Raw genomic sequence first — 57671 nt, forward strand, 5'->3', positions numbered from 1 at the left:
GAATGTCATTATTGCTAGCTAAATTGTTTTCCATTACGTCTATGACACCCTTGGTAGACAACGTATTATTCTTCTCCATGCTTTCTATGATACGCTTTGTTGTTTGTAATGTCGTATTGGCTTTCTTAAATCTTTCACTCATAATAGCTGCAGAAGATTCAGCCGATTGTAATGTTCCATGCTCTGCGTCTTCAACACTTTGCTTTTTTATAATAATCCCCGTTATGACAGTATAGGATAAAAATAAAATAAGAAATAATCCTATTATAAGGGAAGAAAGTTTTAAGGCAATTCCTCTTGATTTTTTCATAACTAACACCCCCACTTTTATACTAATAATAATGGATGGATGATTGTATCACAATAAAATATTTAGCGAATAAAGTAGAAAATTTACAGAATTATAGAGAAAAATACCGATACTTCACCAAACATTTATTTTTCAATATAAAGGACTAATGACTTATTTGAATGGAGATTCATAGTAAAACATCCTCTTCTAATTCTAAATTATGGAAAAATATGATATATTAACTATTAAATAGAATGATTGGAGTGACTTAAATTGAAAAATAAAGCGCTATCAACATTAATGGTCACGGCTATTACAGCAACACTAGTATTACCAATGTCTACGGCAAGTGCCACAATATCTCAAATACAATCAAATTTATATGAGACACAGGTGGCAGCAGCCAAAAAGGTAATAGGTGAATCCGTAACGATCAAAAATATAACAAAAGATACTGTGATAACATCTAACGGTACATTTAGAATTCAATCTGCATTAAAGCCCCTATTCAATACATCAAATAAAACAGCATTATCCAATGCCCGAGCAACTATTGTCGTGAAAAACGGACAAATTACCGACGTTACAGCATTAATATTAAACAAAGCAGGTATTAGCAAAAAATCTGTTTATTTTGATGGAGGTAACGCACAAATCTCTGGAGACCTCACTGTTAACGCGGACTATGTAAAAGTTCAAAACGTTAGTGTGGATGGTCAGCTTATCATTACAAACAGAGTAAAAAAAGCTGTTACACTTGATGATGTAGTAGTAAGTGAAACAATTACACTAAAACCAATTGTAACGAAAAAGGTAAGTTGGCTATACGTTACTTTAATCGATATGAAATCATCAAACATCAATTTAGCCCGTACTAAAGTCAACGTATCGTCTGATCAACTTCTTTCCAAAGTAGAGGTAGTAGGCAAAGTAGAATCCTTTGGAGCAATGGCTAATATTGAAAAACTTACAATTGATGTAACAAAAGATTTCAACCTTTATGGAGAAGGTAAAATTGAGCAAATCGTTGTAAAAGATGGAGCTAAAGTAGCTTTAGATTCAGGGCATCTAGTAAATAATGTACAGGTGAACGATAGCCGTATCTCAGTAACGCTCCCTGTCATTGATAAAAAAGAACTTAATGCACTAATTGCATCCCCGCCATATGTACAAGTATCTGTAAACGGCTATGATATATTAAATACGGATAAATGGACAACACATACAGACCGTGCAGTATTTGATTCTGCTGTAGTGACTGCAAGAGCTGTAGCGAACAATAATAGCGCCTCTCAAGAACAAGTGAAGAACGCCATCATTCAATATAAAAATGCACTGGTAGTCTACCAGGCTGCACAAAAGAATGGCACAAAGTATGGCTACGGTGATAAGGCATCACTACAGTCTTTAATTAATTCTATTCAATATGTTACAGTGTCTTGGGATGGATCGAATATTCCATATAATTCTCAATGGACTACTCAATCAGAGAAAAACGCAATTGATTCTGCTGTTTCATCTGCTCAAGCAGTCGTAAATAATTATTATGCTACTCAAGCAGATATTGCCAATGCTATCAATAATTTAAATAATGCTATTTGGACTTATAAGAATGCCTATAAACCTGGAAATAGTGGACAATATGTTGATAAAACTTATCTACAATCACTTGTAAATCATGCAAAAGATATGTACGTGATGGTTTCAGAAAATGGGATAGGTATACCATCAACTACTAATTGGACAACATACAATGAGTGGTATATTTTTAACTCAGCCATTTCACACGCTGAATCACTTTTAGTTAATAGCAATTCGACTCAATCGGATGTTTCATATGCGGTAGATCAATTAAATAGTGCGATTTCTACCTACACGGGACAGTATAAGCCAGGTAAAAATTAGGCTGTTTGAAGTTAAAAACAGGACTCTGAAAGCTACAGAGTCCTGTTTAAAAAACTATCTAGTTAAAAGCATCTACTTGTATTATAGCATTTGCCTGCTTCCATCTACGATACCAAACCTCAACCTCCTCACTTAGTTCCACTGCCAAGTGCTCTTGAAGCATCTTTTTTAACAGCCAGTATTGCTCCTCAACGGCAGCTGAATTACTCAGTAGCTCATAAAGCTTCATTAAAGTAAAATAGTTATCTTCTGCATCAACGTATAGTTCTTGCACTTTTTCCTGCACCTTTATAGCAGCATTGTAACTTTCATTTCTTATGTAAAATTCGCTTAGTCGCTGAGCATGGTGCAACCACAGTCTCCTAAATAATCACCCGTATACATCTGGAATACTTGTTCATGTTCATCGACTGTTGTCTGCTGTATTGAAGGTAATGATTTTAAGCGAGATAGCCATTGTTCTACTTCCACTACAATATTTTCAACTACTAGTTTGTAGCCAGAACTCAGCAATGGACTTAAAATCTTCACGCCCTCAACCCAATAGTTTTTTAATGTTTTCCGTATGGTATAAGTGGCTGTATAAAGCTGTTTTGATGCTTTATCAACATCAGACTCTGGCCAAAATAACTCTAGAAGCGTATCACGGAAAATCATTTCATTTTTATGCTCTAGCATGTAAGCAAAGGATGCTCCTATAAATAGACCTGTTACATATTATTTTACGCTAAATACCACCGAAAGCGACATTATTATGGCATTCATGCCAATCACTATATACAAGGTGGCTTTAATAGAGAAATAATTTTAGGAGATTTTCTAAAGGAACTTAATTAGCAGTATGCTTAGTTTTTCTATTTTTATTCCTACCTGAATTGATGAAGGAAAATATGCGAATTCAAACCATTGATTTGTGCTACCTATTATTATTTATTTTAGCTGCTCCGATCCGTTTTTTCTTTAATACACTGAATTCTATTATTTCCTAACATGGTGTTGATAATGAGAGAAGATGGAGGAATTGTTACTCGCCTTTAGTGATTATCTATAAATGAGCTTTGATTTTAGAATGTCGATTTAACTGTACCGATTGACTACGAATTAAAACTTGACGCGCCTATAGAACAAATACGCTTTGGTGACAGAGTACAAATCATATAGGCCGTACCCCCAAAAATAAAGCTATTTGTTCCTCCATTGTCGATACAAACTCTTGTGAAAAATGCTATTCAGCATAGCATTTTACTATTACAAGAAGGAGGCTCATTCCAATAAGCTGATTTTTGAATTAGGATAATATTCATTTTTAGTAACCAAAAAAGACTAGGCTTACAAAAAAGCCAAGTCTTTCTCGGTTTATTTAAGATTTAAGACATTGACAAGATTACAAATAATAGCTTACTACACTTTTCTAAACAAATCCTGAACAAGTTAAGTAATTCAATAAAACAGCCACCATACCAACATAACTTACTTGTAGATATCGTTCATAAATTTAGCAATCCCTTACTAAAAAATAAAAGAACTAGATAATAGCATATCTAGTCCCTCTTCAAATTGTACGCTATGATTCTCACAATAATCACAACAATAAAAAATTAACATAACCTCCTCAACAATTTCTAAACATTAACAAGCACCTCTTGCCACTAATATTTAATATTTTGAAAGCTGTTCTGTCACATCTTGATAAAATAAAAGTGAGAATTTGTGGCCTCCTCACACACCCGCTCTCAAACATACGGTTCATCACCACAACTGCTTGGCTTGTGTTAAGGATGCATTTGGGTTGAAGCTATCATCATCTAAGCCCTTAATGAAATTGGCTGTACGATTTGTTTCAATAAGTCACAATGAGTATTTCACTTAGAGTCGAAAGATAGGCAAAAAAACTATCAACTATCTACCTATTCATCTAAAAATGCTTAAAAATATCCTAGGCTATGATAAAATTAAAACAACACCATATATTGGATAAACCTCTGCGAACCGAGGCCAATTTTATCTATAATTATTATGGAAATAGGAGGTTTCTCATCATATGAAAAATAAAAAAAAATTAGTATTACTGTCTTTATTGGCAGTTCCCTCCCTTCTTTACAGCGCGCCAGCATCGGCTACTGAAATATCAAAGCCAGCCTACATACTTGCTAGCTACAATGCTAACGTGGCAAATGTTGTACAACTAATTAACAACATTAACAATACAACTGCTACTTTCCAAACAAATTTAGAGGCAGCTTTGAAGGCTTACAATGCTTTAACGGAAACAGAAAAACAGTATGTTACGAACTACTCCACATTGTCAGCACATCAGCAGACAAGAATTGCTTATCGTAAGCTTGCAGCACAAATTGAAGAGAAATTGTATTCTGTGGATTCTACGTCCTCTAATTATTATCAAAATGTTATTGAAACAAAAGATTGGTATAATACCCTGAATGCAGCGCAAAAAACCTTTGTAAGTGCATCTGCGCAAAAAATTCTAACTTCCTATATCGCGCCAAATACATCTGTTGACAAGGTGGTTAATAAAATTCAATTGATTAATTCATCTCGTCTCTCGTTCCATAAAGATGTAGCCAATGCCCGAGCAGAGCTTAATGCATTACGTAGGTTTTCAAATATTTCTTTACCTGTAGGTATCGAGCAACAATTACTTGATGCAGAACAGCTGGTTGTAAAGGATAAGGCAGCAGCTAAAGAAGTTGAAAACGCTATTGCAGCTTTATCACCAAAAACATCGACAGCTCAGGATGTGCAGGCAGTCAAAACTTCTTTTGAAGCATTAACACCTGTTCAACAGCAACTCGTCCCAAATGTATGGACTTTAGTGGATTTTGTACAAGGAAAACACACACTTCCTACAAAAGATAACATCCCTAAAACACCTGTTTTATCTGATGCAGCAGCTGTCCCAGGGAAAACTACAGCTATGACAAAAAATAAAAATATCTATAAAGCCAAAATTAATGTAGCCGCATCAGAAAATGACACGGAACGTTTTATTCTAACAACAAAAGACAAAATGACCATTATCATTCCTCCACTTTATACACTTGTGAATGAAGATGAAGGGGTGATGGACATTCAAGTTACAAAAAGGGGCAATCGCATTACACTTATAGCAACATTAAACAAAGAACCAGTAACTTTTGATGCTAATATGGAAATCATTATAGAAGGCTTACCAGCCAATTCTTCCTTCAATCGCTCAAATGGTTTTGGCAAGCAAGTTCCAGCTGACTTTATCATCAGTGGAAATCGTCATATTATCCAAACTACTACTCCTGGCACGTTCCAAATCGTAAGAAATTAAATTAAAGCACTAAAGAAACAATGTTGGTTTCTTTAGTGCTTTCTTTTTGAAAAATAATCTCTATTATTACAAGTTCACTTTAAAAAAGAATAGACAAAGTCAAATAATCAAACTTATCTCATCGTAAATAAAAATATAATCGATCCATAGATGTGATGTATCAATAAACATTTATGAGGTAAACCATCCATTTTTAACTTATTTAGTTGTAGCAACTAGTTGATCCACAATGAAATCTAGCTGTTTTGATAATGAATAAATGTCGTTGTAGTAACAAAAACCAAAATCCATTTCGATAAGCCTTCCTTCTTTAATGGCAGGAATGTTAGCCCAAACTGGATGATCTGTTAAATCTACCATTCCTTCATAAGATGAGCGGAACACATAATCTCCTGCATAATCTGTTAATACTTCTAATGAAACATCGATTGCCTCATTGGTGTTGTTTTTATCATCTATTTTCTTTTGAATAATATCTGGTGCTTTTATTCCTAAATACTCATAAATAGCTTGAGAACCACGTCCAAAGGTATAGCTTGTTACAACAGACATTTTTCCTTTGCCGCCTTCCATAATACTAACCGTTCTATCTGAAATACCTGCCTCTTCTAGCTTCTCTTGGCTATCCTCTACTTTTGTATAGAAATTAGCTAAAAGCTCTTTTGCTTCTTTCTCTTTCCCTAGTACTTCACCAATCTTTGTTAAACGTTCATCTAGAGAGGTTGAGAAATCGATCATGACAGTAGGTGCAATTTTCTCCATTTGATCGTAAAGCTCATTCTTACTTGGGATAATGATGACATCAGGTTTTAATTGGATTACTGCCTCGACATTTGGTTCAAACCATTCACCTAAACTTTCAACTGTTTTTAATTCTTCCTCAAATGCTGCTCCCTCTTGTATTTTAGAAGAACCCACTGGTGTCACATCAAATGCTAGTACATCACCTGTATAATACATCACCACTACTCGCTCAGGGTTAACAGGTATTTCTACGTCTCCTTTCATAGTAGAGACAGTTTTTGTTTGTGATTCGCTTACTGTTTGAGTGGTAGAGGCTTGTTTTTCCCCGCCCTGTGTACTGGTTGATGCCCCACTACTGCAAGCACTTAATAAAAGCGTCAGACATAGAAAGAGTGTTGTAAAAGCTGATAAACCTCTTTTATTCATTGGTTCATACTTCCTTTCATTATATTGATAACCATTCTCAATATAATCTTGGAAGCTCCAATCGACAATGGAGTATCTTTCAGACATTGAAGGACTATCTTTTATCAGATCACTTACTTTTTGCTTTTGACGGAATTTTGTAGGAGAAACGCCTACTCTCTTTTTGAAAAGTCTACTAAAATAATAGACATCACTATAGCCCACACCCATAGCGATATCGCGTAAGCTAGCATTCGTCTTCTCAAGCAAAATAGAAGCTTTTTCAATCCGTAGTTGAATTAAATATTCAATCGGGCTGCAACCTAATTGTTGCTTGAATTGAATGGATAAATGAGATGGACTATAGCGCAATGCCCTCGCAATGGATTCTAAGGTCAATGGCTGTGCATAATTTTGCTCTAGATAGGCTTTAATTTGACTAGAGACATTTAGTTTTTGAATGTCGACACTGTCCTGATCTAGCTGCATGAAAATTTCATTTAATAATTGATAGAATAGCGATTTAACAGTAAATTTGCTGAGGCTATTGGCATTTTCCCACTTCTTATACATAAAATATATTTTTTCAAACATTGTAATAGGCGAGTTAGGAACAAGACTGTATTGATAGTTGAAAGGATTATTTGTTTGTAACGCCCTTGCTATCATTTTATTTGAGGTTAAAGGAATGGAAGCTCGATAAAATATTAAAAAATATTCAAAGCCTTTGTCTGTAGCCATTATTTGTAGTGTGGTGCCCTTTCCACCGTGAATAAGATGAAAGCCCTCTAGTGTATAGTTTATTAAATCGATTTGAACTTCCGCACCACCACCTGTGGCATAAAGAAACATATTTGCAGGCAATTTATATGATTTTCCGATTTCCTCAGGTTTGAATAGCTCATATCTTATATCGAGCACTTTGATCGTTGCGTGATTCCAAAGAAATAGAAACTCCTCTTTTGGTAGCATCCTACATCATTCCTTCCAATTCTTCACTACCTACAAGTTTATTATAATTGATAATCGTTCTCAATATAAACCTGTATAAGCATAGAAAAATCACTCAAACAATCCAATGCCTGAGTGATTTTATGGAATTTCATTTAATTTTATTTAGTATGTTGTACTAGCATTTTCAATTATTTAGCTTATTTTTTATTCGTGAGCCAGTTTGTTAATTCCTCTACCTGAGCCAACACGGCTGTTGGGTCATAATACCATGAACGCTCCTCAGGCCAAACATAAAGATGATCATTTTTTACTGCTGGCAAGCTACCCCATATTGGATCTTTCTTAAAATCTTCAACTGTACGATCATCTGAAGTCAAAATAATGTAGTCTCCTGCATAATCTGCCAGCACCTCTTCGGAAATTTCAGCCCACTGCTTTTCCATCATTTCATCTGCTACTTTAGCAGGTGGTTTGCGACCAAGTGCCTGATAGACTGGTTGCCCACCACGTCCAAAATTATCACCATATGCATAATACGTTTTGCCTGCGTCCTCCATAATAGAGAAGCTTGCATCCTTTGGAATAATCGCATCTACCTGTGCTTTGGCATCGGCAATCTTTTGATCATATTGCGTAAGCCAATCCTTAGCTTCTTGCTCTTTGCCAAGCAACTCACCGAAATAAGTAAGTTCTTCGTGCGCATCCTTTAATTCACCAAAGGGAATGACAACTGTAGGAGCAATTTTACTTAAAGCATCATAATTTTCCCCATTGCCAGTAATAATCAAATCAGGTTTGAGCGCGATAATCTTCTCAATCGACGGTTTCCCATAGTCACCGATTTCTTCTACATCTTTTAATGCATTCTTTAAATAATAGTTTTCAAGTGCCAACCCAGGAGCCCCCACAGGTTTTACATCTAATACAAGCAAACTTGCAATATACTCCTCTGCTACAATACGCTGAGGACTAGTCGGAATAACAACTTCACCATTTGTCGTCTGAACAGTTTTTGCCTCTGCTTCTTTTGTATCTTGCACTGTAGTCGGACTAGAATTTTTCTCCTTTTCTCCACAAGCCGTTAACAGAAGTAATATTAAAAGAAATAGTGGCGCTATGAATTTTCTATTTTGTGTCAGCAATTTTTTCCCTCCATACATACCAGTTGATAATCATTCTCACTAATTGTAGAAGATTGTAAAATAACTGTCTATGTATGAAAGTGATTTGTTGCTCTGTATATTTATGATGTTAATACTTCCATTAATTTTTGTAATTGCATAGCTGTAGATAATGGGTCATAGCCATAAAATAATTCATACTGATTCAAAAAGTACACCTGTTTCTTTTGAACCGCTGTAAGTGACTGCCATTTTTCCGAATGTAATACCCTCAAGAGATGCTCTTTTCCAAAATCTTTTGTAGGAAGAGCAGTGACGAATATATAATCAGCTTGAAAATAAGCAATATCTTCAATATCTACTGTTAAGTAACCTGTTTGTTCAATATTTCGTGTGACAATCGCAGCTGGTCGACTAAAGCCCAAATCTTCGTACAGTATATGACTCCCTCTTCCATGACTACTATTTAAACAATATGCTTGATGACTACCTATTTCCCAAACAATAGCAGTCCCTCTTGCTCCATGTTGTTGGTCAAGAATATCGTTACACTGAGCTATCTGTTCATCATATTGCTGGAGCCAGCTCTTACATACTTCTTGTCTATCAACGATATGGGCAATCAACCCAAATTGCTCTCGCCAGCTTAATTCTCTACATGGTAGCTCGAATATAGGAGCTACTGACAGTAATAATGGTTTTTCATCACCACCACTGTAGTTAATAATGATATCAGGACACGCTTCGGTGATTGCCTGATAATTTGAAGCAATATCATACTCATAGCCTTTCAGTTTATGCGTATTAGGGACAGGCTTGATACCCTCTAGAAATGGAGAGTATACACCCAACACCGGCGTAATACCAAGAGCTAGTAAGCATGCTGTATGATTGGTATTGAGTGCAAGGACACGCTTCGATTTCTGATAATAGACTGTTGGTGATACACCTACTTTTTCTTTAAATTTCCGACTTAAATAAGTTCCCTCATTGTAGCCAACTTCCTCGGCAAGCTCATCTAATTTAGGCATTGTAAACAATAGCCTTTTCTGTGATTCTCGTATTCTTAGCAATGTTAAATATTCACTATATGTATAGCCTGTGTGCTTATGAAACGTCCGAGAAAAATGCTCTGGACTTACTTGTGCTTTTTTGGCCATCTGCTCTCTTGTTAATTCTTCACGGAAATGTAGATGAATATAATGAAGTACTTTATCAATCCATAGTCCTTCTTTTTTTTGATTATTTTCACGTAAAAGGCTGTATAGCACTTCTAGCATTTCACCAAATAATTTTTGTAAACGAAATGGATTATTGCTCTCAGTGTTTGCTTCTTTTTCTACTTCTTTAGCTAATTTCATCAGTCGATAGGAGCATTGCTCAATTAAGATAGAAGCTTGCAATAAACGATCAATTTTGTAGCCATAAACACGATATTGAATGATGATCCCTCTGCTTTCACATGTTTCTAGAAGATGAAAATCGTCAGTATTATCTAAAAGCATAACAGAATTTGAACTAAGCCTAATGTGCCTACCTTGAAGCGTACACTCTATATATCCCTCATATACTATGACCATAAATGGGTAGGTGAATTGTGTTTCTATGTCACTTAACATTTCATTTAATTTCACTATTTGTATAGGTTGATAAAAAATATGGGACAGTAGCTGATTGTCTTTGTACATTTAAACTCTATCTCCTAAACATCAAATTGATATTGATTATCATTTTCATTATAATGAAATAGAATAATAGAAATCAATTGAAATAGGAGGCTTATAGCTTTGAAAAAATTTATAAAAAAGAATGCCTTTTTAACTGGCATTTTAATTATTTCCATCCTTTTGACTGCATGCGGAACTCAATCTTCTTCCACAATAGAGAAGGCAAAGGAAGAAAACCCCAATCGAGTATTAACAGATTCAATAGCACATGAAGTGACCATTCCTAAAAATCCCCAACGCATCATAGCTCCTTATCTAGAAGATCACCTTGTAGCATTAGGTTTAAAGCCCGTTGCACAATGGTCCGTAAAGGGTGGGACTTCTATCCAAGACTATCTCCAGGATTCATTAAAGGATATTCCAACAATTGAATTCGATCTTCCCTATGAAGCTGTGACAAGCTTTAATCCAGATTTAATTGTAATCGGTTCTCCTGAAATTGCTGAAGGTGAAAAATATAAGCAATATAGCAAAATTGCACCTACGTATGTGATGGGAACGGAGGATAATAATTGGCGCAATAAACTATTAAAAATGGGCGAAATTTTTGGTCAAACAGATAAGGCAAAGGAAGTTCTAGCAGATTATGATCAATTCGCTAAAGAAGCAAAAGAAGAAATTCACAACAAAGTCGGGAAGCCTTCAGCCACTGTGATCTGGAATATCAAAAATTCAATCTATATGGTAAGTGACACAGCTTCTAGCGGTGTTGTTCTTTATGAGGATCTTGGGTTACAAACTCCAAGCCTTGTGAAAGAGATGTCAGCTTCTGCTGCTGGTGATTGGTCGCAAGTTTCTTTAGAAAAATTCGTTCAAATAGATGCTGACTATCTTTTTGTTATTAACAGTGATAGTGCAGGTAGCTCTGAATTGCTAAGCGATCCTCTGCTAGCTAATATACCTGCCATTAAAAATGGTCATGTTTATGAATTCGATTCAAGTTCAAGTTGGTTATATTCAGGTGCAATTGCCAATCGCCAAATTATTGAAAATGTATTGGATAGCATAGTGAAGTAAAAAAAGTCCCTTCAGCTTTGTCCAAAAGCTGAAGGGTTTTATTGTGATCTGTATCTGACAAAGTCTCGCGGATTCAGCCCATATTTCTCCTTAAAAACCTCTGCAAAATGACTCGGATTAGAATACCCAACAGCATTCGCTACTTCCATAATATTCATTGTTCCAATTTGTAACAAATAACATGCCTTCTCCAAACGTTGTTTTTCTGTATAGAACTTGGTTGCTTAATTGTACAAAACGCTAACAATACGACGATTAGTGTCAAAACCGCGAAAATTAGCCATGCTCCTCTCCAACCTAACTCAGAAGTTGATGAAGCAAGAAAGGTACCATCAAACCTGTTAAAAGCATTCCTATCCCAGCTCCACTCATTAACAGTCCCATGACAGTACCTCGTTTCTTAGGATACAGGTTAATGGCTATCGATAGTAGTGGCGTATAGACAAGTACACTCCCAGCACCTGCAAGGAACAGTGTGATGGCAGCCCACCAGAAATTTGCAACAAACACCAGTCCTATTAACCCTAACTAAGTAACCAGATTGAGTGGTCGTAAAATTCATTCCCTCCTGCATAAACGGCAATATAACTTCATATGCCATGCTACCAAATCCCGTAGTTGTAACAATTAATAGCATTCCTGTTATGACAAACATCCAATAATTTTTCATTTTTAACCCCCTTTCATTACACGAATCTTAGTCCAATGAAAGGTCCATTCTCCACCAATGGAAGGATACTTATAAGGTAAAACGGATTTTATTTTAAGGTTACAGTTAGATTTTTGGATAAACCTTAATGGCCCTTTTTCATTTTATCCATTGTTCTAGACCATTGACTAATTTATGCTAGCCTATATCGATAATGATTATCATTTACGGAGGAAGAGACATGAAAAAATTAAAGCGACATTTGCTCATTTATAGCCTATTATTACTGGTTAGTATCCTACTGGCTGCTTGTGGTTCTACCAATGAAGAAACAAAGAAGGAAGAGACAACAACATCAGCATCAACCACTCGTGTTTATAAGGATTATTTAGGTCATGAGGTTGAAATTCCTGTAGATCCTGAGAGAGTGGTTTATCATGGAGAAGGATTCGGTGATTTACTTGCATTGAATATCAAAACAGTCGGTGCTGGCTTCTCTTGGATTACAAATTACGCTTGGGAAGATCGCGTAAAAGATGTGGAGGACGTTGGTTTTCCTATTAATGTGGAAAAAACATTGTCATTAAAGCCTGATCTTATCATTATTGGTACTTCAGATGAAAAAACATATTCACAGCTTTCTAAAATCTCTCCTACTATCGTGTTTGATACTTTTGCGCCCTTAAACCAACGTTTAACAGAGCTGGGCGATATACTTAATAAAAAAGAAGAAGCAACTCAATGGATGGATGCTTATACAGAAAAAGCGGATAAAATGTGGGAGTCGCTTGTAGCTGATGACATCATTAAACCAGATGAAACGGCATCGGTTTTAACATATTATCCAGGAGATCGATTATTTGTCATGGCACGTGCTGGACTTTCTCAAGTTTTATACGATTCAAATGTGCTTAAGCCTGGCGACAACATACAAAAAATTCTTAATGATGGAACAGGCTTTGCTGAAATCTCCACAGAACTTCTTCCTGAATATGCTGGTGATCGAATTTTCATCCTCACACCAGTCGATGATGAAGCAAAACAATCGACAAAAGAAATGATGGAAAGTCCAATTTGGAAGAACCTACCGGCAGTGAAGAACGGTCATGTCTACACATTTGATATTGAAAAAAGTGATAGCGATGCCTCAACAAGAGAATGGCTGTTATCACAATTACCTACTATGTTAAAAAAATAACTAACAAGAGACATTTCATCTTTGTTGAAATGTCTCTTTACTTTTTATACAATACAGTTAATTGATAATCATTTTCATTTACTAAGGAAGTGAACAGATGGAAGACAATAAATCAGCTTCTATTAACAATGATTTACTATTTCATTTAGAAGATATTGACTGTATTTCGCAGAGCTTTCCGTTTATCTCGACTTCTCATCATACGATGATACTTTTTACAAATGGCTGTGGGACATTAACGATTGATGATATACCCTATTTGGTGACGAAAGGAAAAATTTTTCTTGTTCAGCCCCATTCTATGATTGATTTATCGGATATAAATCATGGTTACCGTTTCTATAAAATTGCCTTTTCAGCCTTTCAGTTAAAACATAAGCACCCTTCCCCACATCTAGGATCTATTTTTTCTGATGAAGTGGAATATACAATTTATCCGTATACACGATTAATTCGTCTTAGCGAAGATCTGTATAATTTAAATCCTAAATTGGATTTTCTTAAACAACAAGGAGTCTTGTATGAACTCTTAAATTTATTATTTGAACATCAGCTTCATATGAACTACCAGTTGACAATGACAAAGGCGGTTGAAGAAACTATCGACTATATACATAACTATTTTCAACAGTCTTTAACAGTGAAAAAGCTAGCGGAACTCGCTCGTATAGCTCAATGGCAATATAGTACGATCTTCCAAACCTTAACTGGGAAGAAACCGCTTGATTATATTACAGATTTACGTCTTACAAATGCCAAGGAATTATTACTACAAACAAATGAGCCATTAAAAGATATTGCGCAGCAAGTGGGATTTGATGATGAATATTATTTTAATCGCCGCTTCCGACAGGTAATTGGAATTCCTCCAAAACAGTTTGCACGACAATATAAACAAAAAACTGTTGTAAAAGATTGGACAGGACACGAGGTAGCCATTCCTCGTTCACCGCATCGTGTTATTTATCATGGAGAAACGTTTGGGGATATGTTGATTTTTGATGTGCAGCCAATAGGTGGTAACAAAAACTCTATTAGTAAATCCTTCTATAAAAACCATGTTCCCTATATTCAAGATGTTGCCTTTCCAATCAATCTTGAAAAATCTTCAAAGCTGAACCCTGATTTAATTATCTTTACAAATAATGACGAGCAGCAATATCAAGCACTATCTTCTATTGCACCAACAGTTACCCTAAATTCCTGGGATTCATTGGAGGAACGCGTTCTTTTATTAGGGCAGTGGCTTAGCCAACAACAGCGTGCAGAAGATTGGCTAGAATATTTTAAAATCCAAGAAAATACTATGTGGCAGCAGCTACAAACAGTGATAGAGCCTGGCGAAACAGCATCTGTTTTGACTTTTGATCATGGCAAACGCCTTTTTATTATGGGCTGTACAGGTCTATCTCCTGCTCTTTTTCATCCAGATGGTTTTCAACCTCACCCACAAGTCAAAAAGCTACTTCAAGCAGGCGAAGGGTATAGAGAAATACCAATAGATCACTTACCTCAGTATGCTGGTGACCGTATCTTTATGTTGTTATCTGATAAACCCGAATCGCAAATGGCTACGATGGAATTGATTAATAGCGATATGTGGAAAGGACTTCCTGCTGTACAAACTAACCATGCTTATTTAGTGGATGCAACAAAGTGGAATTACGGAGATGCCTTTACAAGAGAGAAGTTACTCGGTGCATTACCAAAACTATTGGTTACTGCCAAGTAATTCTCATACTTATAATAAGGGGTGACATTTATATGAAAAAGGGAAGTATAACAGATACGACAACTCAAATATCATTAAAGGATATTCGAGATTATATTGCTAAAAACCATCATCAACCTCTCACGATTAAACATCTAGCACTCATTTCGGGTCTGAGTTCCAGTTACTTTGGAGAGGCATTTAAAAAGGCATTCGGTCAAAGTGCCACAGATTATTTAACGGCGCTACGTATCGGACATGCCAAGCAATTACTGCGTGATACCGATTTATTACTTCGTGAGATTGCTAGAAAAGTAGGTTACAGTGACGAATTTTATTTTAGCCGAAAATTTAAAAAGGAAGTTGGGATTTCACCTTCTGCTTATAGTGAGATGGCTCGCCAGCGTATTTCTACTTTTTCCGTCTCCGCTACTGGAAATTTATTAGCGCTTGGTATCATACCAGTTGCGGCTCCGCTGAATGCTAAATGGAGTCCTTATTATTACAATCATTATCAAGAGAAAATTCCCGTGCATGTTAATATATTTGATACAGAATCAGAGGATAACTTCAAAAAATTAGCCTCCGCTAAGCCAGATATTCATATTTTTCAAGAGGAACCCTCCCTCTCCATGCTTAATTGGCTTCAAACTATTGGCATCAAAAGTGTCTTTATACACGCGAAGGATTGGCGAACACAGCTGAGAGAAATAGCTGTAGCTGTTAAAAAGCAAAGCGTAGGTGAGCACTTCATTCAAACATATGAACAAAAGGTATTACAGGCGAGATTAGAAATTAATCAAGTTGCTGAAAATGATACGTTTGCTGTTCTTCGTTTATGCGGTGATCAATTATTTATGTATTGTAATAAAGGGATTCAGGATGTACTGTATACAGATTTACAGCTTCGCTCTGTCGTTACTCACCAACAAACATATAATGAGCATATTACACTTGATCAGCTAGTAAATATAGACCCTGACCGTTTGCTATTTATCATTTGTCCCGATTCACCAACCCGAAATTATTGGCTTACTCTACAATACCTTGATCGTTGGAAAGAGCTCCGTGCTGTAAAAAATGGACATGTCTATGTTTTACCTTCGAATCCTTGGTTCGAATACTCAGCTATTGCTATAAACCGAATGGTAGATGAAATGTTACTTATGCTAACCGGAAAAAATCCAAATCCTTTTCCTGTCCCCGTCCATGGTAACGTATCAGACAGTGATTTATAATTCCATTTGAGAATGATTATCACTGGAAGGAGACTTTGATGAACAATGAAACAAAATTGTCCTATTCAATGTCATACAATTATAAAATCTGCCTATTTATCAGCGATGTTTTTGCTTACTATCGGCATACTTTCCGCCTGCAATACCCAATCAAGCAATAAAGTGGAACAGGTAGAATTGCAGGCATCCTCAGAAAGTACAAAGGAGCAAAGTATTTATCCATTAACACTAAAAGATGAGGTTGGTAATGAGGTAACACTACCAGCTAAGCCTACTAAAATTTTTGCACCTGTCATGGAGGATTCTTTACTAGCTCTTGGTATCAAGCCTACTATGCAATGGTCTAATGGTGTTAAGCCACAGCTTTATTTACAAGATCAGCTACAGGGTATACCAGAAATTAGCTTTGCAAGCGGTCCCCCATCAGCCGAAGCCATTATGGCAGATAAACCAGACTTAATTATTTTGCACAATTCATTTTATGTGGAAAATGGCACCTATGAAAAATATGCAAAAATCGCACCAACCTATGTTTTTAATAATGCTGCAAGTGATTTAGAAGGCTCTATTAAAGTTTTAGGGCAACTGCTTGATGAAACAGACAAGGCTGAGCAAGCCATACAGGATTATCAAGAAAAAGTAGATGTAGCAAAAACAAAGCTATCCTCTATAACAGAGGGTAAAAAAATTGCGTTAATTCGCTTTAATGCAAAAGGTATGTTTTTCATGACAGATGAGTATTTTAGTGGGTATGTCTTAACACATGAATTAGGATTTGAACAAAGCAGCTACGTGAAAAATGGTGCCTTCGAAGTATCATTGGAGATTCTACCTGAACTGGATGCCGATTATATTTTCCTAATCAATGATGGTAATCTTGGGGATGAATTTTTAAATGAGTTGAAGAACAGTAAAATTTGGCAAAGTACAGCAGCCTTCAAAAACAATCAAGTATTTGAGACATCCGCGGATTACTGGCTAAATGGCGGTATTCATGCTCAAGGAAAAGTGATAGAAGATGTATTGGAGTTTTTAGCGCCATGATAACAATGACAAAGAAACCTTATACATCAGAAAACTACTTTGAAATTGCCATGACATCTCGTCAACAGCTAGATTATCGCATTTTAATTGCAAGCCCAACAGATGAACCACCAGCAGATGGTTATACTGTCATATACGCCTTAGATGGGGACGCCCTTTTTCCAACACTTGCAGAGGCAGTGAAATTACAAACACGTAAACCAAAAGGCTATGATCCTATTCTTGTTATTGGCATCGGTTATCCCTCAAAGGAACCTTTTGATATGGAGCGACGCTGTCTCGATTTTACACTACCTGTTACCAAAGAACATCTGCCACCACGTCCAGATGGAACGCCTTGGCCTCCAAATGGCAAAGCTAATGAGTTCTTAGATTTTATTGAACATGAGCTCATGCCTGCTATAGCAAAGGAATGGCCTATCAATAAAAAGAAGCAAGCGATTGTTGGTCATTCCTTAGGCGGTCTTTTCACACTATATGCTTTATGTGCAAAACCTCACTTATTCAGCCATATTGTAGCTGGCAGTCCCTCTGTTTGGTGGGCTGACAATGCAGTATTAAAAGTTATAGACAGATGTTTTGATGATTGGAACGGTCAGCATGCTATTAATCTCTTACTCACAATCGGTGCTAACGAGTTGCCAGATATGTTAGAGGGAGCTGATCTAGCGGCTGAACGACTGAAGCGTTTAAGCGACCAAAACATTCATACTAATTATGTGAAGTTTGATGAGGAGGACCATGTGAGTGTCCTACCTTGTATGCTTGGCCGCCTTCCACGGTTTTTGGATTCTAACTCAAGGAAATAAAGTGAAATTAATAATAAACAAAAACCAAGTAGACTTGTATAAATCTACTTGGTTTTTTAATAATTATTGTATTGAAGGGTCTTTATAACCAACCTTTGCATAGAACTTATGGAAATTACCATACTTGTCTTCTAATACAATTGTCACCCAGTCTCCGTTGAAGAATTTGGCTGGATGTGTTAGTTCTTTTGTAACACGAGCAACATTAGTAGCAACTGTTCCTGTTCCCTTTGCTAAAGAACTGTCTGTACCATGTACAACCGCTTGAATCACTTGTGAAGGTGTTCTATTAGCAATAACTGTTTCATTTGTTCCTGCAGTATCGGATAAATAATAGTACTTCAGTGATTCGCCATTCTCATAGAATTGTTGAGCAGAACCTAGTAAATCAAATGTCGCTTGAACTTTTCTATCGTCACCCGATGTATTCAGGTAGCCGAGTTTAATTTCCATAAACTTCGCATCCAATGTTCTGTATAAGTATTGTGCCTTATCAACGAACTTATGGCCTTCATAGCCTGGAATCACAAAGTCTCGAGTACTATCTTTCATTGTAACTGTTATTGTTTGATTTGCGTCATTAGATGTTTTCGATTTAATAATGAGCTTACTAGCTTTCGTTGTATCTGTTCCAGTAGTATAAGTAACAGGGGCATATTTAGCTGTCACATCAATCTCATTACCATTGGAATCTTTTGTCGTAATCGTCATAATATCTGCCAAATTAACAACAACTGTATCACCTGTACTTACAAGTTTAGACTTACCATTTTCATCACGCATAATTGTTTCACTAAAAGTAATGGTAAATGTATCGTCGCTGTTACGATAAATAAGACCTGGATAATATTTGTTATCCAATGGGGAAACCATGCCAATGCTTGGTGGTGTTCCATCAGAGTAGAAATCTTGTTTCATTAATCCTGTTGAAGTTCTATCGTGATCATTATATGGAACATTAGCTTTATAAATTGTAAAGTTTCCAGGTGTGTCCTCTGCTCCAACATAAACCACATATTCAGTATGTGGCTTTAAAGTAACGCCTCTGGCATCAACCGTCCCTGACAGACCTTTTCCAATCTTTTCAACAGATGGACTACTTTTGAGTTTTGTTTCTAAATATTTTTCATCTGCTGGAGCGGTTAAATTAGCATCAGGATTATCAATTAATATACCATCCTTATCTTTAATTCTTTTTTCCACAAACCAGTAATGAACTTTTGCTGTTTCATTTGTCTCAAAGCTAATAGTTGCTTTTGTATCATCATTCTCTTTTGGCTTAATCTCTAAATTACGAATTAAAGGTGCCTTAGTATCTTCGAATACTGTCTTAGGACCTGCGATTTTAGAAAGTTCTCCTCCACGATCTCTTAGTACCATATAAATAGAATAGCTATTAAACGGATCGAGTTTATTTTGTTCCACAGATACAGGGAATTTTTGTGTAGCTGTTTCTAAATCTGCTGTCCCTGAGCCACGTTGAATATATATATCTTTTCCACCAATTTGGAAATAACCAGATTTACCAGTGTCACCTGCAAATTCATTAATGAAATCTCGTTCAGTAATTTTATGATCTGTTAAATATTGTTGGAAGGTCTTCGTTTCGCCATTATCTATTACTGTATTGGGAAGAATCATATAATAATACGTCCCGGCCTTATTTGGCTTAAATTCAATCTCTGCACGTCGGAAACCATCAGATTCATCTGCTTTATTAATTGTATTTTCAATTGTTATAACAGGCATTACAGTATCTTCGTGTCTATACTCAGCATAGTTACGAACCGGGTCACCTGGCTTCACTGTGCCCGTATTTTCAAACGCATTATTCGCTAAATCTTTAACACCTGGTAATACTGTAACACGCAACGTATCACCATTAACAAACCCCGTATCAGATGGTATTGTTAATAAAACTTTTTTATCTCCTGCTTTATACTCTACAGCTGATGGTTTGATTCCTTTTTCTCCAGTTACGTTAACAATAACTGTACCCGTTAATAAATAATTGTTAATATCGTTCGCACTTTCTGGATCTAATGCTTCACTAACAGTAAGTTCAAACTGATTATTGCTTTTCCTTACTAACTTTCCTTGTTCTACATATGGATGAACACTATCAAGCGCACCAGTTTTAAAATCTTTTACTGCAGGAGGGTCTATCGAGAAGTTACCTGAATTATCCTTCATAACAACATAAAGCTGATATTCTGTTTCAGCCTCTAAACCTGTTAACTTTCCTTCTATCCCTAGTTCACCAGCTTTTGCTTCGCCTTTTCCTGTTGGGTTAGCAACGATGTCAGCCGTTGTTGGATCAGTTGCTGTTGTTTTCTTACGTATATAATAGTAATAGTCTCCTGGTTCACTGGCTGTAAAAGTAAATTCAGCACGTGTTCCTCCATGTAATGGCGTAACTTGGAGGGATTTCACTACTGGTGGTGAAGCATCTTTCATTTGGAACTCTTGAGAAACTATGTCCGATGCATTTTTCGAGCCATCCACAACCATGATGTAGATAACATATTCTTTTTTCTCACCTAAATTAGAAACCTTAATTGAGTTTGTTCCTTTGATGGCTGCCGCAGTTCCATGTGCTACGTTCTTATTTGAGAGACGGTTAACCATTTCACTTTTATTTGGTGCCTCTGCGCCCTTTTCACGCACAATATAATAGTACGTACCGACTTCATCAGAAGTGAAATCTGCTTGAATTTCGCTGCCATTTAGGACTTTTACATTCGTAATACTAATGATTGGTTTTGTTTTATCATCAGGATTTTGATTCTCATTTTCCTCTTTATCAATTGGTTTGCCATCTGGATCAGTAATAATGCCTATATTATCTTTATCATCGAGGAAATCGTCGAAGATATTATTTGGTGATCCATCCTTAGGTAAGATGACCTTATCAATATACGTATAATCTCCAATATCAATTTTGCCATATGAATTATCAACAAATAATGTGCCAATTCGTCCATCAATATACAGCTCTAGATCTGTGTAGCTATTGTAATTAATCCAATCGATATTTCCTGAACCATAAATTGTAAGCTTTGTTTCAGTATTTAAATTTAACGTGTCAATATTGCCTTGAATTTCAAACTCTCGGACATTTCCAATGATGTCTACACGTGGTAGTTTTGTATTTGTTTCAATTTTTGTACCTGTTTGAGATACTACTAGTCGAGAAACACTGCTGTTATAAAATTCTAGGTACTTCTCAACGTTTTTCATTTCCTCTTTTTCTTTAGACCAGTTAACAAATGGCTTATCATTTTCAGTATTTGGTTTTGTCCAATTTTGAAGATCGTTCGAATTGTTATTTGACGAATCATCGCCTTTATTGTTATCTGGGTTTGACCAATTAATAAATGAAATATTGTTACTTGCCACACGACCAAGAGCTAATGGTAGATTGTAAGTAGCCCCTAAATGCAATGGTGGGCGAACGGTTTCGTTGACAAACATTGTCCCTGTCAGCGTCATATTCGAGAATTCTATATAATTACCATTTACTACAATCGTTGCACCAAAAGAACCGTAATTTCCATCAAAATCTAGAGAACGTGTGCTTGTCCCACTTGCATTAAGGGTCAATTTTGAAATGGAGCGAATTCCCTTACTCGATAAATCCCCCTCAATGAATGCACCTTTTAACACCGGAGCATTATATTCGTTAAAAATATGAGCAAGACTCTCTGGAATTGTATATGACTGGCCATTTATATAAACTGCGTCATCATCCACATTTGTGATTTTGTAAGATGTTTCATTATTTTTCTTCTCTTGTGAACCCACTACAAACGAAGCAAACTGTCCGCGAGTAACAGGATCAAATGGAGAAAATGTAACAGGAGTTGTGCCCTTTGTAATATTCAAATCGATTAAAGTTTGAATATAGATGGCATTGTTTGTTTTGCTATTCACATCTTTGAAAATATTATTGTACGTAGGGGATACCTCTAGATGGAATCCAACTACAACCATTTTGGCTAGTTCTCCTCTAGTCAACACTTCATTCGGCATAAACATGCCATTTGAATAGCCCGACATAATACCTGCATTTTGCAATGCCGCTACGTATTTATAATATTGATTGCCCTTTGGAACATCCTTATAGTAAGGATCTTGGATATTTTTTGTATCCAATTTTAACGCAGTTGCCAGCATTTTCGCTGCCTCTCCACGAGTTACACTGACATCAGGACGGAAAGTATTATCCGCAAAACCGCTCATTACGCCCTGAGAATATAGTTTTAATATTTCATTATAATTATCCGAGTATTGGTTAATATCCGTAAAGGGAGAAGTAGCCGCTGCTGCTTTTGGTGGTGATACTACTGCAGCAATCCCACTTGAAGCAAATACTGTTGCAATCAAGGCTTTATTTACTTTTTGGATTTTAGATTTATCCATTCCACTCTTCCTTTCGTTTATGTATTTTGATACGTACAAATATCATTTGCTCATATCCTTTATATCGACCAAAGACTAGTGAACCTTCATAGATAAATCTAAAATAGTAGGGTAAATTTCTTCTAGAGTTAGAGACTAAAATACGATTTCTTTACTATGCGAGTCCATAAGCTTTCCATCACTGAATATTTAAAAATTCATAGTTTGCAATACATAAAAAAGAAGCCATTAAAGATAGATTCATAATTGGCTTCTCTTTATTAGATATTAATTTTGGACTTTTAAAAGTTCGGTTAGTTTAAAAACACTAAATTATTTCATTTTTATAAATTACTTTGTTTACATTATGCCTAACAGTCTTATGACCTGCTTTTATACCTTTACCAATAGCAATCAGCATAACATCAAGATACCTATCAGAAATATTTAAGATCTCTTTCAATTTCTTAGAATCGTAGCCTGACATCGTAATTGTGTCAAAACCAGCTTCATTCGCTAACAAAACTAAGGACATTGAGGCAAGACTTACATCTCTAGTTAACTCTAACTTTAGATCTTCTTTTGTCTTACTTTCATAATAATTTATTGCAGCATTCGCAAGATAGTCTCTTAATGATTCATCAAAATAACCTGCTTGGTACCCCTCCTCATGAATTTTAATAATATTACCTTTGTTAAATGCCTGATAGTCGCCCAACATGACGATTAACGTTGAAGCTTCTACTATTTGCTGTTGATTAAAAGCTATAGGTAGTAATAAATTTCTTAAGTTCGCATCCTCGATTATTAAGTATCGCGTTGCTTGAATATTATTCCCGTTAGGCGACTTACTTGCACTTTCAACTAAGGCAGTCAATGTTTCTGAACTAATTTTATAATTTGAATCATAATGTCTAACTGAACGTCTTTTTTCTAAAATATCTTTTACATTCATTATGAACAACTCCTAAGTTTTTATTGTATTGCGCCTCTAATTATAGTAAGCAATAATAAATAAGAAAATAACGCACAAAAAAGTGGTATAGCCACTTTTTTGTGCCTATTTAGGAGAGGAAGCACATGGTTAACTATAATACAGGAATCAATATTTTTATGGATATTGCAGGTGGCAAATGGAAAGGTTTAATACTATTTTTCTTGAGTCAACAATCAGTAAGGACGAAAGAGTTTTATGAATTAATACCCGGAATTACGCAAAAAGTTCTAACCGATCAATTGAAGCAGTTAGAAAGAGACGGACTTGTTCGGAGAGAAATTTTTAAAGAAGTACCACCAAAAGTAGAATATAGCTTAACAGACTTAGGAGAGTCATTTATACCCGTTTTAAATACAATGTGTACATGGGGAAATGATTATGCACGTTTAAAGGGAATTGCCAAAGAGCAACAAATTAATTGTCATCAAAAGGAAAGCTAAGTTTTCCTTCAAGGCTCTTATTACTAATCACCTTTCTATAATTCGTATCAAAACCACAGCTTGTCACTTTGTTAGAATATCCCACAAAATGTAAAAAAGCCAAGGAGCATCGGTGCTCGCTTGGCTTTTGACGATATATAGGCATACATCTAGTCGTACTTGGGGTGTCATAAGGGAAAGGGGGATAACCTTACGTCTTGTCAAGTCGATCAAGAGATGTGGCCCGAGTTACATATCATTTGAACATAATTTAAAAGTCATGTGGCTGATGACTTATATACAGCTTGCCCAAATGATGTTTGCATTAATCATTACCCCAAAAATTAGGGTTGTAAGCTCTTTTGTTATATTTTTTTATTCCTTTTTTGAGACTCCAACTTTTACCTGATTTCGCCCTTCTTGTTTCGCAAGGTAAAGTGCGTCATCAGCCGCTTCAATTAGCGCTTCAGTTGTATGTGCCATTGCTGGATAGGCAGCTATTCCTGCAGATAATGTTATTGGTCTACCACATGGACTGACCGTATCGGCCAAAGTTTTTCGTAATTGTTCTGCGACTAGTGTGGCTTCCTCTATCGTCGTGTTCGGCAGAAGTATGACAAATTCCTCGCCACCGTACCGGCAACATACATCGCCTTCACGAGCTACTGATTCCATTTGTCTAGCCAAAAATTGTAAAACTTTATCGCCTACCGCATGTCCATATGTATCATTCACACTTTTAAAGTGGTCTAAATCTAACAAAATAATGACATGCGGTACCTTACTTGCTAACCATTCAGCAAGCATCGAATCCATTGTACGTCGGTTCGTAATCCCCGTCAGTGGATCAACAGTAGATTGATCTTTGAAAAAGGAGACCTGTCCATGTAGAAACGATAAACTTCGAACCAATGCATTCTTCAAAGAATAGGCTTCAAAGTACCATCCACTAACAGATTTTAAACCTTCTACATTTTTCTTATCTAAACTTTCTTCTGTTAATGATGCTAGTTGTTGTAAGGGATTCGCAATACGTGCTGCAGCCCAAAGTACAATGATAATCGAAACAAACATAAGAGGGACAGATTTTATAATGACCTCCTGTACACGATCAAATGAAGGGGCTAATGCTACTTCTAAAGGTTTCTGCGCAACAACTCCCCACCCTGTCGATGCCACTGCACTATAGCCAGCTAGCATTTTCACTCCTTTTGTATTCTCAACTAGTTGGGCGCCATCCTTGCCTGATGTAACAGCTTGAACGACTTTATTTTTCGTTACAATGTCATTAATACGACTTGGATCTTGATGATAGATAACTCGTCCATCTGAATCAACTACATATACGTAAGAACCATCTTTACTATAATGTTCTCCCAACAAGGTTTTAAAGGCATTAGGTTCCTTTAAATAAATAGTGCCAGCAATCATTCCTAGATATTCATTGGACTCCGAGAAAATAGGATGCGATATAAAAATGATGAGCCGCCCTGTCATCGCCTCATATGGCTTAGAAATAATTGGTGTCTTTTTGGCTAATGCCTCTTTAGCGCCAATTGATGTTAAAATCTCTCCTTTAATTTCTATAGATGGCGGAGAGACAGATAAAACAAGTCCCTTTGCATTTGTTATAACCACCGAATTGAACATTTGATTTTGCAATCTCAAACGCTCTGTTTCATCATTTAATATTTGTTCATCATCCATTTTCGTCCTGACCTGATCCGCGCTATATCCTAAGATTTGAAAAGCTTCATTTAGATAGGAATCAGCAGTTGAGGCCAATTTTTGAGCATAAACTCTATTCGTTTCTAGCGTATTTTCCTTAATGGAATCAATGTTCATCCTATAGCCGCCCCAAACACTACCTATGCTTGTTAAAAAGAATGCTGCCATTGCTACGCCCATTATAAGATGCTTTAATTTTAATCGGTGCGATTTCATTTTTCCCCTCCTATTTATGTTTTTTTATATGTATATTTTGAGAGATTCTTAAACAATTAGTGCCTATTATAAGCAAAGACTCCTATAGGTAAAAGTAACATGTATTAATTGTGTAAGAAGAATCCAACACACCTCTAGGATTGTATCAATAAACGTGGATGTATCATATAGAATCTGGCAAACAAAATTCCAACATTTTAGTTATTTAGATTAAAAATTGCAACAGCTGACGCTAATTATCTGAAATTTGATAGAAAATCTAAATTCTAAATTTTTTTACTTTTATTGTTATTCTGACATATAAAAGTTGAAGCGTTTATTTTATAATAAAAATTAGCATAGGCAAGTTAAGATTTAATCTGTTATAATACTCATTAAAATATAATAAACTGTAATAATACAGTATATAGAATACGCTTTTCACACAATGGGGATTATGAGAAAAGCGCTACTCGCCATCATCATACAGATGGTTGTGTAGCCTACACAAAAAGGGGTTGGAAGATTTGGGCATTTTAAAGGGGTTAAAAATTCTCGATTTTTCTGCATTACTACCAGGACCAATGGCAACAATGATATTTGCTGATTTAGGAGCAGATGTCATCCATGTTGAATCTTCAAAGCGGGTTGATTTAACACGAATTATGCCTCCCTATGACGATGATCACGAGGCATATATCCATCAACATTTAAATCGATCAAAAAAATCTATAACGCTAAATTTAAAATCACCAGAAGCTATCGACATTGTTAAATCACTTGTACAGGAGTATGACGTTATTATCGAAGGATTTCGACCTGGTGTAATGCAGCGACTTGGCATTGGCTATGAAGCGCTTAAAGAAATAAATCCTAAGGTTATTTATTGTGCGATTACTGGCTACGGACAAACAGGGCCTTATAGTAATCGACCAGGACATGATAATAACTATCTATCCTTAGCTGGCTTACTCGACTATTCCCGCCATAAGGATAAAAAGCCTGTTTCCATGGGCGTTCAACTAGCAGACATAGCTGGAGGGACAATGCATGCAGCAATAGGTGTGCTTGCTGCTGCCCTTCATCGTGAAAAAACAGGAGAAGGACAGTTCATCGATATTAGTATGACAGATGCTGTCTTTTCACTTAATGCTATGTATGGGGCAGCATTTATTGGAGGTGGACGTGTACCACAACCAGAGCAAGAAATTTTAAATGGAGGCAGTTACTATGATTTTTACAAAACAAAGGATGGGCGCTTTTTCTCTGTCGGTAGTTTAGAGCCTCAATTTCGCAAATTGCTCTGTGAAGCACTCGATATTCCCGAATTGATCGATAATACCTTCAATGACTCCTACTATACGCAAATTCGTTTTAAAGAGGCTGTTCACGATGCCTTCTTGTCCAAGACATATGAAGAATGGCTTGAAGTGTTTAACGAGGATTTTGAAGGTTGTGTAGAGCCAGTTCTAACATTTCCTGAAGCATGTGAGCATCCACAGCTAAAGGCACGAGAAATGATTGTGACTATACCCAAAAGCGATGGCACTATGCAAAAACAAATTGCCTCTCCGTTTAAATTTGATGGTACGCAGCCTGAATACAAGCATGTTGGTGCTAAATTAGGCGAGCATAATGAGGAAGTTTTACTATCTCTGGGCTTTAATGCTGAACAAATCAAGGCTTTGAAGGAAAAAGGTGTTTTAGAGTAAAAAAGGTGTCTAATACTGTGATGTATTAGACACCTTTTTTATACATACGCACTAATAAACATACGTAGGTTTTCAAAATGATCATCTATTAGTAGATATTTTTTGTAAATCTCCATTAACTTTTCAAAAAGCTCGTACTGCTCTGTTACAAACAAAACTCTTAAAATATTTAACATATGCAGGGAGGCACTTTGTGCTACAACATAGTATGGTGCATTTGGTTGACGATAATTGCGTCGCCACTCTTCCACAGACAAACCAATATGTTGTAGAGAGTTATTCACATGAAGTGCTATATCCTGTTGAACATATGCTTCAATTGCAATAAGCTGTTCACTACTAAAGTTTTTTTGTACTAATGAAGAATTAATTTTTTTATTCGATGCTAAAACATGCTCTTTTAATAAAAGTAAGCCATCCTCATAACGTGCCATTTTTACATAGTGCTCTAGTAGAATGGCATATAAATTTTCTAAATAATTTAACTGATAATTTTTAATAATGGCAGGTGGTGTTGGTTTACGATTTGGTAATAGCTCTTTATACTCTAGTAATATTTCAATGGCATAATTATTTATTCGTTCATCCTCTAATAAATATTCACCATAATGTATAACCTTTTCACTCTGCTGTTCTCTATTTGCTATATGAAATAAAATATAGGCAATTAACACTTTTTCCTTCTCTGATAGTGCATACATCGAGTAGCGCCATTCCGCTTCAAATGAGGTAATAAACGATTTGACACTATTAAAATCACCTTCTGATAAGCAATAATGAGTAACAATTTGATAAAGACGTAACTGTTTCTTTGCCAAACAGCTAGCATTATGCTTATCCACATGAGTTATACACTTATCCAGTATCGCTTTATAGTTATTCACAAAGTTATCCACATGTTCACAATTTTCTCTCACAGAATGCTCGAAATGTCCCATTATTTCATAAAGAAATGTGAATTGCTCTAAAGGTTTGTGGATAAGCAGTGAATAAACTTTTTTTGTGAAAAGCCAATGCCAAAAAGATGCATGCTCTTTATACAACATATGCACTAAATATTCATCTTGAAATTTATATAAAATAATTGATTGTAGCTCATTAACTGGCATAGCTATTTGCATTCGTTTCCCAAAGACTAACCAAATTAATCGTTCCAAGTCTATTGTATGTTGTGCAAAAAGCTGCTCAAAAAAAGTATCTTTACCTTTTTGAGTATAGAAAAAAGTACTGAGACGCTCATTCACAAATTTTGAATCTAAACCATATTTGTCAAAATATATTTGCATTTCTGTTGATACATGACCCCAATATTTACGTGCTGTGGAAAAGGCAATATTCTTAGCCGTTTCTTCGTTTACTAAAAATAGATTGGGTGAAAGCGAAGTACCAAGTATTTTTGGATCTTCTTGCAGATTTGACTCTGCTTCCAGCCAAGTTGCTAGTATATTTTCAGCACCCTTTTTACTTTTTTGTTTATAAGCCATGAATAATTGCTCATCACAGTCCAACAGCATAAAAATGGATCCTCCCATCAATTTCTACCAACAAAGATCTTCCCCTATCATTCAAATACATGATTTTTACACTCTTTCTTCAATATAACAAATCTTAACTAACATATGCTAAAAAAATATGGGTATGCATAGCAAAAACGTTAACAATATAAAAAACCACCTATATAAGTGAACACACTTTATAGATGGATATCATCTTTACCAAAACAACGGATATTTTCTTTTTTCTCGTAAATTATTGATCAACAAACCGAAAAATACAATTATGACTGCTCCAATTAATACAGGGGTTAGTAAATAACTCCAACCATAACCTCCTAAAATAATAATTATAGGATTGGCGCCTGCTGGAGGATGTATGACACCTAAAAAGGCCATAAAAAATATAGTTAATCCGACACCAAGACTAATAGACAATATATTGGAGCCTAGTAATGAATACATGGCCAAACCGATAAATGCCGAAATAAAATGACCTCCAATTATATTTCGGGGCTGGGACAAAGGTGCATTCCAGACGACAAATACAAGAACGCAGCTACCGCCTAATGATGCCATTAACCAAGGTGAATTGGTAATGTTAGTTAACCATAGCAACACAAAAATGCATATTAATCCTCCTATTGCTCCAGTAAAGGCATCAGCGAAATTTGTTCGAGATGGAGCATGACCTCCTCCTCTCATTTTTAATATAAAAGGTTTTATACTATTCTTTTTCTCTATTTTGTTTTCCACACCTATAATTTCTGTCATTAGACACCAACTTTTCTCTTCTATACTCATCTGTTTTATATAAGGTCCTGTTATTCATTTTTAAACTTTAACTATTATATCAACACAACAATAGATTTCAATCCAAACTTCAAATTTCAGACAAACATTTACTTATCTGACTTGTAGCTCATACAAAAAAGCAAACTTTTAAAAGTTTGCTTTTTCAAGAAATCATTATTAGTCATATTGTTTTTTAATAGTTTTATATATTCTTACCTTTTTCAATACAGTTTTAGGTACTTGGAAAGTGGCTGTGACAACCCCTGGATGGCGTCCGATTTCAATGGAACCTGTGATAGTTGCTCTATTTAAAACCTCTGGTTCGCTCATCTCAAATAGCTTCGCAGCTCGACTAATCGCGTTATCAGTCGCCTCATTTAACGTTTTACCAGAACCAATCACCGACACTGGGAATGCATCCTCTACCTGTTTAACACCAAACTCCTCCGCTAGCTCACGTGCGCGACGTTTTTCTTCCTTGGTAAAGGGTTTTGCTGTATAAGGTAAGTCTTCTACATTTGGTAGTAAAATTGGGCCTTCCAAAGCTACTTTCTTCAATACCTTAACTTGAAGCTGCACAATACCCGCTACATCGGTTGTATGTCCTGCAATCTCGCCGTCCCCTTGCATAGCATGCATGTCTCCAATATATACACCACCGCCTGGTACCTTGACTGGACAAATAATAGTCGCACCTTCTCGTACTCGGCTGATATCCATATGTCCATCGGTACGATGTAAATCCAATTCTTCTTGAGTAAAAGCATATTCATGTGGTGCTCCAATTAAAAATGAACCAAAGTCACCTGCATTATGTGAATCAGGCATCGCTTTAGAAGGGGTTGTCCCAAGCTGACCTAAAAATGGTCGCATTCTCGCCAATACACCTACTAAGTCGCTTGGAGCCAATGCAACAACAGGATTTTGTACAGAATTTTCAGGTGTTCTCATGTAGTTTTTAGCATCAAGTGCAATTCGTCTAGCACCCTCTCGTCCAACAGTTACACCCATTTGCCCTTTATGATCTAGTGCCATCGTATAGCCGTTTGTCATTTTAAAGGGTGCCGTTTCTGTATCACATGTAGAACATCGAATTGCATGTGGGCCTATTCCTTTTACAACTGTGCTTGGATGAAGCTTGCCACAGCCTGGACATTTTACAGAAACAAACGGATCACCAATGAATCGATCTACAATTGCTTCATCATGGCCAGACGAAGTTGCAAGAGATGTGACCTGAATAGATTCAATTTTTATAACAATGGCGTCACCCACCTCTGCTCCTTCTACAAACACGGGCTTCGTTACTTCATGTCCTCCACGAATAGTAGGAGTAAGCATGGGTCCCCAACATCCAGGTGTTGTATTGGCAATAATCGTTCCACCATCCTTAAGCGGCCCTAACATCTTCTGTGATGGATCTAAAATACCATCAATAAACTCATTTACGAACAATGTTTCAGCGGCTTGAGGTTGCTGTATAAAATCATCACTTTCTACCTCTTCTTTTTCTAGCACATGCATGTCGTTTGTCATTTTCTAATCACGCTCCTAGAATAATTTTTATGTATATCGTTATATGTTAAAAATGCTCTCTACACTTGCAGAGAGCTATTTTTATCAATTGTTCATATATAAATCAAAAATATGTGAGAAGTCTTCTTTTTTATACTTATCTTTATGATCGATCATCCAAGTATTCGCAAAGCTTGTAATTTCTTTGAATGACGACGCAGGAGATATATTGTCATTGCCAATTCGACCAAGTGATGATGATGCTATGTTTAAACTTTTTTCCGCTACTTCTAGCTTATAAGCATTGTTCTTTTGTTCATAGCTAATGGCATGTAGTGCTTTATATAAATCTTTAATGTCATCAATGAAGCGTTTATGAATGTCGATGGATAGTGGGGAATTGCCGATTGTAAACTTAATTTCGACATCAAGGTCGATTGTTCCTGCTGTTTCAAGAAAAACTTCTGTCACATTATACATTGAATAGTCATAGCGTCGCAGTAATCGTTTCTTGCTCATAGCACTTTCGCCATCTACATGAATAATCGCACGATTTGTAAAGCAATACTCATCTGCCTTTGTTTTAATTAAAAAGTAAATTTTTTCATCAATTTCATGTAAGATAAAATCATCTGCATCTGTCTTATCATAGTCCTCTCTTGGCACAACCACACCAATATCTGAAAGTCCAAGAGCATCTGCTGCTATTTTTTTAAACATCGTCATTCCTCCTAATTTGTAATACTCTTTTTACGCTTTAGAATCTGTAAAGGTTTCACCATGTATTGATTTATATAAAAAATGTTCTTCTTCTCTTGTAGAATAAAAGCATTTACTGGTTAAGCTATACAACCCAACATTTCCTCTTTTCTATACATTTCATTTATAATAATTGTCAGTAAAGATTCTTCCAAATCGAAAGGTCGTGTGAACAAGTGCAAGAACCAACCATTTTAGTAGTGGATGATGAGGCAGATTTAGCGAATCTACTAAAAGTAAGCTTACAAAAAGAGGGCTACAAACAAATTTATACAGCTGGTACCATTCACGATGCTTGGACAAGCTTTCAACAAACAACACCCGATATTATACTTCTAGATGTCATGCTTCCCGATGGTGAGGGCTACGATTTATGTAGACGTATCCGTGAAGTATCGCATGTCCCTGTGCTCTTTATGTCTGCTAAAAATGAGGAAATTGATAAAATTTTAGGACTAGCCATTGGCGGAGACGATTATATTACAAAACCTTTTAGCCCGAAAGAAGTAGCCTATCGTGTGAAGGCTCAATTACGTAGAGCTGGCTATCAAACACAAGATACCATAACGAATATTGTTGAAAAAGCACTCCAAATTGGGCCATTTCAGTTGAATGCCGATGAAACTGAAGTCCATAAAAATGGCGTATTATTGGAGTTAACAGCTAAGGAAATTGGATTAATGGCGTGCTTTATGCACAATCCCAATCGAATCTTAAGTAAAGAAACATTATTTGAACGTGTATGGGGAGAGGATTTCTTCGGTTCTGATAACACTGTTATGGTGCATATTCGCCGATTGCGTGAAAAAATTGAGGAGGATGCCTCTAATCCTCTATATATCACAACTGTAAAAGGACTTGGCTATAAGTTTGTCATGCCAAAAGAGGCACAAGAATGAAGTGGAAATTAACTGCTCGCTTTCTCCTTTCCGTACTTTCTATCGTCATCATTGTTATTTTCGTCAATACAGCTATCTTCATGGGACTCCTTACTTATCGGCTAGCAACTGACTCTGAAGGCGTTTCTGCCACAGAAGAAGAACACTTTGTGCGGGAATTTCAAAAATATATCGAGATAAAAAATGGAGCAACTTCCATACGTGCAGAAGGAATCGAACAATTGCATCAAAGAAATGCGTGGATACAATTGCTTGATGAAAATGGTCAAGTGATTGATGCTCATTTTGCACCAGATAAAGCACCATTGCACTATGCACCTATCGACTTAATTCAAGTATATAAATATAAAGAATTCGATTCTGATACTACGGTGTATATTGGCAGTAAGGATTCCATTAGTTATTTAATCGGTATTAAAGGTAGCGGTGTTACAAGGTTTGTTACGCATGTTTCTGGCACATCACTCTTACAGTTTATAGGGAAATTTGGCTTGTTCATCGTGATTGCGGACTTGTTAGTAGCTACATTAGTAGGGTGGCTTTTTGGTCGTACATTAACGAAACCTCTTTATGCGATGATAGATCGCATTCATCATTTAAAGAATCATGATCATACGTCTATTAAGTCTCCTGGTGGTGTCTACAAGCCGGTTTTTGAAAACTTAAATGAAGTATCACGAGAATTGGCAGCCCATGAACAGGAGCGAAAGAGACTAGAGATTATGCGTGAAGAATGGATTAGTAATGTCTCACACGATATGAAAACACCACTTGCCTCTATTCGAGGTTATGCAGAACTATTGAATGATGCACAAATAACAAATACTGAGCAAATGGAGTATGCACAAATTATAGAAAAACAATCATTGCATATGCAAAATCTACTGGATGACTTAAATTTAACGATGCGTTTAAGACATCAACAGCTTCCACTTACACTAAATGAAGTGAACATGGTGCCTTTTATTCGAGAGATAGTGATTGAAACATTAAATACACCACAATATGAACAGGCTAATCTAACGTTTGAGGCGACAACTGCGAACAGTCTTCATCTAATCGATGAACATTTTATGCGCAGAGCTATCATGAACTTTTTACACAATGCATTGCTTCATAATGCTCCCGATGTATCTGTCCATTTGTCTGTTGATGAGCATACTCTTACAATTTCTGATAATGGCAAGGGGATAGACCCAGAGGATCTAGAACATATTTTTGAACGCTATTACCGAGGCACAAATACGGACAATACTGCTGGGACTGGTTTAGGTACAGCTATTGCTAGAGATATCATTGAGGCCCATGGAGGAACAGTGACCATCACCTCGGAAAAAGGAAAAGGTACATGCGTTATTATTGATCTACAAAAGGAATACTAAATAAATAAACTAAATTTAACCAGTTGAATTTAAACGCTAAATACTTTGCACTGAACTTTCGTGTGGAAAAGAAGGAGTCTCAAAATTTGAGACTCCCTCTTTGTGCTATTTCATTTGATCCTGTACTTTAGCAGGTAATTCATGGAATTTCACTTCATCAAATGAAGTAACTTCTGTTTCCTTTTTCACGTAAAGCTTTAAATAAGCATCCTGGCGTAAATTTTTATGAGCGGAAAACTTTAATGTTTTCTCTTCCCCATTTTTATCGTAAGTAGGTAGCTCGTACCAATACATTTTAAAGATTTCACCACTATCTGCTTTATACTCCTCTACCTCACCATCAGCCGTGATATGAACATAGTAGGTATCTTTATTTAATCGGTTAAAATCTACAGTCATCAATACAATTAACCCTGCTACGAATAAGATAAACAATGCACCTATTCCGAAAAATACTTTTTTCATATTAATTCCCCTGTCTCACTATTTTATAAAACGAACGAACGGTAAAGATATAATAAATAAAGTAAATAGCTGAATAAGCAATCATCCACAAGATGACTGGTTTTGTAATATTCATGTTAAATAGCTGTGAAAATGCTAGTAATGCAAACACACTATGTGCAATACCCACAATAAGTGGCGCACTAAAGATAACAGCGACCTGTCCTGCTACTGTCTTTAAGATTTGCTTACTATTTACACCAATTTTATTTAAAATAGCATATTTTGCCTGATCTTCTTCGGCTTCCGTTAAAATTTTGAAGTAGATAATACTGCCTGTTGCCGCTAGGAAGACCAATCCTAGGAAGCTTCCCACAAACAATAGGGCACCAACTGTTGCTAAACTATCCTCATAGCTTTGCGGTACACTAGAAAATGATTCTTGTTGTTCAGAAGACAACTGCTGGTAAATGTCTTTCGACACGTCCTGTTGTTTCAAATCATTGTCCAATCCAACAACCTGCATCATAATCTCATCGGCATCAGTAGCTTTAAACTCTTGATCATTCACAACGAGAACTGTTCCAGCTGCTATAAAGTTTAACACGCTTTCCGTGTACATCTTTTCTACATGGAAGGAGTCTCCGTTTTGTAGCTTAAAGTCCTCACCTGTAAAATTATGTGAAAATCGTTCATCGTAGGCTGCATCCAGTAAAACCGTAGAACCCTCTGCAATGTGTAGCTCTTTATCCTTGCCTTGTAATTTCGCTAAGCGATTATAGTCCGATTCCTTAAGTAATGTATATTCGAAAAATGAGAATTCATTATCCACACGTAAATTTTTCACAGCCAGTGCTTCATTATATAAGACATCCTGTTGTGAAAATTCTACTGTCTCGCCTTTCCACATAAATGTGTTTGGCAGCATCTGACGTACAGAAGCTTCTGCATTATAATACATACCGAAGACACCGCCACCTGCTGTAATCGTAGTGGCACTTAAAATTGCAATGATTGACAACGATTTGGCATTGGCTCGAATACGATACAATAGCTGAGAAACACCGATTAAATTTAAACCCTTCCAGGACCATGATGTTGCTTTCTTTAATGCTGTTAATACAAAGACACTCACACTATGGAATAGAAGGTATGTCCCTGCAATTGTTACCCCTATAACCATTAATGGCGTACCTAAAACCGTAAAGAATCTCCATATTTCACTCGTAAACATATCAGAGGCAGCTGTATAATAACCAAATGCAATAAGTACAGTGCCAAGTAAAGCAGCTACTAATGATGCACGTGGAATTTGCTCTCCCTGTTTGTCTGCATGGAATAAATCAATTAGTTTAAATTGATAAATCACACGGTAACCTTGTAAGGATGTGAATAAAAACAGTAGTGTAAAAATGCCCGTTGTATTAATTAGTGCCTCCATTGAAAATGTCAGGCTACCAACCACTTCATAGCCCATTAAGCGTACTAGTATCATTAATAGCCCTTGGGACATAAAGAAACCTAGAAGGATACCAAACACAAGAGAGACAAGCCCTATGACTAAATTTTCAAAAAAGAGCATTAAGCCAATTTTTTGCTTACGTACACCTAGTAACGAGTAAAGGGCTACTTCCTTTTTCCGCTTCTTCATAAAAAACGAGTTGGAATAGGCCATAAAGATGATAATGAAGAACAGAAGTACGACTGACGAGGCACTCATCAATCCTTTAATTTGTTGTGACGATTGCTTTAAGGCTGAAAGATCATCATTATATTTGAGCGTCACAAACGTAAAGTAAATAACGATACTAAATACCATTGAGGCAATATATAAAAAGTAATTCGATAAATTGCGTTGAATATTTTTACGCGCTAAACTAAATAACGTCATTTACTCCACCCCCGATGCTAGATAGCACCTGCAAGATCTCTTGGAAAAATTGCTTCCTCGTTACAGTCCCACGTTGAATTTCCTTAGATAGCTGTCCATCCTGAATAAATAGAATGCGCTGGCAGAAGCTAGCTGCAAAGGCATCATGTGTAACCATCATAATCGTTGCGGCTTGAGATTGGTTTAAATCACTTAAGCTTTCTAATAAATCGGTTGCAGATTTTGAATCTAGCGCACCTGTAGGCTCATCGGCAAAAATTAGTTTTGGTTCTGTCACTAATGCTCGCGACGAGGCTGTACGCTGCTTTTGCCCACCTGAAATTTGATAAGGATATTTGTTTAATAAATCACTAATTCCAAACAATGCAGCAATTCGATCAACTCTTGCATTAATAGCCTTTGTCGGCATTTTTGCAATCGCTAGTGGTAAAACAATATTTTCTCGCACTGTTAAAGAATCGAGCAAGTTATAATCCTGGAAAATAAACCCTAAATTATCTCGACGAAAATCCGCTAATTCAGCATCCTTCATACGTGCCAAATTAGTGTCTTCAATAATAATTTCACCAGTTGTTGGCGTATCAATCGTTGCTAATACATTAAGAAGCGTAGATTTTCCAGCCCCAGAAGGACCCATTACCCCAACAAACTCTCCCTTTTCTACTTCAAATGATATATTCGATAGCGCTGTAAAAGTATTTGCGCCTTTGCCGTAATTTTTCCCAACGTTTTGTACCTTTAATAATGGCGTCATATACGCTCACCTCTTCTTTCTGACTTTAGTATACGACCTCAAACTTACAGCAAATTTGTCGCAAGCTTACAACAACCTTAAATCATCTGCTTTTTGAAATTTGTAGACAAAAAAAATTCATACACAAACTGTGCATGAATCTTTTCTAATCTATTGTGCTAATACTTTTTGAATATCTTCCTCAAAGCTACTTGGCTTATCTGCTGAGGCGTATCGTCCAACAACCTCTCCATTACGGTTTACTAGGAATTTTGTAAAGTTCCATTTAACACTATTGCCTAAAAATCCTTTGGAATGGGAAGTAAGATAATCGAAAATAGGATGTGCTTCTTTACCATTCACCTTCACGATCTCATGCATCGGGAACGTCACTCCATATGTTAGTCGACATTGGGAAGCCGCTTCTTCAGCTGACGCTAGCTCTTGTTTAAATTGATTTGATGGAAAACCAAGTACAACCAGACCTTGCTCCTGATATTTTTCATAGAGACCTTCTAATTCTTCAAATTGTGGTGTAAAGCCACATTTGGAAGCTGTATTAACAATTAGCATCGGCTTTCCTTTATAACGTTCAAGGCTATAGATAGTACCATCTTCTAAAGTTACATTAATATCATAAATGCTCATCTCTCTACCTCCTATTATAAACGTCCATTCATTCTTGCCACCTGCTGTAAAGGGTCCCAAACACCGTTGAATGGTGGTGCATAGGCCAAATCTAAATCTAGCAAATCAGGTAAGGTCATTTTACTATATAATGCTGTCGCAAACACATCGATACGCTTATCAACTCCCGCTGGTCCCACGATTTGTGCACCCAATAACAATTGATCACGCTTGCGAACGACCACTTTTATAAACATACGTTGTGCACCTGGATAATAGCCGGCTATATGGCGTGCAGATAATTTAAATGCCTCATAGTCAAAACCAAGCTCTTTAGCATCGCGCTCATTAATACCTGTTGTAGCAATAGTTAAATTGAAAAATTTTAAAATAGAAGTGCCCACAATTCCTCTAAACGGAGCAAATTTGCCTGACATGTTGAGACCTGCTAAACGACCTTGCTTATTAGCAGTCGTTCCTAAAGGTATATAATCTAAACGTTCTTTCACAATATTAAAGTGAGTTGCACAATCGCCAGCTGCATAAATATTTTCAAGGGAAGTCTCTAAATGGCGATTTACAATGATCGCTCCATTTTTTGCAAGTGCAATCCCAGTATTCTTTAAAAACTGTGTATTTGGTTTTATGCCTGAAGCGACAATGACTAAATCCGTCTCTAAAACGCCGTTATCTGTAATAACACGTTCCACTCGTTTATTTCCTTCAAAAGCTTCGACGCTCGTATTTAATAACAGCTCTACATCGTTCTTTTTCGCTTCCTCATGAACATGCTGAGCAAGTTCTTCATCTAAAATACGGGCCACATGACTTCCGCGCTGAATAAGCCTTACCTTTTTCCCACAGGCATGTATGGTTTCAGCCATTTCTAAACCAATATAGCCACCACCTATGATTGTTACCTGCTCAATCTCTGGTGTTAAATCTGCCATCAAATCTTCCAGTTGAGGAATTGTTTTTACCGTATGGATACCATCTAGCTCATTCCCCCTTTTCACAGGCATGACTGGACTAGCCCCCGTTGCAATAAGAAGTTTATCGTAGGTAATCTCAAATTTATCACCACTTGCTTGTGTACCTGTAATAACCTTCTTCTCTATGTTTACATTCTCTACCTCATAGCCAACTCTTGCATCAATGCCATACTTATCTCGAAAAGTTTCGACATCTCTTGCAATTAAACGTTTGGTTGATGAAATACGACCATCTACAACATAAGGCAATCCACATTGCCCATATGAATAAATAAAACCACGTTCTAAAGTAGTTATTTCTGCTCCTGGAACATTCCGATAGATTTCCATTGCTGCAGACATACCTGCAGCATCTCCACCAATGATGACGTATTTCATTCTACAAGCCCCCTTATTTTTTCCTTGTTGCCATTAAATCTGCATATTGATCGATATACAAACGTCGTTTTCCACCACTTATGATGACCCGTACCACATGAATAGCTATTATCATTGTAAGTGCAAAACCTGCTATTGCGGCAAGTAGAGAAATGACAATTTGTAGAACATAAAATGGTGAATCCATATCTAATTGGATGTCACCTAATGTTGTAATGGCTTCTGATAAACACAAGGTAGCGATAATAGCAATACAACGACGCCATGATTGCTTTACAATACTTTTGCCATTCTTGTTGACCATTGTAAAACGCATCACCTTCATACCGAGTGTTGCACCATTCATCATACTTGGTAACACCCCAAAGAGTACCACGTACAGAGCCATTTTCACTAAGAATTCAAAAGTACCGCTATACCCTGTCAGAACACCAATAATCATCCAAACTGATTGGACGATAAATAAATCAATGGCCAATGCTAGTAAAATAGAAATCGGCTTAACAATATCATTTTTTTCCATTTCAGCAGCTTTAGCCTCAACCTCTTCATGAGAGGGAAATAATGCCCAAACAATTGGTGCTAAGAAGAAACCTAGGAGCGCACCTACACTGTTTAGTAATAAGTCATCGACATCAAAGATTCGGTATGCGCAATTAAAGATGCCATAAATGCCTGTTCTTTGTGTGACCTCATAAAACAATGTTAGCAAAAAGCTAATTAAAAATGCACGTTTCCAGTACCTTCTTTCTTTAAGAAAATATCGCAAGTAAACGCCGAATGGCATTAGTAGTAAGAAATTAAAGAAGGCTTGAAAAAATGCCTGCTGTTTTGTGATAGCAAGCCATGTAGATGGATTTGTGACAACAACGCCACTATCCTTTAAAACATCATCAACAAATTGAAAAAGTCGCAAATTAGTATGAACGGTGTCCGCGGATTGAAGTGAGCAAGTATCTCTTGTAGACGGAAATGGTAGTAATACTAAACAAAGCGCAGATAAAAAGTAAAAAATAAATGAGAACATGATAATGGTTTTGGACATCGATAAGTATCCATACTTACGATACGTATAAATCAGCCATGGTATAAATAGTACAAAAGATAAAATAATAGTTATGAAAAATGCTATAAAAATGGATTGCGTGTACGTTGACATAGAAACACCTCTCTCTTTAAATTGCCCTATTTTCTGAACACTAAAACTAAGTTTAGACCTTCAATACTACATGTATATTTCATCAAGCTTACATAATCCTTAATTCAATAAAAAAACAGGTAAAGAATCTATACTCTCTACCTGTTACTTACTATGCTTTCGCTATTTCTTCTTTACAGAATGTCAAAATTTCTTCTAGTTCATCATCCTCTAATGCAAAGTCTAAATATTCACCTTCAGCCTTTTCCATGATGAAGTAATTTAATATAAATGGTTCTTCGTCTTTTTCACCAATTAGGACACGAATTTCAATGCCAGCTTCGTGGTAAAGCTCATCCTCTTCATCAATTTCTACATCCAAAATAAATTCATAACGCTTACCCTCAATAATATTTGTTGGGTCTAAAATCTCTTCCATTGAGAATTGTGTAATTTCCATTATATTTGCTCCTTTTTCTTTAGCTGTTCTTTTCTATATTAAATCAATTTCAGCATGGGTCAACTAGAAAACTCGTATACACCTGTAAGTAATTATGCCACAATGAAATGGAATTAATTTAGAACTAAATTTCCCTACATACGAGGAGGCTTTTTCATGAAAGAGCTATTATATTATCAAGACGTTATGTTACAAGAGTTTGATGCAACTATTATTAGTAAAGGAACTGACGAATCCGACCGTCATTATGTTGTACTATCGAACACCGCTTTCTATCCAACTGGTGGTGGTCAACCTCACGATACAGGTACATTGAATGCGTTGGAGGTCATAGATGTTGAAAAAGTGGATGATGAAATTCGTCACTATATTGAAGGTGATCTATCGACTTTAGATGGTGTGGTACATGGCAAGCTAAATTGGCCAAGACGATTCGATCATATGCAGCAGCATGCTGGGCAACATATTTTAACAGCTGCTTTTGTAGAGCTTTTTAATGCGCAGACTGTAAGCTTTCATCTAGGCAGTGAGCAAGTAACAATTGATCTTGCTATAGAAACGATTTCTGAGCAACAGCTTGCAGCGGCAGAAGCAAGAGCCAATGACATTATTCTAGAGAACCGCCCCATTCAAACTATCTGGGTTACAGAGCAAGAGCTGGGCAACTATAATCTTCGTAAAGAAGTTGCAGTGACGGGAGACATTCGACTTGTGATTATCCCTAATTTTGATTACAACGGTTGTGGTGGCACTCACCCTACATCCACAGGGCAAGTTAGTTCCATCAAAATATTAGGGACTGAAAAAATGAAGGGCAATGTGCGCGTTTCTTTTGTGTGTGGTCAACGCGTTTTGACTGAGCTTGGCATGCGAAAAAAAGTATTAGCGGACGTTGCTCGTCAATTAAGTGTACCTGAAATTGATGCTGCCACAGCACTTACAAAAGTTTTATCTACTCAAAAAACTACAGAAAAAGCACTCGCTGCTGCGAAAGAGGAATTACTCACGTATGAAGCAAAGGCACTTGTTAATAGCGAAGGTGTCGTAACGGCTGCTTTTAATCAGCGAACAATGCAAGAGCTGCAAAAAATAGCCCGTATGATTGTTACGGAACAGAAAGATGTAATAGCTCTACTTGTGTCTGAAAATGAAGGCAAACTACAATTCGTTGCAGCAAGAGGTAATAATGTTTCAAAAAGCATGAAGGATGTTGCCCAAAAGGCACTGCCTCTTATTAATGGTAAGGGTGGCGGAAGTGACCAAATGGTACAAGGCGGTGGCGATTGCACCGTTTCGAAAGAAGAATTACTAGCAGCGATGCAAGACGCTTAATTACATTATAATAGAGGAGCTGTTTGTTATTAATAGACAGCTCCTCCTATGTTATTGAAAAAAGACAATGTCACTAGCCGAAAAAGACTTTTTGACAAGGTAAGTGATTGATTTCCGTTACGCCAGCGTCCTTTCCAGGGGGCGTCCGGTGAGCCGCTTCATTCACTTACGGTCGCTCCAGGGTCTCACCTGTGACGCTAAATCCCCTAGGAGTGACACTGGCTCCACTCCAATCAACCATTCTGTAAAAGTGGCTTTTCCTTATCTTTCATACAGTCGTTGTGAACAAAATAGCAAATGTATAATTTGAGAAAGGATAGACTCTTATTTTCAATGGGAGAAATGATGATTGACCACACCTCTCCATAAAATGAGTAGTGAACACCTTCAATTAAGCCTTCGCTAAAAAGGTAACATTTTTATGAGGTGGAGTGGATGGATTCCTGACTTTCGTGGGATAGCTAGACAGACGATCCTCTGCATGGAGCGGTAATCCATTTTGACCTTTCACAAAAATTGTATGGATGGTTTTGTTTTTCAACACTCTGAGAGGAGCTGTCATTAATAGACAGCTCCTCTCTAATTTTAATATTTAAATTTTTGAATGGCTTCATATAAACGTTTTGCCATTTCTGATAGTTTTTCAGTTTGATTGTTCATTACTGCTACCGTCTTCAACTGTTCCGCTGTTGCATCTGTTACCTCATGCACATAATCACTTGCCGCATGTGCAGTAGCTGCCATTTCTTCCATAGACGCGGAAACTTCCTCCGTATTGGCAGACATTTGTTCAGCTGAAGCATTCATTTCTTCAATTTGACCTGCTATTTCTCCTACTGCTTGAACCATTTCCTCGAAGCGTTCTCCCACTGCCTCAATAGAAGCTAAACCACGCTCAACATTATCTTCACCAAATTCAGCTGCTTTTACTACTTCTAATGTATAAGATTGAACTCTTTCAATAAGCACATTAATTTTAGTAGCTGATTCTGCTGTTTGCTCCGATAGCTTGCGAACTTCTTCTGCTACAACGGCAAAGCCTTTACCAGCATCTCCTGCCCGTGCTGCTTCTATAGAGGCATTCAATGCCAATAAATTTGTTTGATCGGAGATATCGGTAATCATTTTTGAAATTAAGCTAATTTCTTCTGACTCTTTTTCTAGCTTGTGAATAATTGATAGTTCATCTGTTGTGCCTTGCTGAATCTCATTCATACGTAAAACGGATTGTTGAACTGCATGATTGCTTTCACTAATTTTCTGGGAAATAAAATCTGTATTACAAGCAATTGTGGAGGCAACTTCAGCTACATTTTGTATCCCTATCGCCATTTGTTCCATTGCTGAGGCACTTTCCTCTGCCATCACAGTTTGGCTTTGTGCCCCTCGATCTACTTCACTTATTGCACCAGCAATTTGCTTTGAACGCTTTGTTACTCCATTTACATCTCCCATTAAATCACACGCAGCTTCATTCACTGCCGTTGCTTCTCGACTCACTTTGGCTATCATTTCCCGCATATTATCAGTCATGCGATCTAATGCACGTGCCATCGTTCCCATTTCATCAATACGTTTCAAATATTTTTCTGGAATTTCCTGTGTAAAGTCTCCTTCCGATAAGCCCTCACTAATGCGAAGTACATGTCGAAGTGGTCTACTAACAGAGCGAGAAATGGCAAATGAGATGCATAGCCCAAGTATTGAAACTATGATCGTAGTGACAATGAAGTTCGTCTTAAGCTTAGAAAGCCCTGAAAACATCTCATCTTCTAATGCGATAACCCCCATTTTCCAACCATTATCGAGGGTATGATAGCCCATTAGACTAGTTCCTGTATCTTCCGTTTCAAAAGAAAAATAACCGTTATCATTAGCAATCATTTCTTTAGCAGCCATTGCTCTGCCTGTCTTGATACCTGTTTCGTCTGCTTCCTTAATTGGATTGTATTGCTCCTTCACATACGAATGATTATTATGTCCAATAATTGTTCCGTTAGCATCTAACATAAATGCATAGCCACTGTCTCCAACCTTAATGCCTTCTACAATTTTAGATAGGTAATAGCCGTCAATACGTGCTAATAATAAAGCTTTTTCACCTGTCACTGTGTCAATTGGAGAAACGATTAAAATGACTGGTTCACCTGTTACACGACTAATCGTAATGTCAGACATGACAGACTTACCAGTAAAACCTTCTTTTACGTAATCACGATCCCCTAGATCAGCTGTTGTATCATCCAGATAATGGGTAACTCCATTAGCATTGATAATGCCAAAACCTAAGTAATTTTCATTACTGGCAAGACGTTTCGATAGATACTGCTTCTGCTTTTCAAAGTCCATGCTCCGAACTGCCTCTTGCTCTGCAATGGCTTCCACCTCCACTAGTGTTAATTGGAAGTGTTCTTCTATGTATTGGGAAACATCCTCTGCTCTAGATACCAAATTAGATTCCACTTGCTCATTCACAGCTTTTGTACTATTTATCCAAGTAGATAGCCCAAGCGTGCCACATGTTACAAATACAAGAGCTATAATTGCAACAATTAATTTACCACCAATACCTTTTAACCACATTTCTCTTTTTCTCACTTCTTCCATTTTTAGCTATACAATCCGCATATTTTTACATAACTTCAGAGTAAAGTCACTAAAAGTAGAAGTCAACAAAAGTTTTCCAATATGATTAATAAATGTATAATAATACCATTTACACTACCTTTATAGTGCTAACAATTTTCTACAAAATTTTCAATTCATGGATCCCTCTTGTCATTAAAAAGGAGAGTACACCATGCTAATAGAGGTAATTAAAACATTTTCCAACAAAAATTGATTATAATTCACATTTTTTGCTGATTATTAAAGATAGGATCCGTTTAACACATTTTGAGGGGAGGATTTCCATGAGTTCAGACAAAAATAATGTTTCTCGTCGAGACTTTTTAAAAACTACAGGTATTGCTGCTGGTACATTAGTCGGTGGTGGTTTAATTGGAGGATTAGTTGGTTACAACATCCATGGTAAAGGTACTTCTACCCTAGAGCATGGTGGTCATGAAACAACGAATGAGGCCACAGGCTCACCAAAAGCTAAGATGTTCTTCAGAAATGAAAAAGATTTTAGTATCTTATCAAAGGCCACGGAACGTATTTTCCCAGAGGACGATTTGGGACCAGGAGCTATTGGTTTAGACGTTCCCTATTTTATCGATCATCAGCTTGCAGGAAATTATGGAAGTAACTCTAAAGAATATATGCAAGGTCCATTTGATGTTGGTGCCCCAACTCAAGGCTATCAGAGCCGTTTAACGCGAGCGGAAATTTTTAGACAGGGTATTCAAAAAATGGAGGATGAAGCACAAAAGCGTTATAAGAAAAGCTTTAACGATTTAGATGGCAAACAAATGGATGAAATATTAACTGCCTTCCAAAAAGGTGACATAGAAATGGTTGGGGTTACTTCCGCGTTCTTCTTTACATTATTACGAGCAGCTACATTAGAGGGAGCTTATTCTGACCCTATGTATGGAGGAAATCGCAATATGGATGGCTGGCGTATGAAGGGCTTCCCTGGTCACCAGATGGCTTATATTACACAAATAGAAGATGCCAAGTTCCAAAAAATTAAGCCTAATCCATTAGGCAACCACTAAGGGGGGATACAAAATGGCTAAAACATTACCGAGTGTAGACGTTGTAACAGTTGGTGTAGGTTGGACTGGCGGTATCGTCGCTGCTGAATGTGCTAAAGCTGGCTTAAAGGTAGTCGGTTTAGAGCGAGGTCAAAAGCGTGGGACCGAGGATTATTTAAATGTTCATGACGAATACCGTTATGCCATCCGATATGATTTAATGCAAAATCTTTCTAAAGAGACCGTAAGCTTTCGTAATGATCGCAATATGAAGGCATTACCAATGCGTCAGCTTGGCTCCTTCTTACTTGGAGAGGGTCTGGGTGGATCAGGAACACATTGGAATGGAATGACTTATCGATTTTTACCCTATGATTTTCAAATTAAGACATTAACAGAAAAACGTTATGGACCAAATAAGCTTGGACCAGATTATCTGATTCAGGATTGGGGATTAACATATGATCAGCTTGAGCCCTATTTCGATAAGTTCGAGAAAACAGCTGGTATTTCGGGTGATGATAAAAATAAATTTAGTGGAAAGCGTTCGAATCCCTATCCAACACCGCCTATGAAAAAAACGCCTATGCTTGCACAATTCGAAAAAGCTGCAACAAACCTGAAGCTAACGCCTTATATGGTTCCATCAGCTAATGTATCAGAAGTTTATAAAAATCCAGATGGCGAAACGATCAACGCTTGCCAATATTGTGGTTTTTGTGAACGCTTTGGATGCGAATATGGTGCAAAGTCGTCCGCAGAAATTACTGTTGTCCCTACAGCTTTGAAGACAGGGAATTTTGATTTACGCTTTAATTCCAATGTTGTTGAAATTTTAAAGCAGGGTAACAAGGCTACAGGTGTAAGATATATCGATACTGTTTCGGGAGAAGAATTCATTCAGCCAGCTAATGCTGTTGTATTAACTAGTTATGTCTTTAATAATGCCAAGCTATTAATGGTCTCTGACATTGGTGAAAGATATGACCCTACTACTGGCAAAGGAACACTTGGCAGAAACTATTGCTATCAAATTTTGCCTGGTGCTGCTGGGTTCTTCGAGGAACAATACAATACATTTATGGGTGCAGGTTCGTTAGGCATGTGTATAGACGATTACAATGGGGATAATTTTGACCATAGTGATTTAGATTTTATTCACGGAGGTAATATTGCACTTACACAGACAGGTACGCGACCAATCGGCTCAAATCCAACTCCGCCTGATACGCCTACTTGGGGACCAGAATTTAAAAAGCAATCTATTTATTACTATACACGTTCATTTGGGATTGGTGCGCAAGGAGCATCTATGCCACATAAGGAAAACTATATATCACTGGACCCTACCTATAAGGATGCTTACGGGCTGCCATTAACTCAGTTAACATACAATTTTACTGATCAGGATCGAGCTCTTCATAAATATATCTCTGCACGTGCAGCTGACATTATGAAGGAAATGGGTGCAAAAACTATTGTCCCTAACGCGGAAATTACCGATTACAATATCGTACCTTACCAAACAACGCATAATACAGGTGGTACGGTGATGAGCTTAACACCAGAACAAGGGGTTGTGAATAATTATTTACAGCACTGGGATGTTGATAACCTTTTCGCAGTAAGTGCAGGCAACTTTGCACACAATAGTGGTTATAATCCAACAGGCACATTAGGGGCACTTGCCTACCGTTGTGCTGAGGGAGTCATCAAATACAGTCAATCAGGTGGTTCATTAGTATAAAAAAATTATTCTAAAGGAGGCAAGACTTATGGGAGGTCTAGGAGCAATTGGAGTACCTGGATTAATCATTATTTTAGTGATTGTATTAATTGTATTTGGCCCAAAAAAATTACCAGAAATCGGTGGAGCGGTTGGCAAAACGTTTGCAGAATTTAAAAAGTCTACTAAGGGACTTATGGATGATGAAGATGATACCGTGAAAAAGGTCGAAAAAAAATCTGATGCTTCGTAGGAGGGTTTCCTATGGATCCATATGAAGACGGGAAAAGAAAATATTTAAGCCCTCTAGATAAACCACAAGCCGAGCCTCCAAAGCCAGTGGAGGCTTTAGTTGAAATACCTACGGTAGCAATTGAAGAGGATCATGTGTCAGATGAACCCCTGATACCTGTTACCTCATTATTGGAGCATCTTAGTGATTTACGTAAGCAAATTATCAAAGGGTTAACGGTTTTTATTTTATTTTTCATTGTTGTCTTTTCTACTATTAATATTTGGTTTCCATTCATAACGCGAGGTCACTCACTCGTTATTTTAGGACCACTAGAAGTAGTTAAATTTTACATGACGATTTCAACAACTTTAGCTTTTGGTCTTGCAATGCCTTTCCTCGTCCACTTTCTTTGGAGCTTTATTAAACCAGGCTTAAAAGAAGAGGAAAGTCGATTTTTAGGCCTCTATGCACCAATCATGTTAGTTCTATTTTTAGTAGGAGTAGCTTTTGGCTATTTCGTCGTTAACCCACTTAGCTATACATTCTTAGTAAGCATTGGGGCTACCAATTTCGATGTCATGGTATCAGCAAATGAATATATGCACTTTTTAATCATGACTACAGTACCGCTTGGTCTATTATTTGAGTTACCGATTGTTGCCCTATTCTTATCAGCCATTGGTGTACTGACTGCTGAATCCATGAAAAAAATACGAGGCTGGTCTTATATCGCAATGGGCGTAGGCTCCGCTGTTATCACACCACCAGACTTTATAAGTCAGTTACTCGTATTAATACCGATGATTATTTTATATGAAATAAGTATTTACCTCGTTAAACGTATAGAACGCAAACAAATTGAAAGCACTGCGTAAATTTTACGCAGTGCTTATTTTTTCTTTAGATCCATCACAATAATTTCTGGTAGATTAAAAATACGATATGGTACTGTGCTATTACCCAACCCTCTACTAACTACCATTTTCGTCGCGCCTGCTTCGTAGACACCAGCTGTATATTTTGGGAACAGCCCCTGTCCTGGTGCCACAAGTCCTCCAAGCCCAGGAATACGAACTTGCCCACCATGCGCATGTCCCGAAAATACTAAATTTATGTGATAATTTACATACGTATTAAATAACTCTGGTCTATGTGCTAGTAACAACTTAAACATATCGTCTGGCAAATAGGCCGTTGCAATGTCCAGCATATCTTCTGTTGTTCTACCCATTAACGGATCCTCAATACCAACAATCGCCAAGCGCTCCCCGTCGCGCTCTAACACGGTCGATTCGTTGGCCATAATATGTACCCCTAACGATGACAGCGCCTCATAAATTTCATTCACCTTATTCGTCGCTACCTCATGGTTTCCTAGTACATAATAAACATCCGCTATTTTAACTAGTCCTTCCACTGCTTGTAGGCTTTGTTTTAAATTATAGCGATTACTATCGATCACGTCACCTGTGATAAAAATATAATCAGGCTTTGTATCCTTTACCTTAGCAATCAATTTTTGTTGCTTGTCACCAAAGACAGCGTCATGTAAATCCGAAACTTGTACAATGCGTAGCCCATCAAAGCTGTCAGGCACACTATCTGATTCAAACACATGTTTACTTACGACTAGCCAGTGATTGTTTACGTACAAAAAAATGACTATAAAAACAACAAAGAAGATACCATATAATAATTTTTTCAATCGCAATCGCTCACTTTGTGGCTACTTTTTTCAGAAATAATTCTGACTATCTCATTATAAGCAAAAAACAGAGTGATTGTAAGTATATGCACTTTAAATACACAAAATGCACAAATACACTTAGCTTAAAATTTTTATCATTAGATTATGATACACGCTTTAATCTATTTTTTGTTAACTATTGGCATGCTATACTATGGGTAGAAAGGCATATTTTATTATCCCCTCATAATACATCACGATTTGGGAAATGCATCTCATTTACTAAAGTGCGAGAATACTAATAAACTTAAATCAGTTAAAGGAGAAAAGAATTGCTTTATTGTAGGTAATGATCCAGTTAGATTGGACAATAAATGCGTTTTACATACTAATAAATTACATAATTTACAGAATCGAATAATTTCAGAATCCAGCTTCCATTGCTACAGGCAAGTATAAAATTGATGACGAAAAATTTATTTAGTACAGTTGGGCTACATAATATTCTAAATTTAGATGATAAGAGGTGAAAAAATGTTGAAAGCCATCATAGTAGATGATGAAATTTTAGCAATCAATTTATTAGAAGCCACGTTACATGATAATAGCGATGTTACTATTATCGGAAAATTCGTAAATCCACTAGAGGCTATTGCAAACATCCCTACACTCAAACCTGATATTCTTTTTTTAGATATAGATATGGCCGAAATGAATGGTATTGAATTTGCTAGTAAGATTGCAGACCTTCCTTTTTTAATGGACATTGTATTTGTCACTGCATATGAACGTTTTGCAATAGAAGCTTTTAATGTACAGGCTGTTGACTATATTTTAAAGCCTATTGAGAAAGAGCGTTTAATGAAGACAATCAAGAGAATATCCATGCGTAGAAAGCAATTTCAAGTTAAAGCTGCTGTACACCACATAGAGGAAGAAGCTCATATAATAGAGGATTTTCACTTTCATGTTCATTCTGGAAGAGTATATATCGGTAACACAGCATTAGCCCTATCTACAAAGGAATTTCAAATTTTTTTCTTTCTAGCACAACGACCAGGACAAATTTTTCCCCCCTCAGAGCTGTATAAGCTTATTTGGGCAGAGGAAAGTATCGGGCATACACAGGCATTGAAGGTTCATATTAGTAATTTACGAAAAAAGCTAGAATCCGTTGCTGGCCATAGAGCAAAGATTATAACAGTGAGGGGTTCGGGATATAAATTCCTTTTCGAGCCATGAAAAAGAAGGGCACTGCGATTACATTACGAATCGCGTACCCTCTTTTTGGTTATTTTTTTGCGGCTTCTTGAATCTCATAAAATGCCCAATGGTGTTTTAGAACATCTTTAAATAATGGTGTTTGATCTTCAATAAGAACTTGGCGTTCAAACAGTCGATTTAATACCTTCACGGCTTGTGCACGTGTTAATAATCCATCTGGATTGAATGTATCTGCTGTTATTCCTGTCATAATTTCCGCTGCATTGACAGTATCAATTGCTTGCCCTGCCCAATGATGGACACTCACATCTTTGAATACTGCACTTTGTGAGGTTGGTGGACAGAAATCTGCATCAGGACGTTCTACACATTGCTGTTCTATCCAGCGGGCTGCCACTGTAGCCATCTGTGCACGCGTAATCAAGCCGTTTGGATTAAAGTTCGTTGCTGTAACCCCTTTAAACAGACCCTTCTCCTTCGCAAATTCGATTGCATCTTTAGCATCATGTTGGAATGTGTCTGTATAGGTTGCCTTTGCTTGCGGAATGGCGTTACCTGTTAATTGACGAGCAAACATACTTGCCATCTGTGCCCTTGTAACAGGAGCATTTGGACGGAAGGTACCATCTGGATAGCCTTGAATGTAAGGTAGATGTGTAACCCCCTCAGTAGTTGGCTCCTTCACTTCTTCCTTCTCTGGTAAGTAGAGAATGGAGAAGGTGGAGAACTTATTCACCTCAAACTGTAAACCTGTTATTCCCTTTTGATATTCTACAACCTTCCCACGTACAACTTCTTTTGTGCCATCACTATGCTCGATAAAGATCGCCAAATTGGCAAGTTGTTCATCTGTTAAATCTGTAGGCAACGGCAATGTTAATTTAACAGGACGGCTTTGCATATTAGTTTCGATGGTCATCGGACGACCAAGCAACTTTACAACCCTACCTTCTACCAATTGCTGCACAACGGTTTCTCTTTTGGCTTGTTCTTCAATCTCTAGCTGTTTATCATACTCTTTTATAGGAACCAGTCGGAAGTATAGATTCTCATTAAACATTTCCAATGAAGTTTTTGGCACTTCAATTCTAACGTTATCGGTAACAATTTCGAGATGGACTGCTCCATTTTGCAAAATTGACAGCACATTTTTCGGAATGGACACTTTGACTTGATTTACTTGATCCTTCTCGTCTGGGATGATAATCCTTGCTTTATCATTCCCTTGTTCCTTTAATTTCCTAATTGTCTCTGTTGCGCTTGCTGCTGTTAATGTGACATCATCATTCATCGTGTTATCTACATCTTTTGCTCGTTTTATCGTTGTTTTTGAAACTACATCACCATTGCCAGATTCTACATCTACTACAATTTCCTCTACATTGGTTGAAGGTGTTGATGAACCTGAATCAGGATTTGGTGAAGGATCAGTATTACCGCCACCTGTATTATTACTAATCCATTTTGCATAGATCACTGTGTTTGCTGTAATTACAGTATTAAAGTTATATGGTGTTGTGTAGGCATTATTTGTATACCAGCCACCAAATGTATAGCCAGCTTTCGTTGGCGCTTTTGTTGGCTGACTTGCTTTTCCTTCATGTACTACCATCTGATTGGAGACAGCACTACCGCCAGCCACATCAAAGCTTACCGTATGTGTCACAGTCACAGGATTCCATTTCGCATAAATCATTGTGTCTCCTGTAATCGTAGTATCAAAATTAAATGCTGTATTTCCCATACTGCTTGTGTACCAGCCGACAAATGTATGTCCTGCTTTCGTTGGTGGAGGTGGCTCCGTTGCTTTTTCTCCATGAGCTATTGTTTGTGCTGGGATTGTACTTCCTCCGTCTACATCAAAGCTCACTGTATGTGTCACGGGATTCCATTTCGCATAAATCATTGTGTCTCCTGTAATTGCAGTATCAAAATTAAATGCTGTATTCCCACTACTGCTTGTGTACCAGCCGACAAATGTATGTCCTGCTTTCGTTGGTGGAGGTGGCTCCGTTGCTTTTTCTCCATGAGCTATTGTTTGTGCTGGGATTGTACTTCCTCCGTCTACATCAAAGCTCACTGTATGTGTCACGGGATTCCATTTTGCATAAATCGTTGTGTCCCCTGTAATCACAGTATCAAAATTAAATGGTGTATTTCCCGTACTGCTTGTATACCAGCCAATAAATGTATGTCCCACTTTCGTTGGTGGAGGTGGCTCCGTCGCTTTTTCTCCATGAGCTATTGTTTGTGCTGGGACTGTACTTCCCCCATCTACATCAAAGCTCACTGTATGTGTCACAGGATTCCATTTCGCATAAATCATTGTGTCTCCTGTAATCGTAGTATCAAAATTAAATGCTGTATTTCCCATACTGCTTGTGTACCAGCCGACAAATGTATGTCCTGCTTTCGTTGGTGAAGGTGGCTCCGTTGCTTTTTCTCCATGAGCTATTGTTTGTGCTGGGATTGTACTTCCTCCATCTACATCAAAGCTCACTGTATGCGTCACAGGATTCCATTTTGCATAAATCGTTGTGGCTCCTGTAATCGCAGTATCAAAATTAAATGGTGTATTTCCCATACTGCTTGTGTACCAGCCGACAAATGTATGTCCTGCTTTCGTTGGTGGAGGTGGCTCCGTTGCTTTTTCTCCATGAGCTATTGTTTGTGCTGGGATTGTACTTCCTCCATCTACATCAAAGCTCACTGTATGCGTCACAGGATTCCATTTTGCATAAATCGTTGTGGCTCCTGTAATCGCAGTATCAAAATTAAATGGTGTATTCCCACTACTGCTTGTGTACCAGCCGACAAATGTATATCCTGCTTTCGTTGGTGGAGGTGGCTCCGTTGCTTTTTCTCCATGAGCTATTGTTTGTGCTGGGATTGTACTTCCTCCATCTACATCAAAGCTCACTGTATGCGTCACAGGATTCCATTTCGCATAAATCGTTATGTCTCCTGTAATCGTAGTATCAAAATTAAATGGTGTATTTCCCGTACTGCTTGTGTACCAACCGACAAATGTATGTCCTGCTTTCGTTGGTGAAGGTGGCTCCGTTGTTTTTTCTCCATGAGCTATTGTTTGTGCTGGGATTGTATTTCCTCCGTCTACATCAAAGCTCACTGTATACGTCAAGGGATTCCATTTTGCATAAACGATTGTGTCTCCTGTAATCGCCGTATCAAAATTAAATGGTGTATTTCCCGTACTGCTTGTGTACCAACCGACAAATGTATGTCCTACTTTCGTTGGTGAAGGTGGCTCCGTTGCTTTTTCTCCATGAGCTATTGTTTGTGCTGGGATTGTACTTCCTCCATCTACATCAAAGCTCACTGTATGCGTCACAGGATTCCATTTTGCATAAATCGTTGTGGCTCCTGTAATCGCAGTATCAAAATTAAATGGTGTATTTCCCATACTGCTTGTGTACCAGCCGACAAATGTATGTCCTGCTTTCGTTGGTGGAGGTGGCTCCGTTGCTTTTTCTCCATGAGCTATTGTTTGTGCTGGGACTGTACTTCCTCCGTCCACACTAAAACTTACAGAATACGCTTTAAGTGTAGTTACATTCACCATAGTATAGGCTGTTTTATTTCCTGCTGCATCCTTCACTATGATGTTAAAATAGTAGGTTGTATTTTGTAATAAATCAGGTATATCAAATGTTGCGATATCCTTTGAATAGTTTCCTAAAGCAATGCCATTTGTCTCTATATGACTAACTGTATCAATATTGTTACTTGTAGATTGATAGATTTGATATTCTAAATCTTCTGTAGAAGTAATATTATCTGTTGCTTTTAGCCAGTTTAATGTCACGCTATTATTACTAATATTCATAACATTAATAGATGGATTGCTTATTTCTGGAGGTATTAAATCTTCTGTACTCGTAACTGATGCACTTACATCCAAATTATAAATCCTCACAAATATATCTGCAACTCCATCTGTTCTACTAATTCTAATTTCATCGATGTTTTGCCATGGTTCCCCCGTTAAAGGGACATCAATTTTTTCAAAAGGCATGTACTGATTTATAACTACAGCTCCGGTAACAAATGTATTATCTCTATATCCTTCTATTTTGAGTTCTACAATTTCATTAACCGCACTTTCTAATCGTAATGAGTTTAGCTTGAAATTTCCTTTAATGGACTTAATAGAAGCTGTAGTAACAATACCAGGGTAACCCGACATCCCTAAACTTTTATCAGTTGGATAAAAATCGTCAATATCATTGTTACTATTATTTGAATCATCCAAAGTACCATCAATTTTTAATAATGCAAATTCCCAATCCCCTATAATACGGGGATTTGTACCCACGCCGTCACTAGATTCAAAATCCTCGCTTGATGGAAAGGTAGTTGCTGAAACTCTTGGAACCTCCACAATTGTCATCGAAGAAAGATTTAGTACTATCATACAAATACACAGAATGCCTATCTTTAACCTAGAAAATATTTTCATCATAACACGCCCCTCAATTACTAAGGTCTCGGTGGATATAGTCCTTCGATACAAATAATATAGTTCACTGCTAAATAAGGTTGGCGATTATCAAATGAAGTACCACTACCTGTCTCTCCTATTATCCCACTAATTGATACATCACCAGTTACTGGAGCATCAAAGGACTTTAGAGTGCCGTTTGAAGTATTCTTACTATAAATATTAGCGTCCCTGCCATTAGAAATGCCTTTTCCGAGGGTACTGTTATCATCTGGAATATTAGTCGTACCATCATTATTTACAACGGGAATAGCAACAGTAGCATTAGCGTTTTTAAGGATACCACCTGCGCTACTAAAAAGATGATTGTGTCTTGGTAAATTATTTATACTTAAAGTCGTCTGCTCTGTACCACCCTTACTACCATTCGAATAAGATGATATTCCTGCATCTCTTTGTCCCCCCATATCGGCACCTACTGGAACGCGGCCATTAAGATTTGGCAAATTAAAAACCGTTTTTCCATCCCCTCCGTATTGGAATCCAATCACTGCATACAAAGCTTGGTATTGATTAATTTGTAATTGTTGTCCATTACAAAACAACCATCCTCTTGGAGCGTATGTTCCTGCCCAAGGTAAAATTACTCCTATAAATGCTTCCATAAATATCTCTCCTTAAGTTTATTTTCTCCAGTACATCTCAAATGTTGCTTCTTTATCCATTACAATCTTAAACCCTAGCTTTTTATATAACTGATAGGCAGCTATATTAAATTTAGCCACTTCAAGTTCCATGCCCTTCAAATAATGGGTTGCTTCCTTCATCATAGATTGTATAATATACTTCCCAATACCTTTGCTTCTCCACGTATGAAGGAATCCTATCCAAATTAATCGATAGTTTATATTTGTTTTATCAATGGTATATCTCCCGATTGGCTTCCCTTTATATTGAACAATTATCTTTTCTGCCCTTGGGAACATCTTCTTAGTCTGCACATTATCTAATTCATATTGTTGTTGTACAATACTTTTCCTTACATTTTCATCCTCTATAAAAGATAACTCCATTCGTGATTCTTCAAATATTCGATATAATACCGCTTGGTCTTCCTTTGTAGCGAGACGTAAGCTTATTTCATCAAAATTTATCAAATCGTCAGAAAAATCACATGTAATTCGTTTCATATTTATCACCATACAAATATTAATTGCGCTTAGGAGTTCTTGTTTGTAACAATGATGGAACGCACAAAGTTATGCCCTTTTTCCGGTAGTTTTTCCCAGCTATCTATATGAAATTGATGATCAGCCAAGCATTCAGCTCTATTTTGACTTTTTTGCGGTACGTCTAATGATAACGAGATAGTACCATAGGATTTTTCACCTGGCGGTACCTTATCTCGCCAAGAGCAAGAACATTCATAGCCATTAGGCCCTGTTGAAGCCTTAATTCCTAAAGCCTGAATAGTTGTATTAGGCGGAACATTCATAGGCTCTTTGCCTTCAATATCCTCTGTATTCCAAATACCCCAAGTTCTCTCCTTATGAAAAACTTCTAATTCACGATCTGTTGCATTTGTTATCATTAATGAAAAAGTCCAAGTTGCCATTTTAATTCTCCCCTCCTGTTGTTACTTTTATCTTTGCATTATCCATAACATCGAATTCATGTGTACGGTTCAAAATTGCGTAATCCCATTCGGATGCTCCGATTAATGTTGTCACATTATCTTTATCAGTTCGATATAAAAGAATCATTTTACTAAAAATCCAAGGTACAACATCCATATCTTTATCGTTTGGTGCTTCAAATTCTCTATCAATTGACTTTCTTTCTGTTTGTTGTTGTTCTTTGGTCACAGAATTTAATATATTAAACTTCGCTCTTAATTCCGTCTGTAATTCTTGCTCAACACTCGCCTTCACTATCTTTTCTTCAGAAACTGAAGCTTTTTCCGAAAATTTCAGTGCGGTTTCAATCGTGCTAACCTTTTCTACTACTTTTTTACTTGTAGTCGATATAAACTGTTCATCTTTTACTTTTATTTTTCCTCTTCTAGTGACAGTTTCAACTTTTGAAGCATCTGCTCTTATGCAAGTAACCTCAACAGAAAAATAATCATTCACTTCACGCTTTTTCAAATAAAGGCTATCAAAATCTACATCATTAACCCCATCCCAAAGTTTTTTCGAAATTTTAAATATAGACGTTTTAAATATTGCTTTCTTTTCAAAGTTAACTCCACTAGGAATATACTGATTTAGATC

47 protein-coding genes (2 of these 47 running past the window's edge) are annotated in these 57671 nt (G+C 36.9%); 18 read left to right on the plus strand and 29 right to left on the minus strand.

Going from position 1 to position 57671, the window contains the following annotated elements; translation table 11 throughout:
• On the minus strand, positions 1-310 hold the 5' end (the start) of the coding sequence (locus HXV90_RS14355) for a methyl-accepting chemotaxis protein (protein WP_115673046.1). The gene continues 1790 nt to the left of window position 1, outside the view; 310 of the gene's 2100 nt are visible here — the first part of the coding sequence; it begins with the start codon at positions 308-310; its stop codon lies beyond the left edge, outside the window.
• A 255-nt stretch (positions 311-565) separates the two neighbouring features.
• Between HXV90_RS14355 and HXV90_RS14360 the strand changes: the two genes are divergently transcribed.
• Positions 566-2197 carry an S-layer protein gene (locus HXV90_RS14360; protein WP_269897475.1) on the plus strand — a complete coding sequence of 544 codons (1632 nt, stop codon included), beginning with the start codon at positions 566-568 and terminating at the stop codon, positions 2195-2197.
• Between the two features lie 58 nt (positions 2198-2255).
• On the opposite strand, the gene HXV90_RS14365 is transcribed toward HXV90_RS14360, so the two are convergent.
• Together HXV90_RS14365 and HXV90_RS14370 are read right to left on the minus strand one after the other, a co-directional pair.
• Positions 2256-2471, minus strand: coding sequence for a hypothetical protein (locus HXV90_RS14365; protein ID WP_231595568.1), 216 nt, complete (start codon positions 2469-2471; stop codon positions 2256-2258).
• A gap of 56 nt (positions 2472-2527) precedes the next feature.
• Positions 2528-2875: a hypothetical protein gene (locus HXV90_RS14370; protein ID WP_269897476.1), complete on the minus strand. Its 348-nt coding sequence runs from the start codon at positions 2873-2875 to the stop codon at positions 2528-2530.
• A gap of 1363 nt (positions 2876-4238) precedes the next feature.
• Between HXV90_RS14370 and HXV90_RS14375 the strand changes: the two genes are divergently transcribed.
• Positions 4239-5516: a hypothetical protein gene (locus HXV90_RS14375; RefSeq protein ID WP_269897477.1), complete on the plus strand. Its 1278-nt coding sequence runs from the start codon at positions 4239-4241 to the stop codon at positions 5514-5516.
• A gap of 198 nt (positions 5517-5714) precedes the next feature.
• On the opposite strand, the gene HXV90_RS14380 is transcribed toward HXV90_RS14375, so the two are convergent.
• From HXV90_RS14380 to HXV90_RS14390, 3 genes are all read right to left on the minus strand, one after another.
• A complete protein-coding gene (locus HXV90_RS14380) occupies positions 5715-7637 on the minus strand; it encodes an AraC family transcriptional regulator (protein ID WP_269897478.1) in 1923 nt (640 codons plus the stop codon).
• Positions 7638-7816: 179 nt separating this feature from the next.
• The gene (locus tag HXV90_RS14385) at positions 7817-8761 is read right to left on the minus strand and encodes an ABC transporter substrate-binding protein (protein ID WP_269897479.1); all 945 of its coding nucleotides are present in this window, start codon (positions 8759-8761) and stop codon (positions 7817-7819) included.
• Positions 8762-8862: 101 nt separating this feature from the next.
• Positions 8863-10428 (minus strand): AraC family transcriptional regulator, encoded by a 1566-nt coding sequence (locus tag HXV90_RS14390; RefSeq protein ID WP_269897480.1) that lies wholly within the window; start codon positions 10426-10428, stop codon positions 8863-8865.
• 99 nt (positions 10429-10527) lie between these two features.
• On the opposite strand from HXV90_RS14390, the gene HXV90_RS14395 reads away from it, so the two are divergent.
• Positions 10528-11484, plus strand: a complete 957-nt coding sequence (locus tag HXV90_RS14395) for an ABC transporter substrate-binding protein (RefSeq protein ID WP_269897481.1) — start codon at positions 10528-10530, stop codon at positions 11482-11484.
• A gap of 38 nt (positions 11485-11522) precedes the next feature.
• Here the strand turns inward: HXV90_RS14395 and HXV90_RS14400 are convergent, their stop codons facing one another.
• Entirely contained in the window at positions 11523-11660 is a 138-nt protein-coding gene (locus tag HXV90_RS14400) for a helix-turn-helix domain-containing protein (RefSeq protein WP_233436282.1), read from the minus strand.
• Between the two features lie 121 nt (positions 11661-11781).
• On the minus strand, positions 11782-11994 hold the full coding sequence (locus tag HXV90_RS14405) for a YbfB/YjiJ family MFS transporter (RefSeq protein WP_269897482.1): 213 nt from the start codon (positions 11992-11994) through the stop codon (positions 11782-11784).
• A 380-nt stretch (positions 11995-12374) separates the two neighbouring features.
• Between HXV90_RS14405 and HXV90_RS14410 the strand changes: the two genes are divergently transcribed.
• From HXV90_RS14410 to HXV90_RS14430, 5 genes are all read left to right on the plus strand, one after another.
• Positions 12375-13331, plus strand: a complete 957-nt coding sequence (locus HXV90_RS14410) for an ABC transporter substrate-binding protein (RefSeq protein ID WP_269897483.1) — start codon at positions 12375-12377, stop codon at positions 13329-13331.
• A 97-nt stretch (positions 13332-13428) separates the two neighbouring features.
• A complete protein-coding gene (locus tag HXV90_RS14415) occupies positions 13429-15063 on the plus strand; it encodes a helix-turn-helix domain-containing protein (RefSeq protein WP_269897484.1) in 1635 nt (544 codons plus the stop codon).
• Between the two features lie 32 nt (positions 15064-15095).
• The gene (locus HXV90_RS14420) at positions 15096-16280 is read left to right on the plus strand and encodes a helix-turn-helix domain-containing protein (protein WP_269897485.1); all 1185 of its coding nucleotides are present in this window, start codon (positions 15096-15098) and stop codon (positions 16278-16280) included.
• Between the two features lie 45 nt (positions 16281-16325).
• The gene (locus HXV90_RS14425; protein WP_048390746.1) at positions 16326-17324 is read left to right on the plus strand and encodes an ABC transporter substrate-binding protein; all 999 of its coding nucleotides are present in this window, start codon (positions 16326-16328) and stop codon (positions 17322-17324) included.
• On the plus strand, positions 17321-18133 hold the full coding sequence (locus tag HXV90_RS14430; protein ID WP_269897486.1) for an alpha/beta hydrolase: 813 nt from the start codon (positions 17321-17323) through the stop codon (positions 18131-18133). The genes HXV90_RS14425 and HXV90_RS14430 overlap by 4 nt, the downstream gene beginning before the upstream one ends.
• 63 nt (positions 18134-18196) lie before the next feature.
• On the opposite strand, the gene HXV90_RS14435 is transcribed toward HXV90_RS14430, so the two are convergent.
• Both HXV90_RS14435 and HXV90_RS14440 read right to left on the minus strand, forming a co-directional pair.
• Positions 18197-22555 (minus strand): S-layer homology domain-containing protein, encoded by a 4359-nt coding sequence (locus tag HXV90_RS14435; RefSeq protein ID WP_269897487.1) that lies wholly within the window; start codon positions 22553-22555, stop codon positions 18197-18199.
• Positions 22556-22862: 307 nt separating this feature from the next.
• On the minus strand, positions 22863-23489 hold the full coding sequence (locus tag HXV90_RS14440) for a nitroreductase family protein (RefSeq protein WP_103117294.1): 627 nt from the start codon (positions 23487-23489) through the stop codon (positions 22863-22865).
• 125 nt (positions 23490-23614) lie between these two features.
• On the opposite strand from HXV90_RS14440, the gene HXV90_RS14445 reads away from it, so the two are divergent.
• The gene (locus HXV90_RS14445) at positions 23615-23971 is read left to right on the plus strand and encodes a winged helix-turn-helix transcriptional regulator (protein WP_269897488.1); all 357 of its coding nucleotides are present in this window, start codon (positions 23615-23617) and stop codon (positions 23969-23971) included.
• A 354-nt stretch (positions 23972-24325) separates the two neighbouring features.
• Here HXV90_RS14445 and HXV90_RS14450 read toward each other — a convergent pair whose 3' ends face one another.
• Positions 24326-25894, minus strand: coding sequence for a sensor domain-containing diguanylate cyclase (locus tag HXV90_RS14450; RefSeq protein ID WP_112117063.1), 1569 nt, complete (start codon positions 25892-25894; stop codon positions 24326-24328).
• A gap of 506 nt (positions 25895-26400) precedes the next feature.
• Here HXV90_RS14450 and HXV90_RS14455 point away from each other — a divergent pair.
• Positions 26401-27585, plus strand: coding sequence for a CaiB/BaiF CoA transferase family protein (locus tag HXV90_RS14455; protein WP_048390754.1), 1185 nt, complete (start codon positions 26401-26403; stop codon positions 27583-27585).
• 38 nt (positions 27586-27623) lie between these two features.
• Here HXV90_RS14455 and HXV90_RS14460 read toward each other — a convergent pair whose 3' ends face one another.
• From HXV90_RS14460 to HXV90_RS14475, 4 genes are all read right to left on the minus strand, one after another.
• Entirely contained in the window at positions 27624-29069 is a 1446-nt protein-coding gene (locus HXV90_RS14460) for a hypothetical protein (RefSeq protein ID WP_269897489.1), read from the minus strand.
• Between the two features lie 228 nt (positions 29070-29297).
• A complete protein-coding gene (locus tag HXV90_RS14465; protein WP_048390759.1) occupies positions 29298-29852 on the minus strand; it encodes an HPP family protein in 555 nt (184 codons plus the stop codon).
• Positions 29853-30050: 198 nt separating this feature from the next.
• Complete coding sequence (locus HXV90_RS14470) at positions 30051-31409, minus strand: acetamidase/formamidase family protein (protein WP_269897490.1); 1359 nt, start codon at positions 31407-31409, stop codon at positions 30051-30053.
• Positions 31410-31493: 84 nt separating this feature from the next.
• A complete protein-coding gene (locus tag HXV90_RS14475; protein WP_269897491.1) occupies positions 31494-32108 on the minus strand; it encodes a PH domain-containing protein in 615 nt (204 codons plus the stop codon).
• Between the two features lie 215 nt (positions 32109-32323).
• Here HXV90_RS14475 and HXV90_RS14480 point away from each other — a divergent pair, with 215 nt between their 5' ends.
• Both HXV90_RS14480 and HXV90_RS14485 read left to right on the plus strand, forming a co-directional pair.
• The gene (locus HXV90_RS14480; RefSeq protein ID WP_048390763.1) at positions 32324-33046 is read left to right on the plus strand and encodes a response regulator transcription factor; all 723 of its coding nucleotides are present in this window, start codon (positions 32324-32326) and stop codon (positions 33044-33046) included.
• Positions 33043-34428 (plus strand): sensor histidine kinase, encoded by a 1386-nt coding sequence (locus HXV90_RS14485; RefSeq protein WP_112117060.1) that lies wholly within the window; start codon positions 33043-33045, stop codon positions 34426-34428. The genes HXV90_RS14480 and HXV90_RS14485 overlap by 4 nt, the downstream gene beginning before the upstream one ends.
• A 105-nt stretch (positions 34429-34533) precedes the next feature.
• Here HXV90_RS14485 and HXV90_RS14490 read toward each other — a convergent pair whose 3' ends face one another.
• From HXV90_RS14490 to HXV90_RS14520, 7 genes are all read right to left on the minus strand, one after another.
• On the minus strand, positions 34534-34893 hold the full coding sequence (locus HXV90_RS14490) for a YxeA family protein (protein ID WP_004233888.1): 360 nt from the start codon (positions 34891-34893) through the stop codon (positions 34534-34536).
• 1 nt (position 34894) lies between these two features.
• Positions 34895-36763 carry an ABC transporter permease gene (locus tag HXV90_RS14495; RefSeq protein ID WP_269897492.1) on the minus strand — a complete coding sequence of 623 codons (1869 nt, stop codon included), beginning with the start codon at positions 36761-36763 and terminating at the stop codon, positions 34895-34897.
• Positions 36750-37517, minus strand: coding sequence for an ABC transporter ATP-binding protein (locus HXV90_RS14500; RefSeq protein WP_269897493.1), 768 nt, complete (start codon positions 37515-37517; stop codon positions 36750-36752). The genes HXV90_RS14495 and HXV90_RS14500 overlap by 14 nt, the downstream gene beginning before the upstream one ends.
• Before the next feature lie 150 nt (positions 37518-37667).
• On the minus strand, positions 37668-38144 hold the full coding sequence (locus tag HXV90_RS14505) for a glutathione peroxidase (protein WP_048390772.1): 477 nt from the start codon (positions 38142-38144) through the stop codon (positions 37668-37670).
• A 14-nt stretch (positions 38145-38158) separates the two neighbouring features.
• Entirely contained in the window at positions 38159-39493 is a 1335-nt protein-coding gene (locus HXV90_RS14510) for an FAD-dependent oxidoreductase (RefSeq protein WP_269897494.1), read from the minus strand.
• A 13-nt stretch (positions 39494-39506) separates the two neighbouring features.
• Entirely contained in the window at positions 39507-40652 is a 1146-nt protein-coding gene (locus tag HXV90_RS14515; RefSeq protein WP_269897495.1) for a VanZ family protein, read from the minus strand.
• A 151-nt stretch (positions 40653-40803) separates the two neighbouring features.
• Positions 40804-41091, minus strand: a complete 288-nt coding sequence (locus HXV90_RS14520) for a DUF6509 family protein (protein WP_036075918.1) — start codon at positions 41089-41091, stop codon at positions 40804-40806.
• 156 nt (positions 41092-41247) lie between these two features.
• Here HXV90_RS14520 and HXV90_RS14525 point away from each other — a divergent pair, with 156 nt between their 5' ends.
• Entirely contained in the window at positions 41248-42423 is a 1176-nt protein-coding gene (locus HXV90_RS14525) for an alanyl-tRNA editing protein (RefSeq protein WP_103117282.1), read from the plus strand.
• A 585-nt stretch (positions 42424-43008) separates the two neighbouring features.
• On the opposite strand, the gene HXV90_RS14530 is transcribed toward HXV90_RS14525, so the two are convergent.
• A complete protein-coding gene (locus HXV90_RS14530) occupies positions 43009-45006 on the minus strand; it encodes a methyl-accepting chemotaxis protein (protein ID WP_269897496.1) in 1998 nt (665 codons plus the stop codon).
• 329 nt (positions 45007-45335) lie between these two features.
• Here HXV90_RS14530 and HXV90_RS14535 point away from each other — a divergent pair, with 329 nt between their 5' ends.
• The 4 genes from HXV90_RS14535 to tatC are packed head-to-tail and all read left to right on the plus strand — an operon-like array spanning position 45336 to position 48900.
• Complete coding sequence (locus tag HXV90_RS14535; protein WP_269897497.1) at positions 45336-46085, plus strand: gluconate 2-dehydrogenase subunit 3 family protein; 750 nt, start codon at positions 45336-45338, stop codon at positions 46083-46085.
• A gap of 13 nt (positions 46086-46098) precedes the next feature.
• Positions 46099-47811: a GMC family oxidoreductase gene (locus HXV90_RS14540; protein ID WP_054548900.1), complete on the plus strand. Its 1713-nt coding sequence runs from the start codon at positions 46099-46101 to the stop codon at positions 47809-47811.
• 28 nt (positions 47812-47839) lie between these two features.
• Positions 47840-48043: a twin-arginine translocase TatA/TatE family subunit gene (tatA, locus tag HXV90_RS14545; RefSeq protein ID WP_048390784.1), complete on the plus strand. Its 204-nt coding sequence runs from the start codon at positions 47840-47842 to the stop codon at positions 48041-48043.
• Positions 48044-48054: 11 nt separating this feature from the next.
• Positions 48055-48900, plus strand: a complete 846-nt coding sequence (gene tatC, locus HXV90_RS14550; protein WP_048390786.1) for a twin-arginine translocase subunit TatC — start codon at positions 48055-48057, stop codon at positions 48898-48900.
• Between the two features lie 14 nt (positions 48901-48914).
• Here the strand turns inward: tatC and HXV90_RS14555 are convergent, their stop codons facing one another.
• Positions 48915-49730, minus strand: a complete 816-nt coding sequence (locus HXV90_RS14555; RefSeq protein ID WP_054548899.1) for a metallophosphoesterase — start codon at positions 49728-49730, stop codon at positions 48915-48917.
• A gap of 516 nt (positions 49731-50246) precedes the next feature.
• Here HXV90_RS14555 and HXV90_RS14560 point away from each other — a divergent pair.
• Entirely contained in the window at positions 50247-50954 is a 708-nt protein-coding gene (locus tag HXV90_RS14560; protein ID WP_269897498.1) for a response regulator transcription factor, read from the plus strand.
• A 49-nt stretch (positions 50955-51003) separates the two neighbouring features.
• Here HXV90_RS14560 and HXV90_RS14565 read toward each other — a convergent pair whose 3' ends face one another.
• The 5 genes in view from HXV90_RS14565 to HXV90_RS14585 are tightly spaced (at most 29 nt apart) and all read right to left on the minus strand, a layout consistent with a single transcriptional unit that may run on beyond the window.
• Positions 51004-55419 (minus strand): InlB B-repeat-containing protein, encoded by a 4416-nt coding sequence (locus HXV90_RS14565; protein ID WP_269897499.1) that lies wholly within the window; start codon positions 55417-55419, stop codon positions 51004-51006.
• Between the two features lie 17 nt (positions 55420-55436).
• Positions 55437-56063, minus strand: a complete 627-nt coding sequence (locus HXV90_RS14570) for a phage tail protein (protein ID WP_048390792.1) — start codon at positions 56061-56063, stop codon at positions 55437-55439.
• Between the two features lie 18 nt (positions 56064-56081).
• Entirely contained in the window at positions 56082-56588 is a 507-nt protein-coding gene (locus HXV90_RS14575) for a GNAT family N-acetyltransferase (RefSeq protein ID WP_048390794.1), read from the minus strand.
• 29 nt (positions 56589-56617) lie between these two features.
• Positions 56618-57013, minus strand: coding sequence for a hypothetical protein (locus HXV90_RS14580; RefSeq protein ID WP_048390796.1), 396 nt, complete (start codon positions 57011-57013; stop codon positions 56618-56620).
• Position 57014: 1 nt separating this feature from the next.
• Positions 57015-57671: the 3' portion of a hypothetical protein gene (locus tag HXV90_RS14585; RefSeq protein ID WP_048390798.1), read on the minus strand. Its footprint extends 492 nt past the window's final position; the window shows 657 of its 1149 coding nt (coding positions 493-1149); its start codon lies beyond the right edge, outside the window — the gene reads right to left on this strand; its stop codon occupies positions 57015-57017.

It is taken from the genome of Lysinibacillus sp. JK80 (assembly GCF_027557635.1).
Taxonomy (GTDB): Bacteria; Bacillota; Bacilli; order Bacillales_A; family Planococcaceae; genus Lysinibacillus; species Lysinibacillus capsici.

Bases quoted from the DNA above. Each gene is read 5' to 3' on its own strand.
- HXV90_RS14435 (WP_269897487.1), bottom strand. From the start codon at position 22,555: ATGGATAAATCTAAAATCCAAAAAGTAAATAAAGCCTTGATTGCAACA.
- tatA (WP_048390784.1), top strand. From the start codon at position 47,840: ATGGGAGGTCTAGGAGCAATTGGAGTACCTGGATTAATCATTATTTTA.
- HXV90_RS14425 (WP_048390746.1), top strand. From the start codon at position 16,326: ATGAAACAAAATTGTCCTATTCAATGTCATACAATTATAAAATCTGCC.
- HXV90_RS14470 (WP_269897490.1), bottom strand. From the start codon at position 31,409: ATGACAAACGACATGCATGTGCTAGAAAAAGAAGAGGTAGAAAGTGAT.
- HXV90_RS14415 (WP_269897484.1), top strand. From the start codon at position 13,429: ATGGAAGACAATAAATCAGCTTCTATTAACAATGATTTACTATTTCAT.
- HXV90_RS14575 (WP_048390794.1), bottom strand. From the start codon at position 56,588: ATGAAACGAATTACATGTGATTTTTCTGACGATTTGATAAATTTTGAT.
- HXV90_RS14535 (WP_269897497.1), top strand. From the start codon at position 45,336: ATGAGTTCAGACAAAAATAATGTTTCTCGTCGAGACTTTTTAAAAACT.
- HXV90_RS14490 (WP_004233888.1), bottom strand. From the start codon at position 34,893: ATGAAAAAAGTATTTTTCGGAATAGGTGCATTGTTTATCTTATTCGTA.
- HXV90_RS14375 (WP_269897477.1), top strand. From the start codon at position 4,239: ATGAAAAATAAAAAAAAATTAGTATTACTGTCTTTATTGGCAGTTCCC.
- HXV90_RS14430 (WP_269897486.1), top strand. From the start codon at position 17,321: ATGATAACAATGACAAAGAAACCTTATACATCAGAAAACTACTTTGAA.
- HXV90_RS14560 (WP_269897498.1), top strand. From the start codon at position 50,247: ATGTTGAAAGCCATCATAGTAGATGATGAAATTTTAGCAATCAATTTA.
- HXV90_RS14475 (WP_269897491.1), bottom strand. From the start codon at position 32,108: ATGTTTAAAAAAATAGCAGCAGATGCTCTTGGACTTTCAGATATTGGT.
- HXV90_RS14570 (WP_048390792.1), bottom strand. From the start codon at position 56,063: ATGGAAGCATTTATAGGAGTAATTTTACCTTGGGCAGGAACATACGCT.
- HXV90_RS14530 (WP_269897496.1), bottom strand. From the start codon at position 45,006: ATGTGGTTAAAAGGTATTGGTGGTAAATTAATTGTTGCAATTATAGCT.
- HXV90_RS14515 (WP_269897495.1), bottom strand. From the start codon at position 40,652: ATGTCAACGTACACGCAATCCATTTTTATAGCATTTTTCATAACTATT.
- HXV90_RS14500 (WP_269897493.1), bottom strand. From the start codon at position 37,517: ATGACGCCATTATTAAAGGTACAAAACGTTGGGAAAAATTACGGCAAA.
- HXV90_RS14450 (WP_112117063.1), bottom strand. From the start codon at position 25,894: ATGAAATCGCACCGATTAAAATTAAAGCATCTTATAATGGGCGTAGCA.
- HXV90_RS14485 (WP_112117060.1), top strand. From the start codon at position 33,043: ATGAAGTGGAAATTAACTGCTCGCTTTCTCCTTTCCGTACTTTCTATC.
- HXV90_RS14510 (WP_269897494.1), bottom strand. From the start codon at position 39,493: ATGAAATACGTCATCATTGGTGGAGATGCTGCAGGTATGTCTGCAGCA.
- HXV90_RS14440 (WP_103117294.1), bottom strand. From the start codon at position 23,489: ATGAATGTAAAAGATATTTTAGAAAAAAGACGTTCAGTTAGACATTAT.
- HXV90_RS14520 (WP_036075918.1), bottom strand. From the start codon at position 41,091: ATGGAAATTACACAATTCTCAATGGAAGAGATTTTAGACCCAACAAAT.
- HXV90_RS14380 (WP_269897478.1), bottom strand. From the start codon at position 7,637: ATGCTACCAAAAGAGGAGTTTCTATTTCTTTGGAATCACGCAACGATC.
- HXV90_RS14465 (WP_048390759.1), bottom strand. From the start codon at position 29,852: ATGACAGAAATTATAGGTGTGGAAAACAAAATAGAGAAAAAGAATAGT.
- HXV90_RS14580 (WP_048390796.1), bottom strand. From the start codon at position 57,013: ATGGCAACTTGGACTTTTTCATTAATGATAACAAATGCAACAGATCGT.
- HXV90_RS14505 (WP_048390772.1), bottom strand. From the start codon at position 38,144: ATGAGCATTTATGATATTAATGTAACTTTAGAAGATGGTACTATCTAT.
- tatC (WP_048390786.1), top strand. From the start codon at position 48,055: ATGGATCCATATGAAGACGGGAAAAGAAAATATTTAAGCCCTCTAGAT.
- HXV90_RS14390 (WP_269897480.1), bottom strand. From the start codon at position 10,428: ATGTACAAAGACAATCAGCTACTGTCCCATATTTTTTATCAACCTATA.
- HXV90_RS14495 (WP_269897492.1), bottom strand. From the start codon at position 36,763: ATGACGTTATTTAGTTTAGCGCGTAAAAATATTCAACGCAATTTATCG.
- HXV90_RS14460 (WP_269897489.1), bottom strand. From the start codon at position 29,069: ATGGCTTATAAACAAAAAAGTAAAAAGGGTGCTGAAAATATACTAGCA.
- HXV90_RS14410 (WP_269897483.1), top strand. From the start codon at position 12,375: ATGAAAAAATTAAAGCGACATTTGCTCATTTATAGCCTATTATTACTG.
- HXV90_RS14565 (WP_269897499.1), bottom strand. From the start codon at position 55,419: ATGATGAAAATATTTTCTAGGTTAAAGATAGGCATTCTGTGTATTTGT.
- HXV90_RS14540 (WP_054548900.1), top strand. From the start codon at position 46,099: ATGGCTAAAACATTACCGAGTGTAGACGTTGTAACAGTTGGTGTAGGT.
- HXV90_RS14525 (WP_103117282.1), top strand. From the start codon at position 41,248: ATGAAAGAGCTATTATATTATCAAGACGTTATGTTACAAGAGTTTGAT.
- HXV90_RS14420 (WP_269897485.1), top strand. From the start codon at position 15,096: ATGAAAAAGGGAAGTATAACAGATACGACAACTCAAATATCATTAAAG.
- HXV90_RS14370 (WP_269897476.1), bottom strand. From the start codon at position 2,875: ATGCTAGAGCATAAAAATGAAATGATTTTCCGTGATACGCTTCTAGAG.
- HXV90_RS14445 (WP_269897488.1), top strand. From the start codon at position 23,615: ATGGTTAACTATAATACAGGAATCAATATTTTTATGGATATTGCAGGT.